Source organism: Pseudomonas sp. GW821-FHT02A08, from assembly GCF_059422045.1.
Genome location: NZ_JBWKWD010000007.1, coordinates 115344 through 172612, shown reverse-complemented (window position 1 = coordinate 172612; position 57269 = coordinate 115344). Strand labels below are relative to the sequence as shown.

Genomic DNA, 57269 nt, shown 5'->3' with positions numbered 1-57269 from the left:
GCCAAGCGCCTGGCGCAGAACAGTCTCGATGCACGGTTGGTGAAGCCGTAAGGCTCAGTGCTGAAGCGCCCGGCGGGAGCGCGTTTTTTCGCTCCCGCAACGGTGTACTAAAGCGCCATTTCCAGCTCGCTTTCCTTGGCAAAGCGGTGGATCTCGCGTTGCCCGGAGGCGGTCACTTGCAAGGCTCTGGAATCGTTGGGCAGGCTCAGCCAACCCGACTGCATGAACAGTTGCAACAATGCCGCGCCCAGCGAGCCGCCCATGTGCGGGCGTCTTTCGCTCCAGTCAGGGCACGCGCAGGCAACCCTGCCGTTGTGATGGGCCAGCGCCTGGATGAACACGCCCCGTGCCGCCAACTCCGTCGCGCCCTTGAGCGTGACCGTGACCCGCTGATCAAACTGCTCTATCCAGCCAGCCTTCAGTAATCGCTGATACAGATCGGCGGACAGGGTGCCCCCCAGGTGATCGTCGCACAGTCGGGCACTCAGCAATGACGAACGCAGCGCCCGGGGTTTGGCCAGAGGTGCATTGCGCTTGAAGACGTCCGGAATGTCCAGGGGGGCGCTGGCGAGAGTCGCACTGGCCAGCGCTTCGATTGCCGCCCCGACTTCGGGAGCGGCCAGGCGGAAAAAGCGTTTGCGGCCGCGGTTTTCAACCCTCAGCAGGCCTCCGGCGGACAAACGTCCCAGGTGTGCACTGGCCGAAGACGGCGACAGGCCGGCCAGCAATGCCAGCTCTTCGGTTGCTCGCGCCGAACCGTCCATCAAGGCCCACATCATTGCGCTGCGCTTTGGGTCAGCCAGCAATGTGGCGATCTGGCTGATGCAAGGTGCATGTTCCATGTATTCACTCCCTGTTGAATCGTTTCGTCTACTGCCCAGAGACATCGTGACCCGTAATGTGTCGTCGGCCAATCCGTGGAAACTGCCATAAACCCGGCAACGCCCTGTTCACACATTGGCGCTGCCTGGCCGATGCTGCGTAGGCCAGAAGGATGACCGTGCAGCCGGGCCGACTCGAACGTGGACCCGCCATTGGGGATCGACGTTACTGACATGATGAGGGCGCTAGTATATGCGGGTTGGTCGGCGGATCCTTTCCTCCGCCCGGCGCAGGTGCTGATCGTACCTGAGGGAAATTTCTCTTTTTTCGTGCGACTAAAGATCGATTTTCGAAAAGCCTGGAAATTGACTGCTCAAAAGGATGCATCGACTGACAAGCATTTCGCGCAACAGGTTCACCGGCTTACTCAATTGTGCGCGATGGGCGCACAACAGATTCAACGGTGCGCGTTCACAGAGCAGCTCCGGCATCAGCACCTTCAAGCGGCCGGCCAATACATCGGCGGCCACATCGAGCCAGGACTTGTAAGCGATCCCGGCACCTGCCACGGCCCAAAGGCGCACGACATCGGCATCGTCACTGAAGCGATCGCCACTGACGGTGAGGCTGACTTCGCGTTTGCCGTCGTGAAAACTCCAGTGATCGTGGACCCGGCTGCCGAGCATGTACAACAGGCAATTGTGCTGCGCCAGTTGCTCCAGATGCCGGGGCTCTCCATGCCGGGCCAGATAGCCGGGAGCGGCGCACAACACCCGGCGGTTCTGCGGGGCGATGGGCAGTGCCACCAGGCTGGAGTCCTCCGGTTCACCGTAGCGCAGGGCAATGTCTACCGGTTGGCGAAACAGGTCGGCGATGCGGTCCCCCAGCAGCAGGCGTACGGTGAGTTTCGGATGCTCGCGTTGAAACTCGTCCAGCCAGGGCAGCAGCAGATTGCGGCCAAAGTCCGACGGCGCCGACAGTTGCAGAATCCCGCTGACCTGGTCCTGGCCGCTCGCCAGCAAACGCCGGCCCTCGTCAAGATTGCTCAGGGCCGCGCGGGCGTATTCGAGAAAGCCCTCGCCTTCAGCGGTCAGCCGCAGGCTGCGGGTCGAGCGAGCCAACAAACGGGCCCCGAGTTGCTGTTCGATGCGCTTGAGCCCGGCACTGGCCACCGCCGCCGACATGTCCATGCCCCGCGCGGCGGCGGACAGACTGCCCAGGTCCGCCGCCCGGACAAACAACTGCAAGTCATCGAAACGCAGCATCAAGAGCACCGATTATCAAAAAAAAATTGAAAGAGACTGCTCTTTTAGCCGGTTTTATCTTCAGGAGAAATAGCCAATCATCTGCCCCATCGAATCTCTTCTTTTATTAGTGTTCCGGAGCCGCCCATGAAAGCCATTGCCTACTACGCCTCGTTGCCGATCAGTGACGACAAGGCCCTGCAAGACATCGAACTGCCGGAGCCGGTTGCCGGCCCCCGCGACTTGCTGGTGGAAGTCAAAGCCATTTCGGTCAACCCGGTAGACACCAAGGTGCGCCAGAACGTCCAGCCCGAGGGCGGTGCGGCCAAGGTGCTGGGTTGGGACGTGGCTGGCGTGGTCAAGGCCGTGGGCAGTGAGGTGACGCTGTTCTCGGTCGGCGACAAGGTGTTTTACGCCGGCTCCATCGCCCGTGCGGGCGGCAACAGCGAATTGCATGTGGTGGACGAACGCATCGTCGGCCACATGCCGAAGACCCTTGGTTTCGCCGAGGCCGCCGCCCTGCCGCTCACCGCGATCACCGCCTGGGAACTGTTGTTCGAACGCCTGCAAGTGCGCGAAGGCAAAACCGACGAAGGCCAGAGCCTGTTGATCGTCGGCGCGGCTGGTGGCGTGGGCTCGATTCTTACGCAACTGGCTCACCAGCTGACGGCCCTGAAAGTCATCGGCAGCGCTTCGCGTGCGCAGACCCAAAGCTGGGTGAAAGAGCTGGGCGCCGACCTGGTGATCGACCATGGCCAGCCACTCTGCGAAGCACTCAAGCGCGCCGGTGTGGATCAGGTGACCCACGTCGCCAGCCTGACCCAGACCGACCAGCACCTGGACCAATTGGTCGAGGCATTGGCCCCCCAGGGCAAGCTGGCGCTGATCGATGACCCCAAGTCACTGGACGTGACCAAGCTCAAGCGCAAGAGCCTGTCACTGCACTGGGAGTTCATGTACACCCGTTCGCTGTTTGAAACCGCGGACATGATCGAGCAGCACAACCTGCTCAATCGCGTCGCCTGGCTGATCGACGCCGGGACCCTGAAAACCACGGTGGGCGAACACTTCGGCACGATCAACGCGGCTAATCTGCGCCGGGCCCATGCCCTGCTGGAAAGCGGCAAGGCCAAGGGCAAGATTGTGCTGGAAGGGTTCTGAAGCGCTGAAAAAAACCGCCGCTGATTTCATCGCTTCCTTCTGTTTTCCGCCTGCGACCGGGCAATCCCGGTCGCAGACAGCCTCTGTGGCACCCTCGAAAAACCGTGTTTTGTTTAGTTACAAACCGTCAGTCAGACAGTTGATCCTTGTCACAATGGTGACCGTATACGGGACTACAATCGAATCTCCTGCGAGGCATTCTTTTGCGTAACGTCTTTTACGAGACATCTTTTACGAGAGGAGTTCGGCTATGAAGATCCTGATAAAAGAACTGGCAAAGTCCCAGTGGCAAGTTCGCCTAGACCAACATGCTGTGACGTTCCGCAGCGAAGCAGAAGCTCGCGCTTTCACGCGTACCCTTGAAGCCCGCATCCAGGCCCCTCACCAGATTCCCGTCCTCCTTGCGCAGCGTGCGGCCGGCTGACTCCGGCCTCAAACCTGGGCTTGCGCCAGCGTTCGGGCTTTTTGCAAACGCCGGGTGAGCACTGCTGCGCTCACCACCAGAACTCCACACAGGCTGATGACCATGGCCATCGGCACGGCGCTGCCGTCGTGCAGCACACCCACCAATGCGGAGGCACCGGCAGCCACGCTGAATTGCAGACAACCGAGCAGCGCCGACGCGCTGCCGGCCCGTGCGCCCTGCCCGCTCATCGCACACGCCGCGGCGTTGGGGCTGATGCAACCGAGGCTGGCGATACAGATGAACAATGGAATCAGCAGCGGCCACAATTGTGCCGTATGCAAAGAGCTGACAGCGAGCAGGGTCAAACCGGCCGCCAGATAAACCCACACCGCGCGCGCCAGCAAAAACATCGGGCCACGCTTGGCCAGTAACCGCGCGTTGACCTGCGCCACCAGAATGAAACCCGCTGCATTGATGCCGAACAGCCAGCCGAAATGCTCGGCCGCAACGCCGTAGAGCTTGATGAAGATGAAAGGTGAACCGGCGATGTAGGCAAACATCCCGGCGATGGCGATGCCCCCGGTCAAGGCGTGGCCAAGAAATATCGGGTCGGCCAGCAACCGACCGTACTGACGCAGCGCACCCGACAACGGTTGACGCGGCATGTGGGCCGGCATGCTTTCCGGCAATCCCGTCGCCACCGCCAGCCCCGCCAGCGCACTGAAACCGGTCAAGGCCAGGAAGATCGACTGCCAGCCTGTGGTGTTGACCAACAACCCACCCAGCAATGGCGCGAGAATGGGGGCAAGTCCCATCACCAGCATCAACTGCGAAAAGACTTTCGCCGACCCCACCGCATCACACTTGTCGCTGACCACCGCCCGGGAAATCACCATCCCCGCGCAACCACCCAGCGCCTGGATGAAACGCGCACCGATCAGCCATTCCAGGTTCGGCGCAAAGGCGCACGCCACGGATGCAGCGGTGAACAAACCGACACCGATGAGCAACGGAACGCGTCGCCCGAAACGATCCGCCACCGGGCCATAGGCCAACTGACCGATGGACAGGCCGAGGAAGTACGCCGCCAACGTCATCTGAACGTGATTTTCGTCCGTCCCGAAAGCCAGGGCCATGGCCGGGAAGGCCGGCAGGTAGAAATCGATCGCCAGCGGACCGAAAGCGCTCAAGGCGCCGAGAATCAGAATGGTACGCAAGTTCATCAGGCATCCAGTGAGGCAGAAGTCGGCAGCCCGACAGTCTAGCCGCGCATGGACGCCTTGAACATTCCAGTAGCTCGCTAACTATCAAATTCAGGCCAGTTTGACACCGTAACCCTCTTCGCTGATCGCCTCGATCACCTGCTCGGCGGTCAGCGCACTTTCGACACCGACCTCCCTGGCCGCCAGATCGACCCGCACACTGGCCGCCGGGTCTTTGGCCTGGACCGCCTGGGTGATGGCCTTGACGCAGTGACCACAAGACATGCCTTCAACGTTGAACACTTGCATGGGATAGCTCCTTTTCCGAGGGTTGAACCCAGTTTCGAGCTTGCCACCATGGCAAGGTCAAGTTCTGAAGTTGGCTGCCGGGCTGGCAATCGGCGCGACGCTCGGCCAAGCTGCGTCCATCAATGACTCGAACTCAGGAGATTCAGCCATGCGCTGGTCAGTTTTCAGCCTGTTTGGCTTTCTCAGCCTTTTCGCCGCCGTGCCTTCGGTCAATGCTGCCGGTCAGGATTATGGCGTGCTGATCATTTCCCGCGAGCGCCTGGAAGTCGCGACCAGTTGTGAAATCGGTGTGTACATCCAGGATCAACTGGCGGCGCGGCTGTTTCAGGAACAGAGCACCTCGTTCAACCTGCCGCCGGGCATCGTCTCGCTGCGCCTGAAACTGCTGCCGGGCCAGGTCCCGGGTTGCAATCCGGGCATGCTCGCGCCGGGTTCGCAGGATATCCAGCTCAAGGCCGGGGATGTACTCAAGTACCGGATCGCGATGACTCAGGAAGGGATGTACCTCAAACGCGCCGGACTCGGCTACTGACCCCCCTCTGTGGGAGCGGGCTTGCTCGCGAAAGCGGTGTGTCATGCAACATTGATGTCGACTGACACGACGCCTTCGCGAGCAAGCCCGCTCCCACATTCAATCAGTGGCACGTTTCAGATTGGCACTTGACCTTGCCAGCATGGCAAGGTTGATCCTGTGGTCATCTACTACAGGGAGTGCGACCGATGTCCGAATCCACCACGTTCGACCTGCCGATTGCCGGCATGACCTGCGCCAGTTGCGCCGGGCGGGTCGAGCGCGCCTTGAGCAAAGTCATTGGCGCCAGTGCCGTCAGCGTCAACCTCGCCACTGAACAGGCCCGGGTGCAAGCGCCCAGCGACAGCCTGCCGGCCCTGATGGATGCCGTGGCCAAGGCCGGCTACAGCGTGCCGCAACAGAGTCTGGAATTGAGCATCGACGGCATGACCTGCGCTTCCTGCGTCGGTCGGGTCGAGCGTGCGCTTGGCAAGGTTGCGGGAGTGAAAAGCGTCAGCGTCAACCTGGCCAACGAACGCGCCCACCTTGAACTGCTCGGCCAGATCGATCCGCAAACCTTGATCGCCGCGGTGGCCAAGGCTGGCTACAGCGCCAGCGTCTGGGAAGCCGAACACCCGCCGACCGACAACCAGCAACAGCGCCTGCACCGCGAACGCCTGGCCTTGATCATCGCCATTGCCCTCGCCTTGCCGCTGGTATTGCCGATGCTGCTACAGCCGTTCGGCGTGCACTGGATGCTCCCGGCCTGGGTGCAATTCGCTTTGGCCACGCCGGTGCAATTCATCTTCGGTGCACGGTTCTACGTCGCCGCCTGGAAAGCCGTGCGCGCCGGAGCCGGCAACATGGATTTGCTGGTGGCCCTGGGCACCAGCGCCGGGTATGGCTTGAGCCTGTACGAATGGGCCACCGCCGCCGGGCGCATGCCGCATCTGTATTTCGAAGCCTCGGCGGTGGTGATCGCCCTGGTGCTGCTGGGCAAATACCTGGAAAGCCGCGCCAAGCGCCAGACCGCCAGCGCCATCCGTGCCCTCGAAGCCTTGCGTCCGGAACGGGCGATCCGGGTGATCGATAGCCACGAGCAAGACGTCGCCATCAGCGCCCTGCGCCTCAATGACCTGGTGATGGTCAAACCCGGCGAACGCTTCCCGGTGGATGGCGAAGTGGTTGAAGGCCAGAGCCACGCCGACGAGGCCCTGATCAGCGGCGAGAGTCTGCCGGTGCCCAAGCAGCCCGGCGACAGAGTCACCGGCGGCGCGATCAACGGTGAAGGCCGGTTGCTGGTGCGTACCCAGGCCCTCGGTGCGGAAACCGTGCTGGCGCGGATCATCCGTCTGGTGGAAGACGCCCAGGCCGCAAAAGCACCGATCCAGAAACTGGTGGATAAAGTCAGCCAGGTATTCGTGCCTGTCGTGCTGTTGATTGCCCTGGCCACCCTGATCGGCTGGTGGCTGTATGGTGCGCCGATGGAAACCGCACTGATCAACGCCGTGGCGGTGCTGGTGATCGCCTGCCCGTGCGCCCTGGGCCTGGCCACGCCGACGGCGATCATGGCCGGCACCGGCGTGGCTGCGCGCTACGGGATTCTGATCAAGGACGCCGAAGCACTGGAACGTGCCCATGAAGTCAGCGCGGTGGTGTTCGACAAAACCGGCACCCTGACCTCCGGCGCCCCGCGCATCGCTCATCTGAGTGCCATCGACGGTAATGAGGCGCGCCTGCTGCAATTGGCCGGCGCCCTGCAACGCGGGAGTGAGCATCCGCTGGCCAAGGCTGTTCTGGATGCCTGTGCCGAACGCCATTTGACGGTGGCCGATGTCAGCGACAGCCAGTCCCTGACCGGCCGCGGCATCGCCGGCAGCCTCGAAGGGCGCCACCTGGCTCTGGGCAATCGTCGCCTGCTGGAGGAAAGCGGCTTGAATGCCGGGCCATTGGCGGACTCGGCAATCACGTGGGAAAAAGAAGGCCGGACCTTATCCTGGCTGATCGAACAATCCCCCCAACCACAGGTGCTGGGCCTGTTCGCCTTCGGTGACACCCTCAAGCCCGGCGCGCTGCAAGCGGTGCAACAACTGAGCGCACGGAACATCAGCAGCCACCTGCTGACCGGAGACAATCGCGGCAGCGCCAACGTGGTGGCCCAGGCCTTGGGCATCCACGATGTGCATGCCCAAGTGCTGCCGGCGGACAAGGCCGCCACGGTCGCCGCACTGAAACAAACCGGCGTGGTGGCGATGGTCGGCGACGGCATCAACGACGCCCCGGCACTGGCCGCCGCCGACATCGGCATCGCCGTGGGTGGCGGCACCGACGTCGCCATGCATGCGGCCGGCATCACCCTGATGCGCGGCGATCCGCGATTGGTGCCGGCCGCGCTGGAGATCAGCCGCAAGACCTACGCAAAAATCCGCCAGAATCTGTTCTGGGCCTTCGTCTATAACCTGATCGGCATTCCGCTGGCGGCGTTCGGCTTCCTAAATCCAGTGCTGGCCGGTGCGGCGATGGCATTGTCGAGCGTCAGCGTGGTGAGTAATGCGCTACTGTTGAAAACCTGGAAACCCAAGGACCTGGAGGACAACCGATGAACATCGGCCAAGCGGCCCACCACAGCGGCCTGAGCGCAAAGATGATCCGTTATTACGAATCCATCGGCCTGCTCAAGGCAGCCCATCGCACCGACAGCGGCTACCGGGTATACGGCGACGACGACCTGCACACGCTGGCGTTCATCAAGCGCTCGCGAGACCTGGGGTTTTCCCTGGAGGAAGTCGGCAAGTTGCTGACCCTCTGGCAAGACCGCCAACGCGCCAGCGCCGATGTGAAAGCGTTGGCCCGCCAGCACATCGATGAGTTGAACCAGAAGATCCGCGAACTGGGTCAGTTGCGCGACACCTTGCAGGACCTGGTCGAGCACTGTCAGGGCGATCATCGGCCGGATTGCCCGATTCTCAAGAACCTGGAGTCGGGGTGTTGTGCTGAACCGGTTCGCACCTGAAACGTTGATGCCGGATGTACCGACGCCTTCGCGGGCAAGCCCGCTCCCACAGGTTCAGTGGTGTCCATGTGGGAGCGGGCTTGCCCGCGAAGGCGGACTGTCAGACGACATTGATGATGAATCTGTAACCCACAAAAAACCCGGCCGAAGCCGGGTTTTTCTTTAGCCGATCACTGCATCCACGGTGGAGGCGGCTCTTCGGTCTTGCCCGGTGGAGCATCGTCCGCCGCGCGTACGGCCTGCTTGCGCTCTTCATCCAGGCGCGCAGCCTCGATCTCGCGCATGATGCCGCCCACGTCGGCCAGCTCTTCCGTATCGGCGAACTCGCCGGTCAGGACACTGGCCGGGTGCAAGGTGCCGGCCTCGTACAAGGCCCACATTTCCTTGGCGTACCTGGTCTTCTTCAACTCCGGCGCAAACCGCCCGAAGTAGGATGCCATGTTGCCCACGTCGCGCTCCAGCATGCTGAACGCGTGGTTGTTGCCCGCCGCATCCACCGCTTGTGGCAAGTCGATGATCACCGGGCCGGTCGGCGTCAGCAGCACGTTGAACTCGGACAGGTCGCCGTGCACCAGACCGGTACACAACATCAGCACGATCTGCGAAATCAGGAACGCGTGATATTCGCGTGCCTGGTCCGGTTCCAGTACCACATCGTTCAGACGCGGCGCGGCATCACCGTACTCGTCGGCCACCAGTTCCATGAGCAGCACGCCTTCGAGGAAGTCATACGGCTTGGGCACCCGCACACCGGCATTGGCCAGGCGGAACAGCGCCGCCACTTCAGCGTTCTGCCAAGCGTCTTCGGTTTCCTTGCGCCCGAATTTGGAACCCTTGGCCATGGCCCGGGCCTGACGGCTGTTGCGCACCTTGCGGCCTTCCTGGTACTCGGCCGCCTGACGGAAACTGCGTTTGTTCGCCTCCTTGTAGACCTTCGCGCAACGTAACTGGTTACCGCAGCGCACCACATAAACAGCTGCTTCTTTACCACTCATGAGTGGGCGCAGCACCTCGTCGACCAGACCGTCCTCGATCAGGGGTTCAATGCGTTTTGGAGTCTTCATCAGCTTTTATTGTGGGTCCTTTATTACCAAACACGCGAAAGTCATTCGTTATACGGCAATCCACTCACGGGGGGGAGGGGTTGCCGACTTATGAACATTGCAGATGCACACAATGTACCGATTTCATCAGGTAAAACCGACGACCGCCATGGGTCGTTCCAGATCATAGCCGAGCCTGCGTCACTTGTTGTGCAAGGGTATTGAGGGCAATTGCGACAGAAACTGACACCACTGTTCATACCTTCCGTAGGATTTTTCCCAACAGACCTCAATTTCCTCCGACAACAGCCGAAGTCCTTAGTGACAAAGTGATTTGTCCGACAATCGCTCCTCCAATAATAGCGATGCCGCACTCAAGGATCCGGGTAGACCAAGAACGTTTACGGCTGCCAATAAACCGCGAGTCATCTGCACTGCGTGGGCCTACAAGAAAATCTGGAGCGCGGATGAACATCAAACAGAAGTTGACCTGGGCGTTTGCAATCATCGCCTGCCTGCCCGTGGTGCTGGTCGCCACCCTCGTTGTGCTGAACCTGCGCAGTGATGCCAGGGACGAATTCGTCGACGGCAGTGCCCGCGAGATTCGTCAGGTCAGCAACGCCATGCAATTGTTCTTTGACGGCATCAGCCAGAACGTCGATTACCTGGCCAAGCAGCCGCTGATCCGAAACTCCGACGACAGCCTCAAGACTTACATGGCCGCCAACGCCGAGAGCGTCCCCCAGGGCGAGGCGGACAAAAAAGTCTTCACCCTGCTCCAGGACCTTGGCAACAGCCACCCGGCGTACGCCTATGCCATCCTCGGCACGGCGGCGGGCGGCTACGTGTCGTGGCCGGATGATCCAAAGCTGAACAACTATGACCCGCGCCAGCGCCCCTGGTACAAGGCCGCCCAGGCCAAACCAGGCAAGCCGTTTCGTACCGAGGCCTATTACTGGGCCCAGGACGACGCGACCTACGTCAGCACCGTGCGCACCATCGACAACAAGCTTGGCACCAACGGCGGCGTGGTCAGCATCGACGTGACGCTCAAGCAGCTCACCGAAATCGTCAAACAGATCAAGCTCGGTGAAACCGGCTACCTGATGCTGCTGGAAAACACCGGCATGGTCCTGGTGGACCCGAAACAGCCGGAACACAACTTCAAACCCCTGAACAGCCTGGGCGACGGCTATGCGCAACTGGCCAAGGCCGGCAAGGGCCTGGTGGAAGTGGAGCTCAACGGCGAGCACTACATGGCCAACGTCTGGCCATCGGAGCAACTGGGCTGGACCTTCATCGGCCTGATCAAACAGGACGACGTGATGAGCTCCGCGACCCAGTTGACCTGGTTGATCGCCATCATCGCCGCCGTCCTGGCCGTCGTCTTCGCCATCGTCGGCGCCAGTTTTGCCAGCCTCATCGTGCGCCCGATCCGCAGCGTGGCCAGCGGCCTGGAAGGCATCGCCCAGGGCGAAGGCGACCTGACCCAGAACCTGCAAATCCGTGGCAACGATGAAACCGCGCAACTGGCCAACTGGTTCAACCAGTTCCTGACCGCGATTCGCAACCTGATCCAGAACATCGGCGGCGCGGCGGGCAAGATTCTCGACACGTCCAAGAGTTCGACCCAGGTCTCCAGCGACATGGCCGAAGCCGCCGGGCGCCAGCGTGAAGCGGTGGACATGGTCTCCACGGCGTTCCACGAAATGGTCGCTACCGCCAACGAAGTCGCGCGCTCCTGCAGCCAGGCAGCGGAGTCTGCCGACAGTGGCCAGCGCCAGGCGCGCGAAGGTCAGCAACAGATCGATGCGGCGGTGAACAGCGTGGATCGCCTGAGCCAGGAAATCGAACAGTCGGCCCAGTCGATGCAACAGCTCGAACGCGACAGCAATGACATTCAATCGATCCTGGGGACCATTCGCTCGATCGCCGAACAAACCAACCTGCTGGCGCTGAACGCTGCGATCGAAGCGGCCCGTGCCGGTGAACAAGGACGCGGCTTTGCCGTGGTGGCTGACGAAGTGCGGGCCCTGGCCAAACGCACGGCCGACTCCACGGCAGAAATCGACGGACTGCTGGGCAACCTGGCCAAACGCACCAGCCAGGTAACCCAACAGATGCACGCCAGCCTGGAAGTGTCCCAGCAATCGGTGACGCGCATCGGCGAGGCGCGCAACAGCTTCGGGCAGATCCGCGAGTCGGTGGACGTGATCCGCGACATGAACACCCAGATCGCCACGGCGGCGGAACAACAGCATCAAGTGGCCGAAGACATCAACCGGCACATCAGCCAGATCCATGGCGATGCACAGTTGGTGGCGGAACTGGCCAACTCGGCGCGCCTGGATTCCCAGAGCCTGGCCGGGTTGTCCAATGAGCTGGACGGGTTGGTGCGCAGGTTCCGCACCTGATTTGCAAACTCCCACAGGACTTGTGCCAGGCACAGCTTATTTGCCGCCCCTGAAAACCTGTGGGAGCGGGCTTGCTCGCGAAGAGGGCATCACCTTCAACATCAATGTTGACTGCTATACCGCTTTCGCGAGCAAGCCCGCTCCCACAGTACTTTCTATTCAGCGCTCGATGATGGCGGTCACACCCTGCCCGCCTGCCGCGCAAATCGAAATCAGTCCCCGCCCCTTGCCCGCCGCATCCAGCAGCTTCGCCAGGTTGGCGACGATGCGCCCGCCCGTGGCGGCAAACGGGTGCCCCGCCGCCAGTGAACTGCCCTTGACGTTAAGTCGGCTGCGGTCAATCGAGCCCAACGCCGTGTCGAGGCCGAGACGGGTTTTGCAGTACTCCGGATCTTCCCAGGCCTTCAATGTGCACAGCACTTGCGCGGCGAAGGCTTCGTGGATTTCGTAGTAGTCGAAGTCCTGCAAGGTCAGGCCATTGCGCGCCAGCAATCGTGGTACGGCGTAGACCGGCGCCATCAACAACCCTTCCGCACCATTGACGAAATCCACCGCCGCCGCCTCGCCGTCACGCCAGTAGGCCAGAATCGGTAACCCGCGAGCCTTGGCCCATTCCTCGCTGCCCAGCAGCACCAGTGACGCACCATCGGTCAGTGGCGTGGAGTTGCCCGCCGTCAGGGTGCCCTTGGCGCTTTTCTCGTAGGCCGGCTTGAGTGCGGCGAGCTTTTCCAGGGTCGAATCCGGGCGCAGGTTGTTGTCGCGGGTCAGCCCCAGGAACGGCGTCATCAGGTCGTTGTGCCAGCCCTCGGCGTAAGACGCGGCCAGTTTCTGATGGCTCTCAAGCGCCAATTGATCCTGTGCCTGGCGAGGGATGTTCCAGGTCTGGGCCATCAACTCGCAATGCTGCCCCATGGACAACCCGGTACGCGGTTCGCCGTTGCGCGGGAACTCGGGGATCAGATGTTTGGGGCGCAATTGCAGGAAGGTTTTCAGTTTGTCGCCGGTGGTTTTCGCGCGGTTGGCTTGCAGGAGGATTTTGCGCAGGCCTTCGCTGACGCTGATCGGCGCATCCGAGGTGGTGTCCACGCCACCGGCGATGCCACAGTCGATCTGCCCCAGGGCAATCTTGTTCGCCACCAGCAACGCCGCTTCCAGCCCGGTGCCGCACGCCTGCTGGATGTCATAGGCCGGGGTGGCGGGCGACAGTCGCGAACCCAGTACGCATTCGCGCGTGAGGTTCATGTCCCGCGACAACTTGAGCACCGCCCCGGCGACCACTTCACCGATGCGCTGGCCGTGCAGGTTGTAACGTTCGATCAGGCCTTCGAGAGCGGCGGTGAGCATCACCTGGTTACTGGCCGTGGCGTAGGGGCCGTTGGAGCGGGCGAAAGGAATCCGGTTACCGCCGATGATCGCGACGCGGCGCAGTTGGGTCATAAGAGCTCCTGATGAATTATCTGAACTGAACACTGCCCCTTGTGGGAGCGGGCTTGCTCGCGAAGGCGGTCTGTCAGCTACATTGATGTCGACTGACTTATCGCCATCGCGAGCAAGCTCGCTCCTACACCAGCGTAGGCCTTATCTCGTGGATCGAACGACTGATCGCCATTCATGGTCCACACTTTGAATCCCGGCTTTCGGAGCGCGTTCCATGTCTGACCGCTATATCGACTTCGCCAATTCGTCCATCGGCCATCGCCTTGTCGGCGCCCTGGGGTTGCCGGCACCGACCCGACTGGAGCGCTGGCAGGCTGGCCGGCTGCGGCCCGTGGAAGGTGCGTTGCTGATCGGCGGCGGGCCGTTGGCGGAGCAAGTCAGCGCCCTCGCCAATCGTCTGACCGACGCGATCTACAGCTACGGCACCGAGCCTTCGATAGCGACCACCTGGATTCCCGGCCACGGACCGAAACTCAAGGCCGTGGTGTTCGACGCCTGTGATCTGCTGCACACCGATCAGCTCAAGCAACTGCGCGAGTTTTTCCAGCCGCTGATGAAGAACCTCGAACACTGCGCACACCTGGTGATTCTCGGGCGCGATCCGCAAACCCTGCGCGACCCGTTCGCCGCCAGTGCCCAGCGTGCCCTGGAAGGTTTCAGCCGTTCCCTGGCCAAGGAATTACGCAGCGGTGGCACCCTGCAATTGATCTACGTCGGCGAAGGTGCCGAGGCACAACTGGAAGGCCCGCTGCGGTTTTTCCTCTCACCGAAAAGCGCCTTCGTGTCGGGGCAGGTCATTCGCTTGAATCCGTGTTCGACACCCGTCACCGACTGGACACGCCCGCTCGCCGGGCGCAAGGCACTGGTCACCGGCGCAGCACGCGGTATCGGTGCCGCCATCGCCGAAACCCTGGCCCGCGATGGTGCCGACGTCACCCTGCTCGACGTGCCCCCGGCCAAAACCGATCTCGAAGCCCTCGCCGCACGCCTCGGCGGGCGCAGCATCACCCTCGACATCTGCGCCGAAGACGCCGCCGCGCAGTTGGTCGAACAACTGCCCGACGGCCTCGACATCGTGGTGCACAACGCCGGCATCACCCGGGATAAAACCCTGGCCAACATGACCCCGGAATTCTGGGACGCGGTGCTGGCGGTCAACCTCAACGCGCCGCAAGTGCTGACCAAAGCCCTGCTCGACAGCGGCACCCTGCACGACAACGGCCGGGTGATCCTGCTGGCGTCCATCAGCGGCATCGCCGGCAATCGAGGGCAAACCAATTACGCGGCGAGCAAGGCCGGGTTGATCGGTCTGGCACAAGCCTGGGCGCCGCTGCTCCACGAGCGCGGCATCAGCATCAACGCCGTGGCGCCGGGTTTCATCGAAACACAGATGACCGCACACATTCCCTTCGGCCTGCGCGAAGCCGGACGGCGCATGAGTTCGCTGGGCCAGGGCGGTCTTCCGCAAGACGTCGCCGAGGCCGTGGCCTGGCTCGCGCAACCGGGTACCGGCGCGTTCACCGGCCAAGCTTTACGCGTGTGTGGGCAAAGCGCTCTGGGGGCTTAAGGATGATCACCGACTGGCACACACTCAACCGCGAACCCGGCCTGCCTGGGTCGTACGCACGAGCGGCGACACGGCGCAAAATCACCGGCAGCCGCCTGCCCGATTCGGGTTTGCGTTGCTGGGTCGAAGTCGATCCCAAGCGCCTGGCGGCTTTTCGCAAGGTCTGTGGTTTCGCCGACAACGGCCTGCTGCCACCGACCTACCCGCACATCCTCGGGTTTGCCTTGCAGATGCAATTGCTCACGGCCAGAGACTTCCCGTTCCCACTGCTGGGCCTGATTCACCTGAGCAACCGCATTCGTGTACTGCGCCCCATGGGCGGGGTGAGTCGGGTGCGCGTCAGCGTGCGAGTGCAGAACCTGCAGCCCCACGCCAAAGGCGCGACGTTCGATCTGCTGACCAGCCTCGACGATCAGTTGGGCCCGTTGTGGAAAGCAGAAAGCCGGATGCTCTGTCGCGGCGTCAAACTCAAGGGCGAACCGCTTGAAGAGAACCTGGTATCGAGCCTGCCCCTGAGCGAAATCGAACACTGGAAAGCGCCGTCGGACATCGGCCGGCAATACGCCAGGGTGTCGGGCGACTACAACCCGATTCACCTGAGCGCGGCCAGCGCCCGAGTCTTCGGCTTCCCCGCTGCCATCGCCCATGGTTTGTGGAACAAGGCGCGCACTCTGGCGGCACTGGCCGGGCATCTGCCTGTGGCGAACGTCGAGATTGCGGTGCAGTTCAGGAAGCCGGTACGGTTGCCCAGTGAGGTGACGTTGCTGGCCAGTGCGCCGGGACCGAGCGGGGAACTGCAGTTGGTGGGCGCCGGGGATCTGGAACATATGGTCGGGCACTGGCGGCCGGTTGCCTGATCCTGACAAGGCCGATGTCTGTGGCGAGGGAGCTCGCTCCCTCGCCACAAAAGCTCCACGGTCAGTCTTGCGGATCGATATTATCCAAGGCCCGATTTACCGCCAGCTCACCCAGCATGATCACCTGCGCAATCCCCAGCAGAGTGTTGCGCTGCGAGCCCTTCAGAAACCCCGCAAAATCACTCGCCATCACACTCGCCGACGCCAGCGACTCACAGGCGTGGGCCAGCAGGGTCTCGGTGTCGATGTCCGGGGCGATGACGAACATCGTGCTGGGTTTATGGTTGACAGGTTGCCTGGGTGGATTGAGGTAGTGATCGAGGGCGCGGTCGTCGGTTTCGGGGGGATTTGGGGTGGGTTTGATCATGGTGAAGCTCCATTCTTGAGTTTGGAGTTCGCCATCACTGCGACCAAGCAGAAGGGTGGCGAACCGTACGCAGGTTGGTCGACCAGGGAATGGAAACCCGGCAGGGCCTAGGCCCTCCCACGCACAGCTCGCCATTAAGCAAGCACAAAAATGCCGCTCGCGCGGCACTGTGCGCCATTCTAAACCCGGGCGACCAAACCCGATCACTGATTTTGCAGCGACAGACAAAGGCTAGAGATCGCGCTTCCGACGGACAACCTGAAAAACGTGTCGGAGGTTTCCTCGGGATATGATGAAAATGACACAGGATTGATTGACTGTCAGGGCCTCATCGCGAGCAGTCTTGCTCCCACATTTAGGCCGGGTACATCTGAAAGATATTGGTCGGCTGTCAGGCCGCCTTCGCGGGCAAGCCCGCTCCCACAATGGGTCGGCGTACACCCACTGCTTCTCACCACTCAACAGGCCGAGCGTTAGCTCGCCTGCAGCTCTTGATCTTGATCCACCCGCCCCCTCGGCAGGCTGAATGCCGGAGCGAAGGAACCCCGAGCCTAAGCGAGGGGCCGTACGTTCGGGGCGAGTGATTTTTTTGCTTACTTTTTTTAGGCGCTTGTAAAAAAAGTGACTCGCCGTAAGGGCGAAACCGCCAGCCGCCGTCACCGCAGCAATGGATACGCACACCATCCAAAAAAACCCCCGTGGGCGCACAGGGGTTGAATGGCAGGCTGATTCTAGGACAAATGCGGTGGATAGTTGGCCAATATCCGCGTGACTGTTTCCAGGATGGCATCACGACGATCCGACGGGTTCGGTGTGCGGCTGAGTATCTGTTCGTCACTGCCACGCCACACCAGTTTGCCGTCCTTGCCATCGAGCAGGTCGATCTGGATGGTCGCTACCTTGTAGCTGACACTACGGGTTTCGTTATACATGGGCGCGCCATAGTAGCCATACCACGGGTACCCCCACCCGCCGCCATAGTTGGTGGTCACCTGCTGTTGCCGCTCTTCGACAATCAGGTAGGTTTGCACATTCAAGTCACCCTTGGCACCCGCGGCGGCCGGGCGCAGACCGCGCTGGTCCAGTTGATCGGCAACCGCCTGACGGATGCGCTGGTCGGTCAAGTCGCTCTTGATCCGTGGATCATCGGGACGATATTGCACGGCGGGTTCTTTCCACGCCCAGCTGCGATAGGCAGCAAAATCGCGGCTGGCGTCAAAATCATGATTGACCTGGTTGGCGGCGCAGGCACTGAGCAGCGCGACCATGGCCAGTAGAATGAAACGGCGGAACATGATGGTTCTCCTGCGAAATGCTTCTTATCTACAGAAGCTAACTAGGAGGATACGCCGACATTGCCTTTTCCACAGCCTCCCGTATGGCATCGGCGCGCTCGCTTTCGCTGCCCCGGTTGCCGGTTTCAGCGCTGGCGCTCCATATCGGTTGACCGCTTTTGGCGTCATACATATCCACCTGAACCACTACGACTTGCTCCTGATAGGTACGAACGACCGGTACGGTGGCGTACCCGCCATATCCAGGGCCGTAACCGTTGTAGCCACCATAACCGCCGCCGTAATAGTCGTCCTGAACCTGGCGCAAACGGGTTTCCATCCGCAGGTCGGCGCTGACAAACAGGTCGGCCGGGCGATTATCGTGCAGCGGGCGCAAGCCGCGTTGATCCAGCGCATTGCTGACCGCTTCGGCGATCTGCGCCGAGTCGGCCCAGGCGGTGCCCGGTGGCAGATGCCCGTCGAGCCAGGCCCAACTGCGGTAGCGTCCATAATCACGGGGGGCTGCCGGGTAAGCGCTGCGGTCAAAGGTCTTGGCGGCCTGGGGCGGTGCCGGTGGCAAAGGGTTGGACGTGGCGACATAGGGGTTGCTGCCCTGACAGGCCGCCAGCCCCAGGCAGAACACCAATACACCTGTATGACTTTTCATTGCGTGCTCCGATCAGACAGGCCGACAGATCCAGTGCAAATAACGCCCAAGCCCGGCAAAGCTCGGATGACGACGGTGGGCCAGCTCCATTTCCAGCAGGTCCGCCAGGTCGGCGCGGGCCTGGAATTCCACCGGCATGTAATCGTGAAAAACCCGCACGCCACTCTGTATTTCGACCTGCCACAGACCTTCAAGTTGCGCCGCCAGCTCGCGCGGATCAAGGGGCTGTTGCGGGGTCAGGCTCTGCTTTTCGCCGGCCATGTCGTTCTTGCGCATCTTGCGGAAATGGCCCTTGAGCAAGTTGCGATAAATCAGCGCGTCGCGGTTGTAGAACGCCAGGGACAGCCAGCCGTCGGCCTTGGTCAGTTGATGCAGCACCGGCAGTATGGCGTGGGGTTCGGCCAGCCATTCCAGCACGGCGTGGCACAGCACCAGGTCGTAGGGTTCGGTGAGCTGCCCCAACAGTTCCTGCCAGGGTGCCTGAATGAACGTGGCGCTCTGCCCGGCTTCGGCAAAACGCTGGCGGGCGCCTTCGAGCATCGGCTCGGCGGGCTCGGCGAGGGTCACCTGATGGCCGCGCTGGGCCAGCCACAACGACATGTGGCCAAGGCCGGCACCGATGTCCAGCACTCGCAGAGGGCGGTCGGGCAGGATTTCGGCCAGGTCGGCCTGCAACACCGCCAGACGGATCGCACCTTTGGCGCCACCGTAGATTTTTTCGGCGAAACGGGTCGCCAACTGATCGAAATGACGGTCGCTCATCAGCTGAACCTCCGTTCGCTGTCCGCCAGTTTGCTGCGCACCACGGCATCCATGTCCAGGCCCAGTTCGCTGCACAACAGCAACAGATAAAGCACGATGTCACCGACTTCCTGCCCGGCGTGGGCGAGCTTGTCCGCCGACAACTGGCGGGACTGGTCTTCGGTCAGCCACTGGAAAATCTCCACCAGCTCGGACATTTCCACGCTCGCGGCCATGGCCAGGTTTTTCGGGCTGTGAAATTGCCGCCAGTCATTGCGGTCACGGATGGCGTGCAGGCGTTCGGTCAGTTCAACAAGGTTCATCGGGCTCTCCTGAAGGCGTATAGCTTCGGGGGGATCACAGGTGAAGGCAAGGGGCAGAAGATGCATGCTCTGTGTGCAACCCTCTATGCTTGTGGGAACTCGGCAGCATGATCGACAGCCCAAGACTCATTTCACTTTAATCAGGACGTTCATTCCATGCAGGTAGAAGGTTTTTCCGAATGGCTCGGCCAGGTACTCGGCTCGATCATCCGTTTCATCGTTGATGCCCTCAGCGGGCTGTTCAGTCTGTTGAGCAACGCCAGCAGCAATTTTGTCGAAGGCCTGTCCCAGGCACTGGGCATGGATACCTCGGTCATCAGCATCGTGACCTTGATCCTCGGGCTGATACTGTTGTGGTCGGCGATCCGCGCCTTCCTCAATGCGTCGTTCATCATGGGGTTCATCTGGTTGGTACTGGGGCTTTGGTTGCTCAGCTGGATTATCCACTGACCCCACCGGACACTGTGGGATCGCCGCACCGCCGCTCCCACAATTGATCGCGGCTTGCTCTCGATGTGCCGCTACAATGCCGACTCCCCAAGGAGCCTGCATGTCCAACCTGACCGCCGACTGGCGCGACCGCCCTACCCATCGCCGGGTCTGGGCGCTCGCTGCGCCGATGATTCTTTCGAACATTTCCGTACCGCTGGTGGCGCTGGTCGACAGCACCGTCATCGGTCACCTGCCCCACGCCCATCAACTCGGCGCCGTCGCGGTCGGGGCCAGTCTGTACACCTTCCTCGCCTGGGCCATGGGTTTTCTGCGCATGGGCTCCACCGGGTTCGCCGCCCAGGCGGCCGGTCGTGGGGATGGCGCGGCCCTGCGGCAAATCCTGTTGCAAGGCCTGCTGCTCGCCATCGGCCTGGCCGTGGTATTGGGTGCGGTGGGCGTGCCTTTGAGCGGGGTCGCGTTGCACTTCATGCAACCGTCGGCGGAGCTCGATCAACTGACCCGCGAATTCTTCCACACCCGCCTGTTCGGCCTGCCGGCGGCGCTCGCCAGTTATGCACTGGTCGGCTGGTTTCTCGGCACCCAGAATGCCCGGGCGCCCCTGGCGATTCTGCTGAGCACCAACCTGGTCAACATTGCCCTGAACCTGTGGTTCGTCCTCGGCCTGGAATGGGGCGTGGTCGGTGCTGCCCGGGCCTCGGTGATTGCCGAATGGACCGGTGCGCTGATCGGCTTGCTGATGACCCGCAAAGCCCTGCGCGCCTACCCAGGGCATATCGTCTGGGCGGCATTGGCGCTGTGGCAGAGTTGGCGGCCATTGCTGGCGGTCAACCGCGACATCTTTATCCGCAGCCTGGCGCTGCAATCGGTGTTTTTCCTGATCACGGTGCAGGGCACGCGGCTGGGCGACGCCACGGTCGCGGCCAATGCTCTTTTACTCAATGGCTTGCTGCTGACCGCCCACGCCCTCGATGGCCTGGCCCACGCTGTCGAAGCCCTGTGCGGACATGCGCTTGGCGCCCGTGACCGCGATGCCCTGCGCCGTTCACTGGTGGTGGCGGGGGGCTGGTCGTTGCTGGCAAGCCTGGGCTTTGCCGTGCTGTTTCTGTTTGCAGGGCATCTGTTCATCGAGATGCAGACCGACATTCAAAGTGTGCGCGACACCGCGTTCATCTACCTGCCCTACCTCGCCGTACTGCCACTGATTGCCGTCTGGAGTTACCTGCTCGACGGCCTGTTCATTGGCGCCACCCGCGCCCGGGAAATGCGCAACGGCATGTTGCTGACCGTGGCGCTGGTGCTGCCCTTCGGCTGGGCACTGCAAGGCGGTGGCAACCATGGCCTGTGGATAACCTTTCTGTTGTTCATGCTGCTGCGCAGTCTGACCCTCGGCATGATCGCCTGGCGCCTGCGCCGTAACGATGGCTGGTTTGCCGGCAGCACTCACTGAGCGGGTCGAGTTCATGGCCAGGGTCGGTCGCTCTGCCACCGGTGGCGCAGACTGTCGAGGCGCTCCTGCTGAGTCCTGCCCGGCAATGGCTGCACGGGGACGGCGTCGGGATACTGCAAGCGTAGCCATATCCAGCCATCAAGCACCGGGCGCTCGCTGAAACCCAGCGCCAGCCCTTCCTGCACATGGGTCCACAGGCGGGGGAAATCGACACCAGTGGACCGGTTCCAGCGCCAGGCATGCTGTTCCAGCAGGCAGGTTTGCAATTTTCCCTGCTGCCCGGCGCTGAGGCTTTCCTCGACGGCCAACGGGCTGACCGCCAACCCCGGATTGGACAAGCGCTGCCAGCCCTCACACCCCATCGCGCGGTCGGCCCAACTGCCGCCGAACCAGCGTAACTGGTGGATGGGCCCTAGCCAGCGACTCAGTTCAACGGCATCGCAGGCATCGAAGAAATAACTGGCCGTGGTTGGGTTGTAGTAACTCAAAAGGGCCCGGTGCAGGCCAAGCGTGACCGTGAGCATGCGCCGCAAATGCGCCAGCAAAGATGCAGCGCCGGCCTCGCTGACCATCAGCAATCCGGGCCAGCGTTGTCCGTCGACGATGCATAAATCGGCCAGTGCCGGGCAGGTGCGCAGATCGACCAGGACCGGCCCCTGCTCATGCAGCGCGTGCCACTCCGTACCTTCGAACAGCCCGAACCATCGGGCCTGGGCAAACATCTGCCGAAGTGTGACACCCGCCTGTGGCGTACCCGGCACATCCAGCAACAGCCACTGCGGGGATGCCTCGGGCGTGCGTGTGGCGATCATGCTCCAGAGCTCTGGCCAAGCTGCGTCGCCAGACGACAGGTGCACAAAGCCTGTGCGCAATGGTTGAAGCTGCCGCCACCGGGCAGCAGGCACAACATCAGCAATGGCTCCCCCGAGTGCAACCATTGTTCCAGGCCCTCTTCATGGGCGCAGGTGGGCTGGGGCGTCTCCTCGATCGTTGCCGGTGCGTGCAGCACCCCGGTTATCTGCGGTTGATCGGGATCGCCCTCGACAAAACTCACGACCAGTTCAGTCCCTTCCCGTAATGACGAGAAGGCCGAGGCCTGCAACTGCCTGGCCAGGGGCAGCCAGCAATGACTGGGCGCCGCCCCTTCGCCCTGATAAAGCCAGTCGAATTGCACCGGTACCGGCCTTGTCGGGTCGGGGCCTGGCTCATCGACCTCGACCACCCACGCCCGTTGCGGGCCATGCATCCTTGGTTTGACCGTCGCACCGGGCGGCTCGATGGATGCCGGCCAGCGCAGGGCACGGGCCTGATTGTGGTAAGGCGTCGTCGCATCCTGGCGGCCCCAATGCTCAACGCGGGTCAGCAGCCAGAGCCGATTGCAATCGGCAACCGGATGACCTGACAGCGGCATCAGCCGACCGCTGCGCATAGTCGCCAGGTCCGTCCGGCATTCGGCGCACTGCACCGCTGTCCCACCGCTGCGCTGACGTTCGAAATGCCGCACCGCCGGCCGATCGCCCTCGCTGCGCAATTCCGCAGGTTCGCCGGATGGAAAATGCTGCTGATCATCCCCAAACACCACACAGTGCCCGCGGGCCCGGTGTTCGAAGTGGTAGTGAAGCCCTTCCCGGGCGCACAGTCGCCGGAGAAACTGCAGGTCTGACTCTCGATATTGCGTGCAAAAATCCCGGGGCGGGTATTCGCCGCTTAGCTCCAGACGTCGATCCCTGCCGGTAATGCCGTGCTCCCTGAGCACCTGGTCGAGGATTTGCGGCACTGAACGGGCGCTGAAGATTCGTTGGCTGAAGCGCTGGGCCAGGCAAGCTATTTTCGGCCCCAGGCGCACGTGGCAGAGTCGGGGTCCCGGGACATGGTCGCGCTGGACGAGTTCATGCAATTGTCCGTGCACGTGGTTTCCGGCTGGTCCGAAATGCAACGATGCCGGGCGGTACAGCAAACTGGCCAGGTCAAGCACCGGGTCTTCGATCAGCAGTTCCAGGTCGAACACGAACGGCTCGCTGATGGCTTCTCTGCCGGTAAAGGCCAGGACCTCTAAGGAGTCGGGCAGACCTGCTACATCCAGACGAAATGAAGGTTCGCTGACTGGATTGAACATCGGCGTTTCTCTACAGGAGGGGCGGCCGGGGATTCTCGCTGAGAGACATGGCCGAGTAGAGTGCCGAACAACAAATTAGGAAATAACCTACGCGAAAAGAAGACCAAATGCGTTGGTTTGTCGAAGATGCAGGAAATTTCGCCTGGAACAGGAGAATTGCCGCACCAGGTCATCTGAAATTTCCTCAGCGAAAGGAAAAATTTCAGACAACCTGATGAGCGTGACGCTTACCTCAGGAAGACAGGTAAGACGAACGGGTCAGCCCCAGACGCAAGGCATCGAGGAACTGCGTGCGCTCGCTGGCACTGATGCGGGCACTGGCGCACTTGTCGCGGTAGTGGGTCATCAGTTCTTCCGGCGACAAGTGTACATAGCGCAGCATGTCTTCGATGGTGTCGTGGGTTTCGATACCGGCGTGGTACACGCTGCCGTCGGCGTTCTGGTAGATGTTCACCGAGTCGGTGTCACCGAACAGGTTGTGCATGTCGCCGAGAATTTCCTGGTAGGCACCGACCAGGAACACACCCAGCAAGTAGTCCTCACCTTCTTTCAGCGCGTGTACCGGCAAACTGGTCTCGATGCTCTGCTCGTCGACGTACTGGTTGATCTTGCCGTCGGAGTCACAGGTCAGGTCTTGCAGTACCGCGCGACGCAGCGGCTCTTCGTCGAGACGGTGCAGCGGGATGATCGGCAGGACCTGGTCGATGGCCCAGGTGTCCGGCAGGCTCTGGAAAACCGAAAAGTTGCAGATGTACTTGTCGGCCAGCTTGTCGTTGAGTTCGTCCAGCACCTGACGGTGGGAACGCTGGCGTGCCTTCAACGAGTTGTGCAGGCGACGGCACACGGCGAAGTAGCATTGTTCGGCCAGGGCTTTCTCGGCCAGGGTCAGCTTGCCGTCGGCGTACTGGGAGGCAACATCGCTCATGTAGTGCGTGGCGCGCCAGTATGTTTCGGTAACCATCTCGATGTCGGTCGGACCCAGCAGGTCCACCAGCCACTGCACGGTTTCCGGCAGCGCTTCCTTGTTCTCGATCTGCGGCACGTCGTCGTTGTGTTTCTCGACGTCGGTCACCTGGATCACCAGCATGGCGTGGTGCGCGGTCAGGGAACGGCCGCTTTCGGAGAAGATGTTCGGGTGCGGCAGGCTCTGCGCATCGCAGAATTCCTTGAGCATCCCGACCACGACACCGGCGTAGTCGTCCATGTCGTAGTTGATCGAACTGGCGTTACGCGAGTGCGTGCCGTCGTAGTCCACGCCCAGACCACCGCCGACGTCGATGTGGTCCACCGGCAGTCCGAGGTTGCGCAACTCTCCGTAATAACGGATCGCTTCCTTGAAACCGTGCTGGTAGTCCGCCAGGTTGGCGATCTGCGAACCCATGTGGAAGTGCAGCAGGCGAATGCCCTGGTCCAGGCCGGCCGCGCGGAAACGCTCGACCACCGACAGCAGTTGCGCCGCCGACAGGCCGAACTTGGATTTCTCGCCGCCGGTGTCGGCCCACTTGCTCGACGCCAGGGACGACAGGCGCACTCGCAGGCCGACCTGAGGCTTGACCTTGAGCGAGTTGGCTTCTTCGATCACCAGGCCGACTTCGGATTCTTTCTCGATCACGATGAACACGTTGTGGCCGAGCTTCTGGCCCATCAGCGCCAGGCGAATGAATTCGCGGTCCTTGTAGCCGTTGCAGACGATGGTGCCGCCCTTCGGCGCCAGTGCCAGCACCGCCAGCAACTCAGGCTTGGAGCCGGCTTCCAGGCCAATGGAAACGTTCTGGGTGGCGATGATGTTCTCGATCACCGCTTCCTGCTGGTTGACCTTGATCGGGTACAGCGCTGTGTACTTGCTCTGGTATTCCAGACGCTCGATGTTGGCGTCGAACGCACCGGTCAGCTGACGCACGCGGTCTTGCAGGATGTCCGGGAAACGGACCAGCAATGGCAAGGACAGGCCGCTTTTGCGCAGCTGGTCGACTTGCTCGAACAGGTCGATAGGCGAACTGCTCGGACCGTTCGGACGAACTTCGACGCGACCGGCGTCATTGATCGCGAAATACCCGGCCCCCCAATGGCGAATCCCGTAAACACTGCGGCTGTCCGCAACTGTCCATTGGCTGCCATCGTCTTTGCGTGTGCGTCGTACGGACATCGAAGTCCCCTATAAAGAAGTCATAGTGCGTCGCCTGGGTTCAGGCCGGCGCAGTCTAAAGAATGAAAATGACGGTTCGTCAACGAGGCAATAGACCCCGCCGACCGCAGTGAGTTTAGATACCGGTCATGAACAGGCTCTGTGAAAACCATGTAGACGATGCCGGACCTGAATGTCATCAGGACCGGATCAAGCCGAGGGTGGTTTTCACAGAGGCTGCTAGCCGCCGGACTTCTTCGCTTTGAAACCGAGCTTGATCAGTTCTGCCAAGAGTAGCTCGACATGATCGCCCTGGATTTCGATGACTCCGTCTTTCAGCGCCCCACCGGTACCGCAACGTTTCTTCAACGTCGTGGCCAGGTCCTTGAGCGCGTCTTCAGCCAACGGCATGCCGGTGATGGTGGTCACCGTCTTGCCGCCACGGCCCTTGCTTTCGCGACGCACGCGAGCGATGCCGTCGCCGGCCGGGATAACGGTCTGTTTGCAGATGCAGGCGTCCACCGGTTTACTGCATTCCGGGCAATGACGACCTGCGTCGGTGGAAAATACCAGGCCGCCCAAGGCGGCGAAGGATGCGGCTTTTTTGGCCACCGGCAATCCTCTTCGGAGGACAAAGACTGGTCGCAGCACTTGGGAAGGCTATCGACCGCGAAGCCCCACTCAGGCAGGGGCAGCGCTACTGAAACGGTACAACATTGCTGAAACGCAATGGCTCACGAACGATGACGTCTTCTGTAGGAGCGAGCTCGCTCGCGATGGACGTCAACGATAATGCGCGGCATCAGGCAGCATGCGTCGCCTTTGCGTTTTTCGCGAGCAAGCTCGCTCCTACAAAAACAACCAGCAATACCGGTTCAGTTTGAAAAGGTCGCGCAGTGTAACGGCAAAAACGCCGATTGCTAAGAGCCAATCGGCGCCAATTTATAGCTGTTTTGCGACGTCGATCCCGCGTGAGCGCAAATAGCGCTTCAACGCGGCTAGAGAGTCCGGGCAATAAGGCTTTTGCTCGATTTCCTGCATGACCTGATCGATGGGGATAAAGCGCGCTTCGAGCACCTCTTCCGGTTGCAGGGTCAACGGGCCGTCCCACACCGCCGAGAACGCCGAACACCACAGCCGATTGTCGGTGTCCTCGAAGAAAAAATGGTCGTGGGCGGTCAGCTCCACGCCACTCACTCCGAGCTCCTCTTCCAGTTCCCTGGCCGCCGATTCGGCGTAGGTTTCACTGGCGAGCACCATGCCCCCCGCCGCCACGTCCCAGTAACCGGGATAGATTGCCTTGCTCAGGGTGCGCCGGTGCACGCACAGCTCGCCAGCGGAGTTGAACAACATAATGTAGGTGCCGCGCCCGATCAGCCCGCGCTCGCGCAAATCGGAACGGACCAGGGCGCCGAGCAGGTTGTCCTGCTCGTCGACCCAGGCGATCTGTTCGGCATCGGAAGCCGCACGGTGCGCAGCCTCCCTGGTGTTATCAACCATGACTCAGCCCTGATTGAGCAATTGACGCAAATCGATCACTGCCGCGTTGGCCCGGGAAATGTAGTTGGCCATGACCAGCGAGTGGTTGGCCAATACGCCGAAGCCACTGCCGTTGAGGATCATCGGGCTCCACACCGGCTCCTGCGACGCTTCCAGCTCACGAATGATCTGACGCACGCTGACCGTGGCGTTCTTCTTGGCCAGCACATCGGCGAAGTCGACTTCAATGGCACGCAGCAGGTGCGACAGAGCCCAGGCCTGGCCGCGAGCTTCGTAGAACACATTGTCGATCTGCAGCCATGGGGTTTCGACGATTTCTTCATCAACCTGCGGCGCCACACCCGGTGCCACGACTTCGGTTTTCAATGCTGTATTGAGCTTGACCCGGCCCACACTGGCCGACAGCCGTTGCGACAGCGAGCCCAGGCGGGTGCCGACGTCACCCAGCCAGTTGTTCAGGTTGTCGGCGCGAGCATAGAACAACGCACTTTTCTGGTTCGGATCGGACAGGCGCGCCTGATAGCGGCTCAGGGAATTGATGCCTTCCTGGTACTCGGACTCACTGGATGGCAGCACCCAGCTCTTGTTGTCGAAGTTGAAACGCGGCTCGGCCTTGGCCAGGTCGGCGTCTTCGGCGGACTGCGACTGCGAACGGGCGAAGTCTTTACGCATTGCCCGGCTCAGGTCGCGGACCTGCACCAGCACGCCATATTCCCAGCTCGGCATGTTGTCCATCCACAGGCCTGGCGGGAACCGGTCGTTGGAAATATAGCCGCCCGGCTTGGTCAGCAAGGTGCCGGCGACGGTCTTGAGGGTTTCCACCGTGGTGTAGCCGACGACCATCTGCTTGCCTTCTTTCTCGGCCGCCAGTTGCGCGGTTTGCTGGACCGGGAACAGTGCCGGCTCCTGGCTCCAGTACCAGCCCAGGACACTCGCCACCAACAGGTAGATGCCCAGCAGAGTGGCCAGCGCCCGGCTGAACAACAGACCGCCCAGGTAACTGCGGGTCTCCGACTTCGGTTCAGCGGCACGTTCAGGCGCACTGTCTGTGCGGTTCTTCCAGTCCAGCATGGCGATATCCTTTCAAGCTCTTGAGTTCAACGGTTCGACCGCAACCATACAACAACGTGCCTTGGCCCGGCACCCGCCATCGCACCGATGCGCAAAATTACCGGGCTTGCGGATCAAAAGAACGCCTGTGCACCCGACGATGCCGCAGCCATCGAAATCCCCCCTAATGGTTTGGATTGCCACGCCAAGGGAATCCCTGACCCTCGAAAACCCAAAAAACCGAGCCGGTCAGTACTGACAAAAAATCGTGAATGGCCGGCTGTCAGTCATTCGCTCATTCCCACCCCACGCCCGCCAAGTGCCCTGATTCAAGCACTTCGCCCCTTGCAAGGCGCGACCATAAAGGCTCGAATGAGACCGATCAGTCACAAACTGAATGAAGTCACATTGCAGATTATTGACGTACAGCACTCATGTAATGGAAAAGCAGTGCTAGCATAGAGCCACCACTCGACCTCAGTGTTCACCCTAACTAGTAGTCAGGATATGACCGAGCCAGAAGACCCCAGCCGCGAGCGCCTCAAGCACCACTTTGCCCAGCGGGTAATTCATCAGGCTCGTCAGATTCTTGAGATATGGCAGCGCCTGCAACGCAGTGAGTGGTCCACCGCCGACCTTTCGGAACTGAGCGAGGCCAATCTGCGCCTGCTGCGTTTCGCCGAGCGTTTCGAACAACCGGAACACACGCAACTGGCACGCCACATCGGTCAGTCCCTGGAGGCGGTCGATGCCAATCGCGGACGCCTGAGCAGCGGCCTGATCACCGACCTCAATCGCTTGATGCAGCGCCTGTCACGCACCGGCCTGCGTCATGGCGACCAACTCGATCAAACCTTCCTGCCGCCGCTGCGCAAGCCCATCTACGTGATGCTGCAGGATCACGACCGAGCCGATCGCCTGGCCAAACAACTGGAGTTCTTCGGCCTCAGCGCCCAGTCCCTGGACAGCGTAGATGCGTTTCGCTCATCGATGGTCGAGCGCCTGCCGGCGGCGATTGTCATGGACGTGGATTTCAGTGGCGCCGGCGTCGGCCTGAAACTGGCCGCCGAAGCCCAGGAAGGCCTCGATCATCAGCTGCCGCTGCTGTTCTTCAGCCTGCACGAAACCGACACCCCTACCCGCCTGGCCGCCGTGCGTGCCGGTGGCCAGGAGTTCCTCACCGGCACCCTCGAAGCGTCGAGCCTGCTGGAGAAGATCGAAGTCCTGACCTGCGTCGCCCAGTACGAGCCTTATAAAGTGCTGATCATCGACGACTCCCGCGCCCAGGCCTTGCACACCGAGCGCCTGCTCAACAGCGCCGGGATCGTCACCCGGACCTTGATCGAGCCGATCCAGGCCATGGCCGAACTGGCGGATTTCCAGCCGGACCTGATCATCCTTGACATGTACATGCCAGCCTGCACCGGTACGGAACTGGCCAAGGTCATTCGCCATAACGACCGCTATGTCAGCGTGCCGATCATTTACCTGTCGGCCGAAGACGACCTGGACAAGCAACTCGACGCCATGAGCGAAGGTGGCGATGACTTCCTGACCAAACCGATCAAGCCCCGGCACCTGATCACCACCGTGCGCAACCGTGCAGCAAGGGCCCGCAACCTCAAGGCACGGATGGTCCGCGACAGCCTCACCGGCCTGTACAACCACACGCACATCCTGCAATTGCTCGAAGATTGCTCGTTCCGCGCCCGCCGCGAAAACAAGCCGCTGAGTTTTGCCATGCTCGACATCGACCACTTCAAACGGGTCAACGACAGCCACGGCCACCCCATGGGCGACCGGGTGATCAAGAGCCTGGCGCTGTTTCTCAAGCAACGCCTGCGCAAAACCGACTTCATCGGCCGCTACGGTGGCGAAGAATTCGCGATCGTCATGCCGGACACCGATATCGAAGCGGCCTACAACGTGCTCGATGAAATCCGTCAGCGCTTTGCCGAAATTCACTACCCCGCACAACCCGAGGATCTGTGGTGCACCTTCAGCGCCGGAGTGGTTGAGCTTTGCGAAAGCTCCGACAGCCTGATGATGGCCAGCCAGGCGGACGAAGCGCTGTATCGCGCCAAACACGGCGGACGCAATCGCGTCCAGGCTGCGCGGACGTCAAAGCAAAGTGCCACTTTTTTATCGGAATCGACCGATACGGTCATAACCCTGTAACAGAAACGCAATAACTTCAGGCACTTACCATTTCTGCCGTTGGTAGTCCGTGATGCGCCTGAAGCTGCTGACCAATCTTAATACCCTCCTTCTGGTGGCCGTGTGCGTGGCCCTCGGCGCTACGCTGTGGTGGTCGCAGAAAGCCCTCGAGCGCCCGTATCTATTAATGGAGCGCTACCTGGGCCTGTCGCAGCAGTTTCAGAATGACGTCGCCCGCAGCGTCGAGGATTACCTGGGCAGCGGCGATGCACTGCGCCTGAGCAGCGCCGCCCAAGGCATCGACAGCCTGAAAAAAGAACTCGGCGAATTGCCGCCGGCCCTGGCCGAGACGTTGCGCCCCAGCCTGTCGACCCTTGAAGAATTCAGCAAGACCGACCTGCTGGCCGCCGGCAAACTGGCGGGCGATCCGCAAGCCCTGCTGCTGCAGGCCGAGCGCGAACTGGGCGCCAGTCTCGATCAGCTCAGCCAGTACGCCAGTGGCAATGCGGCTTACCTGTCGCCGCTGCTCACCGCATCGCAGCACCTGGGCAAACTGTCCCTGGCCCGGGACAAACTGGTCAGCAGCGGCCGCAGTGAACTGGCCGCCGATGTCGAACGCGAAGTGACCAACATCCGTGCCCAGGCAGAGAAACTCGACGCCCTGCCATTACTCGGCGTGACCACCAGCAGCGAGTCGAACACCGATGATTTCGCCTCGATGATGGGCCTTGAGAACACGGAAAAAACCGTCGCCGAAGATGCCGGCGTCGGCCTCAAGCGCGAGCTCAACAGCCTGCTCACCCGCTACCCGGCCGAGCTCTCGCGCACCCGCGATCAAATCCGCAAACGCGCCGAGCTCAGCGCGGCGACCCACATGAAAATCGCCGACGTGCAACAGGCCATTGCCGGTCTCGAACCGGTGGTGCGCGCCCAGCACGGGCAGATCCAGAGTGAAGTGAGGCTGATACAAGGCGTGATGATCGGCTTGATTCTGTTGATCGCACTGCTGATCGACACCCTGCAGCGCAAACTCGCCCGGACCCTGACCAACCTCGCCCCGGCCCTCTCTACCTGGGCCGAAGGCGACTTCAGCCACGACATTCAACTGGGCAACACCAACCGCGAATTGCATGACATTGAAGCTTCGCTCAACCGCTTGCGCGCCTATCTGGTGGACCTGGTCGGGACCATTCGCCGCAATGCCGAACAGGTGGCCGGCAGCAGCCGCACCCTGGCGGACCTGAGCAACGACCTGCATGACGGCGCCGAGCATCAGGCCGGTGACACGGCACTGATACGCGACTCCCTCAGCGAACTGGAAGCGACCATTCAACAAGTCGCCGGCGACGCCAGCCAGGCCGCCGACGCCAGCCGCCACGCCGGTCTGGCCGTGGAGCACGGACAAAAAGTCATCGGCTTGAGCCTCACCGGCCTGCATGCGCTGGTGGGTGAAGTGCAAGGCAATGCGCAAATGATCGAGCACCTGGCCGAAGAGTCGGCCACCATCGGTGGCGTGTTGACGGTGATCCGCTCGATTGCCGACCAGACCAACCTGCTGGCCTTGAACGCCGCCATCGAGGCCGCCCGGGCCGGGGAAATGGGCCGAGGCTTTGCGGTGGTGGCCGAAGAGGTGCGCTCACTGGCGCAACGTACAGCCGGGGCCACGGCAGAAATCCAGACGCTGATCGCAGGACTGCAAACCGCCGCGCGGCAATCGGTGGAAGGCATGCGCGCCCAGGTCGAACACGCCGAAGCCACGGCCAACCAGGCCCAGGCCGCTGATGGCGCACTGGATAAAATCGTCGGCGCGATCCAGACCATTTCCGACACGGCGGTCCGCATCGCCGATGTCACTGCCCAGCAAAGCGGCGCTGTCAGCGAGATCCGCGACCACAGTGAGCGAATTCACCAGTTGGGCGGGGATAACTTGCTGCGCATTGGCGAAGGTCGTGAGCAGGGGGAAAATTTGCTGGTGTTGGGCGGGCGACTGCATACAGCCGTTCAAGCCTTCCGCGTCTGACAGACCGCCTTCGCGAGCAAGCCCGCTCCCACATCCCCTGTGGGGGCGGGCTTGCTCGCGAAGGCGCCAGATCAATCACCACAGATTCCCGGCCTGCACACCCCTCCGCTGTCCGCTATCATCCCCCCAATTCCGATACGCGAGATCGTCATGCGCCGCCTGCTCTGCCTACTGTTTTTAGTGTTCGCCCTGCCGGCCAGCGCCACCGGCCTGTTGGAAAATCGTCCCAATTCGACCCTGGGCTCGATCAACAACAGCGCCGACTTCCTGCCGGTGCGCGAAGCGTTCCAGCTGAGCCTGGTAGAAAGTACACCGCAATCGATCAAGCTGCGCTTCGTCGCCACCGAAGGTTATTACCTCTACCGTCACCGCTTTCAATTTCGCGCCGATCCGGCCGATGTCGTCCTCGGCGCGGCGAAACTGCCCGACGGTCAGAAAAAACACGATGAATACTTCGGCGATGTCGAGGTCTACTACGGCATTCTCGACGTCGAGTTGCCGCGCACCGACCAACGCGCCTTCACCCTGGCCGTGACCTATCAGGGATGCGCCGACAAGGGCCTGTGCTATCCGCCGGAAACCGAGCGCCTGAGCATCGACGGCAGCGGCGCTCCGGCGACGGTTTATCCATGGAGCTGGCGCGAACTGGCGTTGTTTTTCCTCGCCGGCCTGGGCCTGACGTTCACGCCCTGCGTGCTGCCCATGCTGCCGATCCTTTCCGGCGTGGTGCTGCGCGGTCAGGTCGGTGGCTGGCGCGGTTTCAATCTGTCACTGGCCTATGTGCTGCCGATGGCCGCCTGCTTTGCCCTGCTTGGTGCACTGATGGGCCTGTTCGGTGCCCAGCTCAATCTACAGGCGCGACTGCAGTCGGCCTGGGTGTTGGTGCCGTTCGCGATGTTTTTCGCCGTGTTTGCCCTGGCGATGTTCGGCGTCTTCGAACTCAAGTTGCCGCACGCCATCAGCAGTCGCCTGGACCGTATCGCCGGCCGCACCAAAGGCGGGTCACTGTTGGGAGCCGCGGTGTTGGGCGTGGTTTCCAGCTTGCTGGTTTCACCCTGCGTTTCGGCGCCATTGGCCGGGGCGCTGCTGTACATCAGCGCCAGTGGCGATGCGCTGGGCGGCGGCTTGAAGCTGTTCATGCTCGGCCTCGGCATGGGCGCACCGCTGTTGCTGGTGGCCACCGGTGGCGCAGCCTGGCTGCCGAAAAGCGGTCCGTGGCTGGTCTACGTGAAAAATGCGATTGGTGTGTTATTGCTCGGGTTGGCCGTCGCGCTGCTCAGCCGCGTCCTGCCAGGTCAGGTCACCTTGCTGCTGATCGGTTTGCTGGCCGGCGGCGTCGGCTTGTTCATGGGGGCGCTGGAGTTCGTCTATAAACCACCGCGCAAACGCCTGGGCCAATTGCTCGGCATGTTCCTGCTGTTTTATGCACTGGCCTGCTGGTACGGCGCCTTCAGCGGCCAAACCGATCCGTTCAACCCGATTGGCCAGCCCCGCATCGTTGCCAACAGCGGCCCCGGGCAAAACACCAGCACCTGGCAAACCGTGAGCACACCGGCCGATCTGGACCGCGCACTCGCCGACGCACGCTCATCCGGCACACCGCTGCTGCTCGACTGGTACGCCGACTGGTGCATCAGCTGCAAAGTCATTGAACGCGAAGTGCTGGACGACCCTGTCGTCATCGAGCGCCTCAAGGGTTACCGGCTGATCCGCTTCGACATCACCGCCAGCAACGCCGAGCAACGCGCCCTGCTCGATCGCTACCAGTTGTTCGGTCCACCGGCCTTGATGTTTTTCGGCAAGGATGGTGCGGAACGCGCCGATGTAAGGGTGATCGGCGAGATCAACGCCAGGGACTTCGCCGAACGTGTTGCCAGGGCGAATGACCACATTTAATCAAGCAGTCATATATTTCGCGCAAACATCGGTCATCGTGCTGGCTATTGCAGAGAACTGGACAGTCACAAAGGCTTTGCGGCATAGTCGCCGGGTTCTGACAATTGCTCACAGATAACATAGGAACCGCCGATGGCGACGCTACTCGTTCTGCACGGCCCCAACCTGAACCTGCTCGGCACTCGCGAACCGGGCACCTACGGCGCCACGACGCTGGCGCAGATCAACCAGGACCTGGAACGCCGCGCCCGCGAAGCCGGTCACCATTTGCTGCACCTGCAAAGCAACGCCGAGTACGAATTGATCGACCGCATCCACGCTGCCCGCAGTGAAGGCGTGGACTTCATTCTGATCAACCCAGCAGCTTTTACACATACAAGTGTCGCATTACGTGACGCGCTGCTGGCGGTGAGCATCCCATTCATCGAAGTGCATTTGTCCAACGTGCACAAACGCGAACCTTTCCGCCATCATTCTTACTTCTCCGATGTAGCGGTGGGAGTGATCTGCGGCCTTGGCGCCAGCGGTTATCGACTGGCCCTGGAGGCCGCCCTAGAGCAGCTTGAAACACAGGCAAAAGCTTGAACAACAAGCGTTAAACGCCCCTGACCGACCCTTGGGAGTTGATGATTCATGGATATCCGTAAAGTTAAGAAACTGATCGAATTGCTGGAAGAGTCCGGCATCGACGAGCTCGAGATCAAGGAAGGCGAAGAGTCCGTACGCATCAGCCGTCATAGCAAGACCCCGGCTCAGCAGTACTACGCGCCGGCTCCAATGCATGCTCCGGCTGCCGCGCCTGTCGCTGCCGCCGCTCCGGTTGCCGCTGCCGCACCTGCTGCCGCCGCCGCGCCAGCACTGAACGGCACCGTTGCCCGTTCGCCGATGGTCGGTACGTTCTATCGCAAGTCTTCGCCAACCTCGCCGTCCTTCGTAGAAGTCGGCCAGACCGTGAAGAAAGGCGACACCCTGTGCATCGTTGAAGCCATGAAGATGATGAACCACATCGAAGCTGAAACCAGCGGTGTGATCGAATCCATCCTCGTCGAAGACGGCCAGCCGGTTGAGTACGACCAACCGCTGTTCACCATCGTTTGAACCGCGGAGAGCCTTTGATGACTGCGAAGTTGGAAAAAGTTCTGATCGCCAACCGCGGTGAGATCGCCCTGCGGATCCTGCGCGCCTGCAAAGAGATGGGCATCAAGACCGTCGCCGTTTACTCCAAGGCTGACAAGGAACTGATGCACCTGGGCCTGGCAGACGAATCCGTCTGCATCGGTCCGGCATCTGCCGCCCACTCCTACCTGCACATTCCGGCAATCATTGCCGCGGCCGAAGTGACTGGCGCCACCGCCATTCACCCGGGCTACGGCTTCCTTGCGGAAAACGCCGACTTCGCCGAGCAGGTCGAGAACTCTGGCTTTGCGTTCATTGGCCCGAAAGCCGAAACCATTCGCCTGATGGGCGACAAGGTATCGGCCAAGCACGCCATGATCGCTGCCGGCGTACCGACCGTTCCTGGCTCTGACGGCCCGCTGCCGGAAGACGAAGAAACCGCTCTGCGCATTGGTCGCGAAGTGGGTTACCCGGTGATCATCAAGGCCGCTGGCGGCGGTGGTGGTCGCGGCATGCGCGTCGTGCACAAGGAAGAAGACCTGATTTCCTCGGCGAAACTGACCCGCTCCGAAGCAGGCGCGGCGTTCGGCAACCCGATGGTCTATCTGGAAAAGTTCCTGACCAACCCACGTCACGTGGAAGTCCAGGTACTTTCCGATGGCCAGGGCCAGGCCATCCACCTGGGCGACCGCGACTGCTCGCTGCAACGTCGTCACCAGAAGGTTCTTGAAGAAGCGCCGGCACCGGGCATTGACGAAAACGCACGCGAGGAAGTACTCGCACGCTGCGTCAAGGCGTGCATCGACATCGGTTACCGTGGCGCGGGCACTTTCGAGTTCCTGTATGAAAACGGTCGCTTCTACTTCATCGAGATGAACACTCGTGTCCAGGTAGAGCACCCGGTTTCGGAAATGGTCACCGGCATCGACATCGTCAAGGAGATGCTCAGCATCGCCGCCGGCAACAAGCTGTCGTTCACCCAGGATGACGTGGTCATCCGCGGTCACGCGCTGGAATGCCGGATCAACGCCGAAGACCCGAAAACCTTCATGCCGAGCCCGGGCACGGTCAAGCATTTCCACGCTCCAGGCGGCAACGGCGTTCGCGTCGACTCGCACCTGTACAGTGGCTATGCCGTTCCGCCGAACTACGACTCGTTGATCGGCAAGCTGATCACCTACGGCGCAACCCGCGACGAAGCCATGGCGCGCATGCGCAATGCGCTGGACGAAATCGTGGTCGACGGGATCAAGACCAACATCCCGCTGCACCGCGACCTGACCCGCGATGAAGGCTTCTGCAAAGGGGGCGTGAACATTCACTACCTCGAGCACAAGCTGGCTGGCGAGAAGCACTAAGCTTTAGCTGGCACAAAACAAAGCCGCCTTCGGGCGGCTTTGTTGTTTCTGGACATTGCAACAACCCATGTAGCAGCTGGCGAAGCCTGCGTTCGGCTGCGCAGCAGTCGTGAATCCAGTCGATGCGGTGTGTCAGGAGGGGCGTGCGCTCAGGTTTTACGACTGCTGCGCAGCCGAACGCAGGCTTCGCCAGCTGCTACAAGCGGCATCACAGCGAGCCACTCCCACAAAAGCCCCGCGCTCGCGTAAACTTGCGCCCTTCTCGCAGTCCGCCAGGCTGCAATCAATATTTTTCAAAGGTGCCCGCCATGCCTTGGCTGCAAGTCCGTCTCGCCATCAGCCCAGAACAAGCCGAAACCTATGAAGACGCTTTCCTTGAAGTGGGCGCCGTGTCGGTGACCTTCATGGACGCCGAAGATCAGCCGATCTTCGAGCCGGAACTCAACACCACGCCGCTGTGGTCCCACACGCACCTGCTGGCCCTGTTCGAAGGCGGCACCGAGCCAGGCCCGGTATTGGCCCATCTGGAGCTGTTGACCGGTAGCCCGCTGCCCGAGCACCACAGCGAAGTGATCGAAGACCAGGACTGGGAACGCAGCTGGATGGACGGATTCCAGCCAATGCGTTTCGGCCAGCGCCTGTGGATCGTGCCGAGCTGGCACGCCGCGCCGGAACCGGATGCCGTGAATTTGCTGCTGGACCCGGGTCTGGCGTTCGGCACCGGCACCCACCCGACCACCGCACTGTGCCTGGAATGGCTCGACGGCCAGGACCTGAAAGGCTGCAACGTGCTGGACTTCGGCTGCGGCTCGGGGATTCTGGCGATTGCCGCCCTGCTGCTGGGCGCCAAGGAGGCCGTGGGTACCGACATCGACGTGCAGGCGCTGGAAGCGTCCCGCGACAACGCCGGGCGCAATAACATCGCTGATGAATTGTTCCCGCTGTATCTGCCGGAAGATTTGCCGCAGGTCCAGGCCGATGTGCTGGTGGCCAACATTCTCGCCGGCCCGCTGGTTTCCCTGGCGCCGCAGCTGTCGGGCCTGGTCAAGTCGGGCGGGCGCCTGGCGCTGTCGGGCATTCTCGCCGAACAGGGTGACGAAGTCGCTGCCGCCTACGCCAGGGACTTCGATCTGGACCCGATCGCCAATCGCGATGGCTGGGTGCGCATCACTGGCCGTCGGCGCTAGAATGAAAGTCTGCATAATCCGGATCGCCGCATGACCGATAGCTTCGTCACCCAGTGCCCGCATTGCCAAACCAGTTTCCGCGTCAGCCATGCCCAGTTGAGCGTGGCTCGCGGGGTGGTTCGTTGCGGCTCCTGCCTGCAGGTGTTCAATGCCGCCAGGCAGTTGCTTGAGCAGGCCGGCAAGGAAGCACCGGTCGTGACGCCGATCCCGCCTGTGCAGCCTGAGGAACCCCTTGAGCCAACACCGCCGCGCGCCATCAGCCAAAAGCAATGGAGCGCGACCGAACTGGACCTGGACAGCCTCGACCTCGACGAAGAGCTCGCCCGGCTCGAACAACGGGAAATCCAGCCGACCACCGAGTTTGGCCGCCATCGCGAGGACTCGCTGAGCGCCCGTCGCGACAGCACCGGGCAGGATGACGTGGAACCGTGGTCCGACAGCCTGTTCAGTGAGTCGGCGGCCGACCGTGCGCTACTCGACGAACCGCTCGACAGCCTTGAAACGCCAGAACCGACGGTCGAACCGAGCAAGGCCTCGCGCACCGAACCTTCGCTGTCCCTGGAACCGGTCGATCTCGACGACGAACCGCAACCACCCCATTTGCGATTGCACGACCCTCTCGATGCGCCACTGAACCACGAACGCCTGTCGGCCGCCGACGAGAGCGAAATCGACGACAACCTGCCCTCGATAGAACCCCTGCGCAAACGACGCGAACGCAGCGAACCGGGCGTGCGCGCCGAAATGCTGCAAGACCTGACCGACGACCCGTTGCAACTGGACTGGCAAAAACGCCGCTCGCCCTGGGGCCGACGACTGCTCTGGCTGTTGCTGGTGCTGATTGCCGCTGGCGCCCTCGCCGGCCAGTACATCGCCTACCATTTCGACGAACTGGCGCGCCAGGATCAGTATCGCCCGTGGTTCCAGCAACTGTGCCCGCAAATCGGCTGCACCGTGCCCTCCAAAGTCGACATCGCGAAAATCAAAAGCAGCAACCTGGTGGTGCGCAGCCATCCCGAGTTCAATGGCGCCCTGGTGGTCGATGCGATCATCTATAACCGTGCGCCCTTCTCCCAGCCCTTCCCGTTGCTGGAACTGCGCTTCGCCGACCTCAATGGCCATCTGATCGCCAGTCGTCGCTTCAAGCCGGGCGAGTACCTCAATGGCGATCTCGAAGGCATGGCGGAGATGCCTCCGCAAACGCCGATCCACATCGCCCTGGACATTCTCGACCCAGGTGCCAAGGCCGTGAACTACAGTCTGAGCTTCCACTCTCCGGAGTGAAACGCTTCATTGCTCCCGGATCAACCCCGGCTTTCCGAGTGCTCCAGGCAAACCAAACCACGGGTAATAACAGAATAACTGTTCAGAATTTGTTCAATTCAGCCTTTATCCAGTCATCGAGAGCGGGTATCATGCCAACCCTTTTTCGAACTCTCATGATCCGGCCCCACAACAGGGAAGTCCTATGTCGGCGGTACGCATCGGCCCATACACATTACATAACAGCTTGATTCTCGCCCCCATGGCGGGTGTCACCGACCAGCCCTTTCGTCAGCTGTGCAAGCGCTTGGGCGCGGGACTGGTCGTCTCGGAAATGGTCACCAGCGACATGAGTTTGTGGAACACCCGCAAGTCGCGCATGCGCATGATCCACGAAGGTGATCCCGAGCCACGCTCGGTACAGATCGCCGGTGGGGACGCGCAGATGCTGGCGGACGCCGCCCGTGCCAACGTTGAAATGGGTGCGCAGATCATTGATATCAACATGGGCTGTCCGGCAAAGAAAGTCTGCAACAAGGCTGCCGGTTCCGCACTCTTGAAGGACGAACCCCTGGTAACCGAGATCCTGCAGGCCGTCGTGGCTGCGGTCGATGTGCCGGTTACCCTGAAGATCCGGACCGGTTGGGACCGGGACAACAAGAACGGTCTGACGGTGGCGAAGATCGCCGAGCAGGCAGGCATTACGGCGCTGGCGGTGCATGGCCGCACCCGTGCCGACCTGTACACAGGTGAAGCCGAGTACGACACCATTGCCGCGATCAAGCAGGCGGTGTCGATCCCGGTCTTCGCCAATGGCGATATCGATTCGCCGGAAAAAGCCCGGTACGTGCTCGACGCGACCGGTGCCGATGGCCTGTTGATTGGCCGGGCTGCCCAGGGGCGGCCATGGATTTTTCGCGAGATCGACCATTTCCTGCGTACCGGCGAGAAACTCCCGGCGCTGGAACTGATCGAGGTGGAACGCATTCTGCTAGAGCATCTGGCTGCCCTGCACGCCTTCTATGGTGATGTCATGGGTGTGCGCATTGCTCGAAAGCATGTGGGCTGGTATCTCGCAACCCTGCCGGGCGCCAGGGAGTTTCGCGCCCACTTCAATCGTTTGGATGGTACGGATACACAATGCGCCAACGTTCGGGCGTTTTTCGCCGAGCGTTACAAGAGCCTGACAGGGGACGGAGAGTGGGTGGCCGCATGACGATGATGACCGAGACTTTAGTGAGTGGAACAACACCCGTGAGCGACAACGTGAATTTGAAACAGCACCTCAATACGCCAAGCGAAGAAGGCCAGACCCTTCGCGGGAGTGTCGAGAAGGCGCTGCACAATTATTTCGCCCACCTTGAGGGCGCCGCCGTCACGGATGTGTACAACCTGGTGCTCTCCGAAGTCGAGGCTCCCCTGCTCGAGTGCGTGATGAACTACGTCAAGGGCAACCAGACCAAGGCCAGCGAGATGCTCGGGCTTAACCGGGGCACGCTGCGCAAGAAACTCAAGCAGTACGATTTGTTGTAAGCATTCAATCAAACCAGAAAGGCGCCCGCGTAAAACCGGTCGCCTTTTTTGCTGACTTCCTTTGCTTTTGATGGAAATTGAGATGACCGACCAGACTACCCGCCTGCCGATCCGCCGCGCCTTGATCAGCGTTTCCGACAAGACCGGGATCCTCGAATTCGCCAGGGAGCTTGAAGCCCTGGGCGTCGAGATCCTCTCCACCGGCGGGACGTTCAAGCTGCTGCAGGACAACGGCGTTGCCGCAGTGGAAGTCGCGGATTACACAGGTTTTGCCGAAATGATGGACGGCCGGGTGAAGACCCTGCACCCGAAAATCCACGGCGGGATCCTCGGTCGTCGCGGTATCGACGACGCCATCATGAACGAGCACGGCATCAAGCCGATCGACCTGGTAGCAGTCAACCTGTACCCGTTCGAAGCCACCATCAACAAGCCAGGCTGCGACCTGCCGACCGCCATCGAGAACATCGACATCGGCGGCCCGACCATGGTTCGTTCGGCAGCGAAAAACCATAAAGACGTAGCGATCGTGGTGAACGCCAGCGATTACGCCAGCGTTCTGGAAAACCTCAAGGCCGGCGGCCTGACCTACGCCCAGCGTTTCGACCTGATGCTCAAGGCCTTCGAGCACACCGCCGCCTACGACGGCATGATCGCCAACTATATGGGCACCGTGAACCAGGCTGCCGATACCCTCAGCACAGAAGGTCGCAGCGAGTTCCCGCGCACCTTCAACAGCCAGTTCATCAAGGCCCAGGAAATGCGCTACGGCGAGAACCCGCACCAGAGCGCGGCGTTCTACGTGGAAGCCAAGCCTGCCGAAGTCGGCATCGCCACCGCGACCCAGCTGCAAGGCAAGGAACTGTCGTACAACAACGTGGCCGACACCGATGCCGCGCTGGAATGCGTGAAGAGCTTCGTCAAGCCGGCTTGCGTGATCGTCAAGCACGCCAACCCGTGCGGCGTGGCTGTCAGCCCTGATGCCGAAGGCGGCATCCGCAAGGCCTACGACCTGGCCTACGCCACCGACACCGAATCGGCATTCGGCGGCATCATCGCCTTCAACCGCGAGCTGGACGCCGAGACTGCAAAGGCCATCGTCGAGCGTCAGTTCGTCGAAGTGATCATTGCCCCAAGCGTCAGCGAAGAGGCCCGCGCCATCGTCGCTGCCAAAGCCAACGTGCGCCTGCTGGCCTGCGGCGAGTGGTCGGCTGACCGCGCTGCTGCCTGGGACTACAAGCGCGTCAACGGTGGCCTGCTGGTACAGAGCCGCGACATCGGCATGATCGGCGCCGACGACCTGAAAGTGGTCACCAGGCGCGCACCGAGCGAGCAGGAAATCCATGACCTGATCTTCGCCTGGAAAGTTGCCAAGTACGTGAAGTCCAACGCCATCGTCTACGCCAAGAATCGCCAGACCATCGGTGTCGGCGCCGGCCAGATGAGCCGCGTGAACTCGGCGCGAATTGCTGCAATCAAGGCAGAACATGCCGGCTTGCAGGTTCAGGGTGCGGTCATGGCCTCCGACGCATTCTTTCCGTTCCGCGACGGCATCGACAACGCGGCCAAGGCCGGTATCACGGCGGTGATCCAGCCGGGCGGTTCGATGCGTGACAACGAAGTGATTGCGGCTGCCGACGAAGCCGGTATCGCCATGGTGTTCACCGGCATGCGCCACTTCCGTCACTGATACACCGATCAACTGTGGGAGCGGGCTTGCTCGCGAAGACGGCGGCACATTCAATATTGATGTGACTGAAACACCGCTTTCGCGAGCAAGTCGAATCGTCGCACCGCCGCTCCCACATAAGAGCATCCCAGCGGTGCTATCAAGAATTTGCGTCATCCGAGGTTTTTGAAATGAATGTTTTGATCATTGGCAGCGGTGGCCGTGAACACGCCCTGGCCTGGAAAGTGGCCCAGGATCCGCGCGTACAGAAGGTTTTCGTGGCTCCGGGCAACGCCGGTACGGCCATCGAAGCCAAGTGCGAGAACGTCGCCATCGACGTACTGGCGCTTGAGCAACTGGCAGACTTTGCCGAGAAAAACGTTTCCCTGACCATCGTTGGCCCGGAAGTGCCACTGGTTGCCGGTGTCGTTGACCTGTTCCGCTCCCGTGGCCTGGACTGCTTCGGCCCGACCGCTGGCGCCGCCCAGCTGGAAGGTTCGAAAGCCTTCACCAAGGACTTCCTGGCGCGCCACAAGATCCCGACTGCCGACTACCAGAACTTCACCGAAATCGAGCCGGCCCTGGCCTACCTGCGTGAAAAAGGCGCTCCGATCGTGATCAAGGCCGACGGCCTGGCCGCCGGTAAAGGCGTGATCGTCGCCATGACCCTGGCCGAAGCCGAAGACGCCGTGCGCGACATGCTGGCGGGCAATGCCTTTGGCGATGCGGGTTCGCGCGTGGTCATCGAAGAGTTCCTGGACGGCGAAGAAGCCAGCTTCATCGTCATGGTCGACGGCAAGAACGTGCTGCCGATGGCCACCAGCCAGGACCACAAACGCGTCGGCGACGGCGACACCGGTCCGAACACCGGCGGCATGGGTGCTTACTCCCCGGCGCCAGTGGTCACCGCCCAAGTGCACAAGCGCGTGATGGACCTGGTGATCTGGCCGACCGTGCGCGGCATGGCCGAGGAAGGCAACGTCTACACTGGTTTCCTGTACGCCGGCCTGATGATCGACAAGGCTGGTAATCCAAAAGTCATCGAATTCAACTGCCGCTTCGGCGACCCTGAGACCCAGCCGGTGATGCTGCGCCTGCAGTCGAGCCTGGTGCTGCTGGTCGAGGCCGCCCTGGCCCAGGCGCTGGACAAAGTAGAAGCACAATGGGATCCACGTCCGAGCGTCGGAATCGTCCTGGCCGCTGGCGGCTATCCTGGTGACTACGCCAAAGGCGTGGCCATCAAGGGGCTGGATGCAGCCGCCGCGCTGGAAGGCAAGGTTTTCCACGCCGGCACCGCGCTCAAGGATGGTCAGGTGGTGACGGCCGGTGGTCGGGTGTTGTGCGCCACCGCCATGGGTGCCAGCGTCGATGCTGCGCAGCAGCAGGCCTACAAGCTGGCGGCTACGATTGACTGGGAAGGCTGTTTCTATCGCAAGGACATTGGCTATCGCGCCATTGCCCGCGAGCGCGGCGAGAGTCAGGAATAAGGTAAACACCGCGCCAGGCAATGAACACCGTTTATTGCCTGGCTATTCCGGCGCCGCGCATCGTTATATTCTGGCATCAACCTAACGAAGGGATTTCGCCGTGCGCTGGCTCAGGATTGCCATAAGCTTGACCGTCACTTTGCTGACCTTGCTCTGCATGCTACCGGCCCAGGCCGCGCAAGGCAGTGGCTGGGCGGTATTGCTCGACGAACAGGGCGACCTGCAGCTGAGCGACATCCGTTCCGCACGCTACACCAACCAATTCAGCCCTATCGAACTCGACCGCATTACCGCGGCCGAACCCGATGGCGCGCTATGGTTGCGATTCAGGCTTGCACCGGGCAAACACGAACAATTGCTGCGCGTGTTTGCGCCTGACCTGCGCCAGTTCAACATGTACGTACTGGACGGCGACAAGCTGATCGATCAATCCAGCACGGGCAACGAACGCCCCCAATCCGAGCGACCATTGCCCAGCAGCGACTTCATGCTGGCCCTGCCGCAAAGCGACAGCCCTCTCGACGTATACCTGCGACTGGCCTCCGACCACCAGTTACGGCCCTATATCACCCTGCAATCGGCGATTCTCTCGGCCGCCAACCAGAACCAGACGCTGATCTATGGCCTGCTGTTCGGCTGCATCGCCATGCTGATCCTGCACAACCTCATCCGCTACGCCTACACCCGCTCGCGCAGCGCCCTCTGGCTGGCGGCGTGTGAAGGGTTGTTGATGCTCAGCCTGCTGTTGTTGCTGAACCTCGCCGGCCCCTGGCTGCCGGACTGGCATGCACTGCAAACGCCAGGGGCTTACCTGGCATTGATAATGACCGCGCCCTGCGGCCTGATGCTTGCCTATCGCTTCTTCGCCCCACTCGGGCCACATCCGCTGAACCGGTTGCTGCTTGGCGAGATCCTGCTCATCACCGCCTGCGGCCTGATGCTGCTGTTCGTCAATACCTTGCCGCTGAACTTCATTACCTACGGCCTGGTCGCCCTGGCGGGCCTGACGATGCTGTTCATCAGCGCCTATCACTGGCAAAAAGGTTATCGCCCGGCCCGCCTCTTCGTGGCGGCGATGGTGGTGTTCAACCTCGGGACCCTGGTCATCCTGCCCGCCCTGCTGGGGCTGACCCTGGTCGAACCCCATGGCCTGATCACTACCTTGCTGGTCTTCATCTGCATCAGCGGCCTGCTGATGAGCATTGCGTTGAGCGAGCGCCAGCGTCGCATCACCGAAGACCGCTTCAGCATCAGTCGTGACCTGGCGGCCAGCAACGCCGAGATCAACGCCAAGGCCGAGTTCCTGGCGAAGATCAGCCACGAGATTCGCACCCCGATGAACGGTGTCCTCGGCATGACCGAGCTGCTGCTGGGTACGCCGCTTTCGGTCAAGCAACGCGACTACGTGCAGACCATCCACAGCGCCGGCAACGAACTGCTGACGCTGATCAACGAAATTCTCGACATTTCCAAACTCGAGTCCGGACAGATCGAACTGGACGATGTGCAGTTCGACCTCAACGCGCTGATCGAAGACTGCCTGAGCATCTTCCGCGCCAAGGCCGAGCAGCAAAACGTCGAGTTGATCAGCTTCATCCAGCCGCAAGTGCCACGAGTGATCAGTGGTGACCCGACACGCCTGCGCCAGACGCTGTTGAGCCTGCTTGAAAACGCCCTGAAAAAAACCGACGAAGGCGAAATCCTGATCGTCGTGGCGCTCGACGAGCGCAACACCAAACCACGCCTGCGTATCGCCGTGCAGGACAGCGGCGAGCCCATGGACGCCGAAGAACGCGACGCCCTGATGCACGCCGAACTGCACAGCCGGCATTTTCTTTCCGCCACCCAGCTGGGCGGCAACCTGGGGCTGGTGATTGCCCGCCAGCTGATCCGCTTGATGCAGGGGGAATTCGGGATCAAGAGCGGCAGCAACCAGGGCAGCACCTTGTGGCTGACCCTGCCGCTGGACCCGGATCGCCTCGAACACCCGACCTCCGACCTCGACGGCCCGCTGCAAGGTGCGCGGGTATTGGTGGTGGACGACAATGAGACCTGTCGCAAGGTCCTGGTGCAGCAATGCAGCGCCTGGGGCCTGAACGTCAGCGCCGCACCTTCCGGCAAGGAAGCGCTGGCCCTGCTGCGCACCAAGGCGCATTTGCGCGATTACTTCGATGTGGTCCTGCTGGACCAGAACATGCCCGGCATGACCGGTATGCAACTGGCGGCCAAGATCAAGGAAGACCCGAGCCTGAACCATGACATCCTGCTGATCATGCTCACAGGCATCAGCAATGCACCGAGCAAGATCATCGCGCGCAACTCCGGGATCAAGCGCATCCTCGCCAAGCCGGTTGCCGGCTACACCCTCAAGACCACCCTGGCGGACGAACTGACCCAGCGCAACAAAGGGCTCGTCGCGACCCAACCCGTGCCAATCGGCCCGACGCTGCCGGTCAAGGTCCCTTGCGACTTCCGCATTCTGGTGGCTGAAGACAACAGCATCTCGACCAAAGTGATCCGCGGCATGCTGAGCAAGCTCAATCTGCAACCGGATACCGCCTGCAATGGCGAAGAAGCCCTGCAGGCGATGAAAGCCCAGCGTTACGATCTGGTGCTGATGGACTGCGAAATGCCGATCCTCGACGGCTTCTCGGCCACCCAGCAATTGCGCGCCTGGGAGGTCGGCAACCAGCGGGTTCGCACACCTGTGGTGGCGTTGACCGCCCATATCCTTGCCGAACACAAAGAGCGTGCGCGCCAGGCCGGCATGGACGGACACATGGCCAAGCCGGTGGAACTGTCGCAGCTGCGCGAACTGATCGAGCACTGGGTCGCCCAGCGTGACCTGCACAATCGCACGACAACCCAAACGTCCTGAGCCGACAGACTTCGCAACCCCTGATAGACTCCCTCCCGACTTCCCTTGCCAGTGAGCCCGGCACCATGCTCCATGTGTTGTTCAGCGTTTATCTGAAGATGCTGGTGCTCTACAGCCCATTCTTCGTGTTGTCCTGCTTCATCAGCCTGACCCGTGGTTATTCGCGCAAGGAACAGCGTCGGCTGGCCTGGAAAGTAGCAGTCGCCACCCTGGTCTCCAGTGTTCTGCTGTATCTGTTCGGCCGAGTGATTTTCAGTGTTTTCGGCATTACCGTGGATGCCTTTCGTATCGGTGCCGGCAGTGTGCTGTTCATCTCGGCGCTGGGGATGGCACAAGGCAAATCGGCGGTACAGACCGACAACGTGCAGCAGGATGTGACCATCGTCCCGCTGACCATTCCGCTGACCGTCGGCCCCGGCACCATCGGTGCGTTGCTGGTGATGGGCGTGAGCCAGCCGCACTGGGACGACAAGCTCACGGCCATTGTCAGCATTGCCCTGGCCAGTTTTACCGTGGGCGTGGTGCTGTTTTTGTCCGGTCGTATCGAGCGCATTCTCGGTGATCAGGGGTTACAGATCGTCAGCCGGTTGATGGGGTTGTTTGTGTGCGCACTGGCGGCACAGATCATCTTTACCGGGGTGAAGGGGTATCTGGTTCCTTAGTCCGCCATGTCTCTCAATGTTACCCCTTGGCCGGTGCCGGAAACCCGACACCAATCAACGAGACAGATGAACGTCATGCTCGCCGACCTTGATACACAGTGCCTGTCGTTGCGGCCCTAACCACAGCACTGTGTCGTCTCTGAATGCCTTGTATTCGTCGACGAAAAATCGGGCGTGAAGAAATGAAGTTTTTACCCCTCCCACTACGCTACTCAACGCAAAATCCTGCCCGATAAACTGGCCTTCAATCGGTTGATCCGTTTCAAAGAACACTGTGGCCAAAGTCAGAAAACCATCAGCCTCAACAATGCCTGTCAGCACTCTCACACGATGTATACGGTTGAAATTTCCTTCCATGCTGACTGATTGATTCTCACGCCCCATTATCGAGCGCTCACGAAAAACCCTGGCCCCCAGCGACTGTACAGGCAGTTGCGCGACCCTACGCAAAGCAGTTGCCAGCAGAATGACCTGCTGAGTGGATAACCGTGACTGGAAAGCCGCATGAACAGCGTCATGTATTGAAAAAGCCGTAACGCCGGTAGAAGGGAACATCCCCGAGGTAGCCCCTTGATCATGGAACTTCCAACCACAAGCAGCCAGAGTGTCTACAGATACGTCGGACCACTGAGCGTGGTCCTTACCGTCCGGGAAATCTTCCTCAGCAGCAAGTTGCGCAAACAACATAGTGTCAAGGGTGTCCTGTCTGACTGCAGGCGGCAACGCCGTCGACAACAGCAGAATGCTGCCTGAGTTTATTACTACGGAGTACGCCATACGCTTTCCTTATTTGAGGAAGGCCAGAGACCCAAAGCCTCTGACCTTGTCCCTTCACTTGCGCCGGCTGAAACGCTTGACCAAGACTTCCTTCCGGTGAACGCCGAGGTACTCCTCAATTTCCGACTTGATTTCCGCATAACGGGCAGGATTGAACGTTACGAACGACTTACCGTGGAAAATATCCAGGGAAGAAGTCTTCCAGTCAACGAACAGGAGACCGCCATCATTACCCCCACCCTGATGATCAACTGCTCCTACCGCGATCAGGATAATTCCGTTGGCCATTTGTTCGCAGGGAATAGTGGACAAACGCACGCCTTCAGTATTCTTCGCCTCAAGATTGAACAGATTTATTGCATCAGGCTCTTTCTTCAATGCATCCAACGTAGAGTTGGTTATTGCACTGAGTACAGTAGCGCCAGGAATTGCAGCCTTTGCGGCCTCAACGGCAGCCTGAATAATATCAACCATGACATTATCCATTGTGATCTTTAGCGAAGTGGCACTGTATTTTGAGTAACCTTTATCCGGGACAAAACACCCCAAGTCCTCCATGCACTTGGTAAACGCGTGGTACCAAGCTTTGGGGTCCTTATTTCCGGGCACTTCGTAATTCGCTTCCATTTTCGACATGGTGATCAGGTTTTCAATAATCGCCATGTTTTCGATGGAGATTTTGTCACCGTAACCAATCAGACTGTTGCCCAGCACCAGCGCGTCCAGCTCCTTGGTAGGACTCGAAGCGACAGACGACATCAACGACATTGTGCGCGGCCGTTTGGCTATGACACTTTTACGTTTCTTAATGCATGCCCTTACAAAATCAGCACTTTTCGAAACACTTACAGAACGTTCAAAATCATCCACAAGTAACACTCCTTTATTTATTCACAAGCGCTCCATCCAGAAGCGCCTTAAAACTAACGCAGCTCACCCCGACCATCAACCGCAACCAAATACAACATATGTATATCAATCATTACAAACTAACGAGACGAGCATTCAACAACAAACAAACAGGCACCACCAACCAGGCCATTATTAATCAATAATGACCTGGATTTATCCAGCATCCCGCAATAGTAACTATTGAATGGGGGTAAGCTTGTCGCCATAACTGCGTGGCGTGTACACCCAGGCATTACCGTCCAGGCGAGGGAACACACGAGTTGTCGACGACCCGATGAGTACCATCGTCCGCATGTCTACCTGATCGACACCCAGTTGACCCAGCGTGGTCACTCGCAACGTCTGACCCGGACGGCCAATATCCCGCCCCAATACGACGGGAGTTCCCGGCTCACGGTGCTGGCTGACAATCTCCAGCGCCCGACCCAGTTGCCAAGGACGTGAACGAGAGATCGGATTGTAGAAAGCCAGCGCAAGATCGGCCTGCGCGGCCAGGTCCAGACGTTTTTCGATGATCGACCAGGGCTTGAGGTTGTCTGACAGCGACAGCACACAGAAGTCATGACCCAACGGCGCACCGGCCTGGGCGGCCGTCGCCAGCGAGGCTGAGACACCAGGCAGGATTTCGAGATCGACGTTGTGCCAGGCGGCATCGCTGGACTCGTGAAGCGCCTCCAGCACAGCCGCGGCCATGGCAAAGACCCCCGGATCACCGGACGACACCACCACCACCGATCGCCCTTGAGCCGCCAGTTCGAAGGCGTGACGGGCACGCTGCATTTCTTCGCGGTTATCCGTGCAGTGCAGCACCTGGTCAGCCCGGAATGGCCCGGCCATGCGCACGTAGGTTTCGTAGCCGAGCACATCGTTGGCGCGAGCCAGTTCTGCCTTCACCGCCGGCACCATCAAGTCGGCAGCGCCTGGCCCAAGGCCAATCACCGCCAGCCGTCCGCGCGGTCGACCGATCTGCGATGGCTCCAACGGCTGCTCGGCGACTGCAATGGCAACCACGTCATCGCCGACGATGGATACAGGCCTGATGGCATGATGCACCAGCTCACCCGCCGCACCTGCAGCGCTGACAAAACGCAACGGCACACCCAGCTCGAGCGCCGCTTCGCGTAACGTGGAGCCGGCCATTTCGCTGTCGGCTGCCAACAGGCAAGCCACCGATTGCACTGCGATTCCGGCCTGATGCAAAGCCTGGCGAATGGCGGCCGATGCATTGGCCACTTCGCCCGCCACGGCAACCAGGACGTTGCGTGGATAGATCAGCAATTCGTGGGCCGCAGGCACTCGCTCGGCATGACCGACGTGAACGGTCAGTCGCGCGTGTTCATTCTCAGGCAATTGCGCTTGCGCCAACCACGGTGCCGAACCTTCGATGCGCACCGTTTCACCAGCCAGCAAATCGGACACGAAACGCTTGCCCAATTCCAGATCGCCCAAGGCATACCCACTGGGCGGATTGAGCAGGCAGGTGCCGAAACGCAGTTCACCGCTGGTGGTGATCGCCGCCGAGACCTCCAGTGCGGCGGCAATTTCGCGCGCCATCACATTCACGCCGCCAAGACCACCAAGCAGAGGCACCACCGCGCTGCCGTCTTCGGCCACGGCCAGCACTGGCGGCTCGGCGCCTTTTTCCAGCAACAACGGCGCCAGCGTGCGGATCACGATCCCGGCTGCGCACAAGGCTATGATCGGCGTGTCCTGTTGATAGAGCTCACGCAGGGTCGCACCGAATTCACGGTAGACGCGGTCAGCGCCCTCAACCCGCCCGGTCAGGCCGTGGATCAACGCAGCCGGATAAAACTGCTGAATTTTCTGTGCGGTCGCGAGGCTGCCATTGCCGAGAATGACAATCGCCGGAACTGGACGGGTCATCAGCCTTGCCACCTTTCACCGGGAACGATGATCAACGAGAAGTACGGCGAAGACATCGGCTCGACCTGATCCAGCGGCACGATTTTCTGATTGGCCATGGTTGCGCGTTCGACGTACAGCGCACGCTCGGCCAGGCCGAGCTCTTCCAGCACCTGGCGGACCTTGGGAAAGTTGCGTCCCAGTTTCATGATCACCGCCGCATCCGCATCGGCCAGGCGACGCTTGAGTTCGTCGTGCGGCAGCACACCGGACAACACCGACAGGCTCTGATTGCGATACACCAGCGGCGCACCGAGCACCGAGGCCCCGCCAAGCATCGAGCACACACCGGGCACGACTTCGGCTTGATAACGTTCGGCGAGCCGGTCGTGCAAGTACATATAGGAGCCGTAGAAGAACGGATCGCCTTCGCAGATCACCGCCACGTCGCGACCGGCATCGAGATGCGTCGCCAGTTCGTCGGCGGCGTCATCGTAGAAGTCGCTGATCACTTGCTCGTAGGACAGCGGTGCCGGCAAGGCTTCGGTGGTCACCGGGTACACCAGCGGCAGCAGATTCTGTGCTTGCTGCAGATGCGCCTCGATGATGCCGAAGGCGTTGCCCTTCTTGCCCTTGGCCACGAAGTACGCCACCACCGGGGATTCGCGCAGCAAACGCAGGGCCTTGACGGTAATCAGTTCCGGATCACCGGGGCCGACACCGAGGCCGATCAAACGTCCAGGTTGCTGCATCATTCGATCTCCGTAGCGAGGGCATTGACGGCAGCGGCAGCCATGGCGCTACCGCCCAGGCGACCCTGCATGATGACAAACGGCACGCCACGGCTGTCGGCAGCCAGCGCGGCCTTGGATTCGGCGGCACCGACGAAGCCCACTGGAAAACCGAGGATCAGCGCCGGTTTCGGCGCACCGGCGTCGAGCATTTCCAGCAAATAAAACAATGCTGTCGGGGCGTTGCCGATGACTACCACGCTACCTTCCAGATGAGGACGCCACAGCTCCAGCGCAGCGGCTGAGCGGGTGTTGCCCAACTCACGGGCCAGTTCCGGAACGCTTTCGTCGCGCAAGGTGCAGATCACCGGATTGTTCGCCGGCAACCGCGCGCGGGTCACGCCTTCGGAAACCATTCGCGCATCGCACAAAATCGGCGCGCCGGCCGCCAGCGCATCACGCCCGGCCTTGCCCGCCCCTTCGGAAAACTGCAAACCGTCGATGGCCTCGACCATGCCGCAGGCGTGAATCACACGGACTGCGAGTTTCTCCAGATCGGCCGGGATTCGGTCGAGGTTGGCCTCGGCGCGAATGATCGCGAAGGAGTTGCGATAGATCTCCTGACCGTCGCGGATGTAATCAAGCATCAAGGGGGCTCCGTGAGCGGGCGTCGAGCAAGGCCGCGACCGCTTCAATAGTAAGGTTGCGTGCGTGCAGTGCGCCGAAACCCGGCTGCGCTGCATCGCGAAAATAGAGATCGTAGTGACCGTGGGCGACGGCCAGCAAGGTGACGGGCGCCGTATGCGCGGCGGCGCAGGAACGCGGGCAACCGCTCAGGTGTATGTTCAGCGCCGGTCCGTGGCGGTGCAGCAACGCGGCCAATTGCAGGGCATCGCCCTTGGTCTCGGCCAGGCCTTTGGCGCAACCGCTGGAACCGGTGCAGGCGACCAGCCGGGACAATGGCTGATCGGCTTCGCACTGCAGACCCAGACACTGCAGTCGCCGAACGACCTCAGCGGCATTTTCCGCGCGGACATTGGGTACCAGCAGACTTTGCCAGGGTGTGAAACGCAGACTCGAATCACCGCGCTCGCAGGCCACTTGCGCCACGCCCCGCAGCATCGCCGGATCGAGTCGCCCCAGCGGCGGCACAGCCCCCACATAGACAACTCCGGGCTCGGCCTGGGGATGGGCGCCAATGTGCATGTCACTGGAGCCCGAAACCCGCTGCCAACCGACAACAGCCTGGATCGATACACGCTCAGCCAACCGAAGCACAACGTCCACGACCGAATACCCGACCAGCAAATGACGCATCCGCGTCTGCTCGGGGCGCGCCAGTTCAAGGAATAACTCAAGGACGGCAACCACCAGCGCGTGCCCGTCAGCCAGTGCAACCGAACCGACGGGGCTGTCCGTCGGGCATCCCGCCAGACCGAACGCCAACCGTCGCTCGCCATCTTGCTCAAACGCCGAGAGCCAAAGGTCATGGGGATGTTCGAGCATCGCCAGGTCTTCACCGCCATCGAGTTGCACGGCGAATTTGGCACTGAGGTCGTGGAACGCTTCGTGGCTTTGCAGTGTGGAGAGGATCTGCCCTGCCAGCGGGCGAGTGTCGAACAGCATGCGCCGATCGATCCCGGCGCCGGGGCTGAGCATCAGGTTACGCACATCATCGCCAGCCGCCGTTCGCGGCCCCAGATCGGCGGCCAGCAGGCTGTCGATCAACGCCGCTTGCTCGTTGCCGATGCCGCGGATCTGCAGGTTGGCCCGGTTGGTCGCCTCGATCGCTGCGCTGGCATATCGCTCGGCGGCATCGGCCACAGCGATTGCCTGGTGCGCACGGATGGCGCCACCGTCGAGTTTGATCCGGCAAATACCACCGTCCAATGCCTGGACGACACGCAACAACCCGGGACAGGCGGAAGGGCGCAAGCGGTTGGGTATCTGACGTGACTTCACAGGACGACCGGTACAAGACGAAGGACAGCATTATGCCTGCTTTGTCCGGCCTGATGAAAAACCCTGGCGGGTTGACGACGAAAAGCGCGTGATCCCGGGCCCAGGGTTTTCGCTTCAAGCCTGACCGCCATCGCAAGTTCTAGTTGAACACTCAGCGAAAAAAGCTAACAGCAAGAATCAATTCAACCAACCCGAATTATTTAAACAACACACTAACTCTTGTACTTTTCACCGCACCCCGAAGAAAAACAACAGCAAAAAAACCAACTACATCAAAGGAAAAAAAATGAACATTGAAAAACCGATTGGAATACTGACGGCCCACAATCTTGTTTCATGCATCGAAGAACTTTCACTGCAAGATTACGACGACTTCGCCCATTGCACACAGATAGCCACCCAGTCTGCAGACATGGTCGGCAGCCGCTTCGCGGACTCGACAACCTGGCTGAATGAATACATAACGACATTGAATTTTTTCGGTTGGTCGGTCTATCAGGATGCCATCTTCACCCGCACTCAACACTCTGTCTCGAAAAGCATTGCCGAGTTCTTGGTCCAAAGTGCTCAAAGCATGCCGGATAGCCAGCAAGGAAATGCCATGATTGACACGCTCGACGCACTGAAACCCAACCAGCCGGCGCTTCTTTCACTGGATCAACATAGTTCCCAGGGAGCGCGCTTTCAAGTAATACCCACGCGCTACGATTCAAAGGGGTTTCTTGAAATCGCAATCTTTAATCTTGAATTAGTTACTACAATCAAAAAAAGTGACTTTCTATTTTTCAACATGGAAGACCACGCTGCAAAAATCATCCAGCAACGCGCCTATCTTAAACTGGACAAAAACATACTCGAAAGCAAAAGACCACTCATGGAACGCAAGCGGCTCGAAATCAGAATGAAGAGATTTGACCTGAAAAAGAACCATTAACCGGATAAGCCCTGAGCACATTTACAGACACTGGCGACAGGCGAATACAACCCACACCGCGCTATGATGCACAACCACACGGGTCGACACGGATCGGCTGCGTGATGATTTGGCTTCGATTGATAGAAGAGGAACGGCATGACCCCCTGGCTGACAGTGGTAGGCATCGGAGAGGAAGGCTTCAAGGGGCTTGGCAAAAATGCCCGACACGCTCTGCTGAACGCTACGCGGATCATTGGCGGCCAACGCCAGTTGGACTTGTTGCCAGCCTGCATCCGCGGTGCTCGGCAACTGTGGCCCAGTCCTTTCGCCCTTGAACCGATTTTGACGAAACAGGGAGAACCCGTTTGCGTCCTGGCCAGCGGTGATCCGATGTTTTTCGGGGTGGGAGCCAGCCTCTCCCGACATCTATCCAGCGATGAAATGCGAATACTACCCGCCCCCTCCTCCTGCTCGCTGGCCGCTGCGCGAATGGGTTGGCCCTTGCAGGACGTGGTCACCCTATCGGTGGTGGCCCGGCCGGTCGCCGCACTCAACGCCCACCTGTCCAGCGGCGTGCGTTTGCTGGTATTGAGCAACGACGGCCGCAGCCCCGCCGCCATCGCTGCACTGTTGCGCGAGCGAGGCTTCGGTCTTAGTCGTCTCACCGTGCTGGAACACCTGGGCGGCGAAACCGAGCGGCGTATCGACGGTATCGCCAGCGACTGGAACGATCCGCCGATCGCCGACCTGAACCTGATCGCCATCGAGTGCATCGCCGAGCCGAACACGCTGCGCCTGTCGCGACTGGCCGGCCTGCCGGACTCGGCCTTCCAGCACGACGGCCAACTGACCAAACGCGATGTACGCGCCATCACCCTCGCGCGCCTGGCCCCGATCCCCGGCGAACTGCTGTGGGACGTCGGCGCCGGCAGCGGTTCGATCGGCATCGAATGGATGCGCGCTCACCCCGGTTGCCGAGCACTGGCCATCGAGGCGGATACGGGGCGACAAGCGTTGATCGAACACAACCGCGATGCCCTCGGCGTTCCCGGCCTGCAACTGGTTCGTGGCAGCGCACCACAGGCCCTGGCCGGGCTGGAGCGGCCGGATGCGATTTTCATCGGTGGCGGTGTTACCCGCGAAGGCGTGCTCGATACCTGCTGGGCCGAACTCAAACCCGGTGGCCGGCTGATCGCCAACGCAGTGACCCTGCAAAGTGAAATGACCCTGATGGCCTGGCGCGAGCAACACGGCGGGGAGTTGACCCGCATTCATATCGCCCAGGCACAACCGCTGGGCGACTTCGACACCTGGCGCCAAGCCTTGCCGATTACCTTGCTGGATGTGACGAAACCCTTCGATGCGTGACGAAACCGCCGAACAACCCGCCCCCCTGCGCAGCGGCCTGACCACCGGCAGTTGTGCCACGGCCACCAGCCTCGCCGCCGCGCGCCTGCTCCTGGCTGGCACGACGGCCGATGCGGTGGAAATCGTGTTGCCCAAGGGCAAGCAAGTGCAGATGCGCCTGGAGTTCTGCCGCCTCACCGAGGACGGCGCCGAAGCGGGAACCCTCAAGGACGCCGGTGACGATCCGGACGTGACCCATGGTGCCCTGCTCTACTCCCAGGTGCGCCTGAGCAGCGAACCGGGGACTCGCTTCAAGGCTGGTCGCGGCGTCGGCACAGTGACCCGGCCCGGCCTGGTGTTGGGTGTCGGTGAGCCCGCGATCAACCCGGTGCCACGCAAAATGATCAGCGAACACCTGGCCCGACTGGCCGACGAACTCGGCTACAGCGGCGGTTTCGAGGTCACGGTCAATGTCGAGAACGGCGAGGCGCTGGCACTCAAAACCATGAACCCGCGCCTGGGCATTCTTGGCGGTCTGTCGATCCTCGGCACCAGCGGCATCGTCCGGCCGTTTTCCTGTGCAGCCTACATCGCCTCGATCCACCAGGGCATCGACGTGGCGAAAACCAACGGTTACCTGCACATCGCCGCCTGCACCGGCAACGCCAGCGAAGACACCATGCGCCAGGTCTACAACCTGCCGGAAATCGCCCTGATCGAAATGGGCGACTTCGTTGGCGCCGTGCTCAAGCACCTGCGCAAAGTACCTGTGGATAAACTCAGCCTGTGCGGTGGTTTCGGCAAGATCAGCAAACTGGCGGCCGGGCACATGGATTTGCACAGTCGTCATTCGAGCATCGACCTGCCGCAACTGGCGTTATGGGCGGCGCAGGTCGGTGCCGATGCGGCATTGCAGCAAAGTATCCGTGAAGCCAACACCAGCCAGCAGGCATTGGCCATGGCCGCCGCAGCCGGGGTCGCCCTGGGCGATGCAGTCTGCCAGCACGCCCTGGACTTTGCCCGCAGCGTGGTACCGGCGCAGGTTCAGGTGGAAGTCTTCGCCATCGATCGCCAGGGCGGGATTGTTGGCCATGCGGGAGCTTTTCAATGAGGCGCATTCTGTTGCTCGGCGGCGTGACCGAAGCCCTGGCCATTGCCCGCACGCTGGGACCGCAACATATCTACAGCCTGGCCGGTGTCGGTCGGATACCAACGGATCTGCAATGCCAGGTTCGCGTCGGTGGCTACGGCGGCGCCGAAGGCCTGGCGCAATTCATTGGCGATGAAGGCATCGATCTGCTGCTCGACGCCACTCACCCCTACGCCGCCCGAATCAGCCAGAACGCCGCGACCGCCGCGCGCTTGTGCGGCATCCCCTGCTGGGCGCTACGGCGTCCGGCCTGGCAAGCCCAGGCGGGTGATGACTGGCGGGAAGTCAGCGATTGGGCCGAACTGATCGAAGCCCTGAAGCCCTTCCGCCGCCCGC

General features: G+C 61.2%; 52 protein-coding genes and 1 pseudogene (2 of these 53 cut by a window edge). 30 read left to right on the top strand and 23 right to left on the bottom strand.

Annotated elements, in window-relative coordinates; all coding sequences use genetic code 11:
• A protein-coding gene (locus AC07W4_RS07890; RefSeq protein ID WP_495032063.1) for an adenosine deaminase crosses the window boundary here: on the top strand, nt 1-51 show its final stretch. 903 nt of this gene lie to the left of the window's left edge; 51 of the gene's 954 nt are visible here — the last part of the coding sequence; the start codon falls outside the window, past its left edge; it ends in the stop codon at nt 49-51.
• A gap of 56 nt (nt 52-107) precedes the next feature.
• Here the strand turns inward: AC07W4_RS07890 and AC07W4_RS07885 are convergent, their stop codons facing one another.
• Both AC07W4_RS07885 and vimR read right to left on the bottom strand, forming a co-directional pair.
• On the bottom strand, nt 108-842 hold the full coding sequence (locus AC07W4_RS07885) for an ArsR/SmtB family transcription factor (RefSeq protein WP_495032062.1): 735 nt from the start codon (nt 840-842) through the stop codon (nt 108-110).
• Between the two features lie 315 nt (nt 843-1157).
• A complete protein-coding gene (vimR, locus tag AC07W4_RS07880) occupies nt 1158-2087 on the bottom strand; it encodes a transcription regulator VimR (protein WP_495032061.1) in 930 nt (309 codons plus the stop codon).
• A gap of 126 nt (nt 2088-2213) precedes the next feature.
• Here vimR and AC07W4_RS07875 point away from each other — a divergent pair, with 126 nt between their 5' ends.
• Nucleotides 2214-3227, top strand: coding sequence for a zinc-binding alcohol dehydrogenase family protein (locus AC07W4_RS07875; protein WP_495032060.1), 1014 nt, complete (start codon nt 2214-2216; stop codon nt 3225-3227).
• A 250-nt stretch (nt 3228-3477) separates the two neighbouring features.
• Nucleotides 3478-3651 (top strand): hypothetical protein, encoded by a 174-nt coding sequence (locus AC07W4_RS07870; protein WP_008050343.1) that lies wholly within the window; start codon nt 3478-3480, stop codon nt 3649-3651.
• A gap of 8 nt (nt 3652-3659) precedes the next feature.
• Here AC07W4_RS07870 and AC07W4_RS07865 read toward each other — a convergent pair whose 3' ends face one another.
• Nucleotides 3660-4856: a multidrug effflux MFS transporter gene (locus AC07W4_RS07865; protein ID WP_495032059.1), complete on the bottom strand. Its 1197-nt coding sequence runs from the start codon at nt 4854-4856 to the stop codon at nt 3660-3662.
• Between the two features lie 90 nt (nt 4857-4946).
• On the bottom strand, nt 4947-5144 hold the full coding sequence (locus AC07W4_RS07860; protein ID WP_046043755.1) for a cation transporter: 198 nt from the start codon (nt 5142-5144) through the stop codon (nt 4947-4949).
• Nucleotides 5145-5292: 148 nt separating this feature from the next.
• Here AC07W4_RS07860 and AC07W4_RS07855 point away from each other — a divergent pair, with 148 nt between their 5' ends.
• The 3 genes from AC07W4_RS07855 to cueR all read left to right on the top strand — a co-directional run bounded on the left by AC07W4_RS07855 (nt 5293) and on the right by cueR (nt 8668).
• Complete coding sequence (locus tag AC07W4_RS07855) at nt 5293-5676, top strand: hypothetical protein (RefSeq protein ID WP_008050348.1); 384 nt, start codon at nt 5293-5295, stop codon at nt 5674-5676.
• Nucleotides 5677-5864: 188 nt separating this feature from the next.
• The gene (locus AC07W4_RS07850) at nt 5865-8258 is read left to right on the top strand and encodes a heavy metal translocating P-type ATPase (protein WP_495032058.1); all 2394 of its coding nucleotides are present in this window, start codon (nt 5865-5867) and stop codon (nt 8256-8258) included.
• Nucleotides 8255-8668: a Cu(I)-responsive transcriptional regulator gene (gene cueR, locus AC07W4_RS07845; protein ID WP_495032057.1), complete on the top strand. Its 414-nt coding sequence runs from the start codon at nt 8255-8257 to the stop codon at nt 8666-8668. Before AC07W4_RS07850 ends, cueR begins: the two co-directional genes overlap by 4 nt.
• 170 nt (nt 8669-8838) lie before the next feature.
• Here the strand turns inward: cueR and AC07W4_RS07840 are convergent, their stop codons facing one another.
• Entirely contained in the window at nt 8839-9732 is an 894-nt protein-coding gene (locus AC07W4_RS07840; protein ID WP_495032056.1) for a PA4780 family RIO1-like protein kinase, read from the bottom strand.
• A 344-nt stretch (nt 9733-10076) separates the two neighbouring features.
• Between AC07W4_RS07840 and AC07W4_RS07835 the strand changes: the two are divergent.
• Together AC07W4_RS07835 and AC07W4_RS07830 are read left to right on the top strand one after the other, a co-directional pair.
• Nucleotides 10077-11267: pseudogene (locus tag AC07W4_RS07835) on the top strand (cache domain-containing protein); the annotation flags it as partial.
• 90 nt (nt 11268-11357) lie between these two features.
• The gene (locus AC07W4_RS07830; protein ID WP_371319548.1) at nt 11358-12125 is read left to right on the top strand and encodes a methyl-accepting chemotaxis protein; all 768 of its coding nucleotides are present in this window, start codon (nt 11358-11360) and stop codon (nt 12123-12125) included.
• 159 nt (nt 12126-12284) lie between these two features.
• Here AC07W4_RS07830 and AC07W4_RS07825 read toward each other — a convergent pair whose 3' ends face one another.
• Nucleotides 12285-13562, bottom strand: a complete 1278-nt coding sequence (locus AC07W4_RS07825) for an acetyl-CoA C-acetyltransferase (RefSeq protein WP_495032055.1) — start codon at nt 13560-13562, stop codon at nt 12285-12287.
• A gap of 214 nt (nt 13563-13776) precedes the next feature.
• On the opposite strand from AC07W4_RS07825, the gene AC07W4_RS07820 reads away from it, so the two are divergent.
• Nucleotides 13777-15129: a 3-oxoacyl-ACP reductase gene (locus tag AC07W4_RS07820; RefSeq protein WP_495032054.1), complete on the top strand. Its 1353-nt coding sequence runs from the start codon at nt 13777-13779 to the stop codon at nt 15127-15129.
• Between the two features lie 2 nt (nt 15130-15131).
• Nucleotides 15132-15986, top strand: coding sequence for a MaoC family dehydratase (locus AC07W4_RS07815; protein ID WP_495032053.1), 855 nt, complete (start codon nt 15132-15134; stop codon nt 15984-15986).
• 61 nt (nt 15987-16047) lie between these two features.
• Here AC07W4_RS07815 and AC07W4_RS07810 read toward each other — a convergent pair whose 3' ends face one another.
• The 5 genes from AC07W4_RS07810 to AC07W4_RS07790 form a co-directional block, all read right to left on the bottom strand.
• Complete coding sequence (locus AC07W4_RS07810) at nt 16048-16353, bottom strand: DUF6124 family protein (RefSeq protein WP_495032052.1); 306 nt, start codon at nt 16351-16353, stop codon at nt 16048-16050.
• 731 nt (nt 16354-17084) lie between these two features.
• On the bottom strand, nt 17085-17648 hold the full coding sequence (locus AC07W4_RS07805) for a DUF4136 domain-containing protein (protein ID WP_495032051.1): 564 nt from the start codon (nt 17646-17648) through the stop codon (nt 17085-17087).
• A 37-nt stretch (nt 17649-17685) separates the two neighbouring features.
• Nucleotides 17686-18294: a DUF4136 domain-containing protein gene (locus AC07W4_RS07800; protein WP_495032050.1), complete on the bottom strand. Its 609-nt coding sequence runs from the start codon at nt 18292-18294 to the stop codon at nt 17686-17688.
• A gap of 12 nt (nt 18295-18306) precedes the next feature.
• Nucleotides 18307-19056, bottom strand: a complete 750-nt coding sequence (locus AC07W4_RS07795; protein WP_495032049.1) for a methyltransferase domain-containing protein — start codon at nt 19054-19056, stop codon at nt 18307-18309.
• Nucleotides 19056-19358 carry a MazG-like family protein gene (locus AC07W4_RS07790; protein WP_008053924.1) on the bottom strand — a complete coding sequence of 101 codons (303 nt, stop codon included), beginning with the start codon at nt 19356-19358 and terminating at the stop codon, nt 19056-19058. The genes AC07W4_RS07795 and AC07W4_RS07790 overlap by 1 nt, the downstream gene beginning before the upstream one ends.
• A gap of 156 nt (nt 19359-19514) precedes the next feature.
• On the opposite strand from AC07W4_RS07790, the gene AC07W4_RS07785 reads away from it, so the two are divergent.
• Both AC07W4_RS07785 and AC07W4_RS07780 read left to right on the top strand, forming a co-directional pair.
• Nucleotides 19515-19808, top strand: a complete 294-nt coding sequence (locus AC07W4_RS07785; protein ID WP_495032048.1) for a hypothetical protein — start codon at nt 19515-19517, stop codon at nt 19806-19808.
• A 100-nt stretch (nt 19809-19908) separates the two neighbouring features.
• Nucleotides 19909-21258: an MATE family efflux transporter gene (locus AC07W4_RS07780; protein ID WP_495032047.1), complete on the top strand. Its 1350-nt coding sequence runs from the start codon at nt 19909-19911 to the stop codon at nt 21256-21258.
• An 11-nt stretch (nt 21259-21269) separates the two neighbouring features.
• Here the strand turns inward: AC07W4_RS07780 and AC07W4_RS07775 are convergent, their stop codons facing one another.
• The 6 genes from AC07W4_RS07775 to AC07W4_RS07750 form a co-directional block, all read right to left on the bottom strand.
• On the bottom strand, nt 21270-22070 hold the full coding sequence (locus AC07W4_RS07775; protein ID WP_495032046.1) for a DUF4123 domain-containing protein: 801 nt from the start codon (nt 22068-22070) through the stop codon (nt 21270-21272).
• Nucleotides 22067-23374: a type VI secretion system Vgr family protein gene (locus tag AC07W4_RS07770; RefSeq protein WP_495032045.1), complete on the bottom strand. Its 1308-nt coding sequence runs from the start codon at nt 23372-23374 to the stop codon at nt 22067-22069. The genes AC07W4_RS07775 and AC07W4_RS07770 overlap by 4 nt, the downstream gene beginning before the upstream one ends.
• A 232-nt stretch (nt 23375-23606) precedes the next feature.
• Nucleotides 23607-25520 (bottom strand): arginine decarboxylase, encoded by a 1914-nt coding sequence (gene speA / locus AC07W4_RS07765; protein WP_008053934.1) that lies wholly within the window; start codon nt 25518-25520, stop codon nt 23607-23609.
• A gap of 219 nt (nt 25521-25739) precedes the next feature.
• Nucleotides 25740-26111: a translation initiation factor Sui1 gene (locus AC07W4_RS07760; protein WP_495032044.1), complete on the bottom strand. Its 372-nt coding sequence runs from the start codon at nt 26109-26111 to the stop codon at nt 25740-25742.
• A 330-nt stretch (nt 26112-26441) separates the two neighbouring features.
• Entirely contained in the window at nt 26442-26999 is a 558-nt protein-coding gene (locus AC07W4_RS07755) for an NUDIX hydrolase (RefSeq protein WP_495032043.1), read from the bottom strand.
• Between the two features lie 3 nt (nt 27000-27002).
• Complete coding sequence (locus AC07W4_RS07750) at nt 27003-28070, bottom strand: DUF2333 family protein (RefSeq protein WP_008053939.1); 1068 nt, start codon at nt 28068-28070, stop codon at nt 27003-27005.
• Nucleotides 28071-28556: 486 nt separating this feature from the next.
• On the opposite strand from AC07W4_RS07750, the gene gcbA reads away from it, so the two are divergent.
• The 14 genes from gcbA (at nt 28557) to AC07W4_RS07680 (ending at nt 47275) form a co-directional block, all read left to right on the top strand.
• Complete coding sequence (gene gcbA, locus AC07W4_RS07745) at nt 28557-30227, top strand: diguanylate cyclase GcbA (protein WP_495032042.1); 1671 nt, start codon at nt 28557-28559, stop codon at nt 30225-30227.
• Nucleotides 30228-30279: 52 nt separating this feature from the next.
• Nucleotides 30280-32226: a methyl-accepting chemotaxis protein gene (locus AC07W4_RS07740; protein WP_495032041.1), complete on the top strand. Its 1947-nt coding sequence runs from the start codon at nt 30280-30282 to the stop codon at nt 32224-32226.
• A gap of 150 nt (nt 32227-32376) precedes the next feature.
• Nucleotides 32377-34122 carry a protein-disulfide reductase DsbD gene (locus AC07W4_RS07735; RefSeq protein ID WP_495032040.1) on the top strand — a complete coding sequence of 582 codons (1746 nt, stop codon included), beginning with the start codon at nt 32377-32379 and terminating at the stop codon, nt 34120-34122.
• 132 nt (nt 34123-34254) lie between these two features.
• Nucleotides 34255-34707, top strand: coding sequence for a type II 3-dehydroquinate dehydratase (gene aroQ / locus AC07W4_RS07730; protein ID WP_085727425.1), 453 nt, complete (start codon nt 34255-34257; stop codon nt 34705-34707).
• 48 nt (nt 34708-34755) lie between these two features.
• Entirely contained in the window at nt 34756-35220 is a 465-nt protein-coding gene (gene accB, locus AC07W4_RS07725; RefSeq protein WP_008053948.1) for an acetyl-CoA carboxylase biotin carboxyl carrier protein, read from the top strand.
• Between the two features lie 17 nt (nt 35221-35237).
• On the top strand, nt 35238-36596 hold the full coding sequence (accC, locus tag AC07W4_RS07720; RefSeq protein WP_008053950.1) for an acetyl-CoA carboxylase biotin carboxylase subunit: 1359 nt from the start codon (nt 35238-35240) through the stop codon (nt 36594-36596).
• A 308-nt stretch (nt 36597-36904) separates the two neighbouring features.
• On the top strand, nt 36905-37783 hold the full coding sequence (gene prmA, locus AC07W4_RS07715; RefSeq protein ID WP_008053952.1) for a 50S ribosomal protein L11 methyltransferase: 879 nt from the start codon (nt 36905-36907) through the stop codon (nt 37781-37783).
• Between the two features lie 30 nt (nt 37784-37813).
• Nucleotides 37814-39067 (top strand): DUF3426 domain-containing protein, encoded by a 1254-nt coding sequence (locus AC07W4_RS07710; protein ID WP_495032039.1) that lies wholly within the window; start codon nt 37814-37816, stop codon nt 39065-39067.
• Between the two features lie 184 nt (nt 39068-39251).
• Entirely contained in the window at nt 39252-40262 is a 1011-nt protein-coding gene (dusB, locus tag AC07W4_RS07705) for a tRNA dihydrouridine synthase DusB (protein WP_008016791.1), read from the top strand.
• Nucleotides 40259-40579: a DNA-binding transcriptional regulator Fis gene (gene fis, locus AC07W4_RS07700; protein WP_015093301.1), complete on the top strand. Its 321-nt coding sequence runs from the start codon at nt 40259-40261 to the stop codon at nt 40577-40579. Before dusB ends, fis begins: the two co-directional genes overlap by 4 nt.
• 82 nt (nt 40580-40661) lie before the next feature.
• Nucleotides 40662-42269, top strand: a complete 1608-nt coding sequence (gene purH, locus AC07W4_RS07695) for a bifunctional phosphoribosylaminoimidazolecarboxamide formyltransferase/IMP cyclohydrolase (protein WP_495032038.1) — start codon at nt 40662-40664, stop codon at nt 42267-42269.
• A gap of 170 nt (nt 42270-42439) precedes the next feature.
• Nucleotides 42440-43735: a phosphoribosylamine--glycine ligase gene (gene purD, locus AC07W4_RS07690; RefSeq protein WP_495032037.1), complete on the top strand. Its 1296-nt coding sequence runs from the start codon at nt 42440-42442 to the stop codon at nt 43733-43735.
• Between the two features lie 100 nt (nt 43736-43835).
• Nucleotides 43836-46613 carry a hybrid sensor histidine kinase/response regulator gene (locus AC07W4_RS07685; protein WP_495032036.1) on the top strand — a complete coding sequence of 926 codons (2778 nt, stop codon included), beginning with the start codon at nt 43836-43838 and terminating at the stop codon, nt 46611-46613.
• Between the two features lie 65 nt (nt 46614-46678).
• Entirely contained in the window at nt 46679-47275 is a 597-nt protein-coding gene (locus AC07W4_RS07680; RefSeq protein WP_008053960.1) for a MarC family protein, read from the top strand.
• Nucleotides 47276-47329: 54 nt separating this feature from the next.
• On the opposite strand, the gene AC07W4_RS07675 is transcribed toward AC07W4_RS07680, so the two are convergent.
• From AC07W4_RS07675 to cobG, 6 genes are all read right to left on the bottom strand, one after another.
• Complete coding sequence (locus AC07W4_RS07675) at nt 47330-48052, bottom strand: hypothetical protein (RefSeq protein ID WP_495032035.1); 723 nt, start codon at nt 48050-48052, stop codon at nt 47330-47332.
• Nucleotides 48053-48106: 54 nt separating this feature from the next.
• Nucleotides 48107-48922 (bottom strand): hypothetical protein, encoded by an 816-nt coding sequence (locus tag AC07W4_RS07670; RefSeq protein WP_495032034.1) that lies wholly within the window; start codon nt 48920-48922, stop codon nt 48107-48109.
• Between the two features lie 219 nt (nt 48923-49141).
• Nucleotides 49142-50848: a precorrin-3B C(17)-methyltransferase gene (cobJ, locus tag AC07W4_RS07665; RefSeq protein ID WP_495032033.1), complete on the bottom strand. Its 1707-nt coding sequence runs from the start codon at nt 50846-50848 to the stop codon at nt 49142-49144.
• Nucleotides 50848-51579 carry a precorrin-2 C(20)-methyltransferase gene (locus AC07W4_RS07660; protein ID WP_495032076.1) on the bottom strand — a complete coding sequence of 244 codons (732 nt, stop codon included), beginning with the start codon at nt 51577-51579 and terminating at the stop codon, nt 50848-50850. Before AC07W4_RS07660 ends, cobJ begins: the two co-directional genes overlap by 1 nt.
• Nucleotides 51579-52205, bottom strand: coding sequence for a precorrin-8X methylmutase (locus AC07W4_RS07655; protein ID WP_007979603.1), 627 nt, complete (start codon nt 52203-52205; stop codon nt 51579-51581). The genes AC07W4_RS07660 and AC07W4_RS07655 overlap by 1 nt, the downstream gene beginning before the upstream one ends.
• Nucleotides 52198-53505, bottom strand: coding sequence for a precorrin-3B synthase (gene cobG, locus AC07W4_RS07650; protein ID WP_495032075.1), 1308 nt, complete (start codon nt 53503-53505; stop codon nt 52198-52200). The genes AC07W4_RS07655 and cobG overlap by 8 nt, the downstream gene beginning before the upstream one ends.
• Before the next feature lie 301 nt (nt 53506-53806).
• On the opposite strand from cobG, the gene AC07W4_RS07645 reads away from it, so the two are divergent.
• From AC07W4_RS07645 to AC07W4_RS07630, 4 genes are all read left to right on the top strand, one after another.
• Entirely contained in the window at nt 53807-54454 is a 648-nt protein-coding gene (locus tag AC07W4_RS07645; RefSeq protein ID WP_495032032.1) for a hypothetical protein, read from the top strand.
• Nucleotides 54455-54592: 138 nt separating this feature from the next.
• Nucleotides 54593-55804 carry a precorrin-6y C5,15-methyltransferase (decarboxylating) subunit CbiE gene (gene cbiE / locus AC07W4_RS07640; RefSeq protein WP_495032031.1) on the top strand — a complete coding sequence of 404 codons (1212 nt, stop codon included), beginning with the start codon at nt 54593-54595 and terminating at the stop codon, nt 55802-55804.
• Nucleotides 55797-56894 carry a cobalt-precorrin-5B (C(1))-methyltransferase gene (locus AC07W4_RS07635; protein ID WP_495032030.1) on the top strand — a complete coding sequence of 366 codons (1098 nt, stop codon included), beginning with the start codon at nt 55797-55799 and terminating at the stop codon, nt 56892-56894. Before cbiE ends, AC07W4_RS07635 begins: the two co-directional genes overlap by 8 nt.
• Nucleotides 56891-57269, top strand: the 5' portion of a protein-coding gene (locus tag AC07W4_RS07630; RefSeq protein WP_495032029.1) for a cobalt-precorrin-6A reductase. The gene runs 350 nt beyond the window's last position; 379 of the gene's 729 nt are visible here — the first part of the coding sequence; it begins with the start codon at nt 56891-56893; the stop codon falls past the right edge of the window. The genes AC07W4_RS07635 and AC07W4_RS07630 overlap by 4 nt, the downstream gene beginning before the upstream one ends.

Coding starts and splice junctions, on each gene's coding strand:
- AC07W4_RS07885 (WP_495032062.1), bottom strand. CDS start 842: ATGGAACATGCACCTTGCATCAGCCAGATCGCCACATTGCTGGCTGAC.
- vimR (WP_495032061.1), bottom strand. CDS start 2,087: ATGCTGCGTTTCGATGACTTGCAGTTGTTTGTCCGGGCGGCGGACCTG.
- AC07W4_RS07875 (WP_495032060.1), top strand. CDS start 2,214: ATGAAAGCCATTGCCTACTACGCCTCGTTGCCGATCAGTGACGACAAG.
- AC07W4_RS07870 (WP_008050343.1), top strand. CDS start 3,478: ATGAAGATCCTGATAAAAGAACTGGCAAAGTCCCAGTGGCAAGTTCGC.
- AC07W4_RS07865 (WP_495032059.1), bottom strand. CDS start 4,856: ATGAACTTGCGTACCATTCTGATTCTCGGCGCCTTGAGCGCTTTCGGT.
- AC07W4_RS07860 (WP_046043755.1), bottom strand. CDS start 5,144: ATGCAAGTGTTCAACGTTGAAGGCATGTCTTGTGGTCACTGCGTCAAG.
- AC07W4_RS07855 (WP_008050348.1), top strand. CDS start 5,293: ATGCGCTGGTCAGTTTTCAGCCTGTTTGGCTTTCTCAGCCTTTTCGCC.
- AC07W4_RS07850 (WP_495032058.1), top strand. CDS start 5,865: ATGTCCGAATCCACCACGTTCGACCTGCCGATTGCCGGCATGACCTGC.
- cueR (WP_495032057.1), top strand. CDS start 8,255: ATGAACATCGGCCAAGCGGCCCACCACAGCGGCCTGAGCGCAAAGATG.
- AC07W4_RS07840 (WP_495032056.1), bottom strand. CDS start 9,732: ATGAAGACTCCAAAACGCATTGAACCCCTGATCGAGGACGGTCTGGTC.
- AC07W4_RS07830 (WP_371319548.1), top strand. CDS start 11,358: ATGGCCGAAGCCGCCGGGCGCCAGCGTGAAGCGGTGGACATGGTCTCC.
- AC07W4_RS07825 (WP_495032055.1), bottom strand. CDS start 13,562: ATGACCCAACTGCGCCGCGTCGCGATCATCGGCGGTAACCGGATTCCT.
- AC07W4_RS07820 (WP_495032054.1), top strand. CDS start 13,777: ATGTCTGACCGCTATATCGACTTCGCCAATTCGTCCATCGGCCATCGC.
- AC07W4_RS07815 (WP_495032053.1), top strand. CDS start 15,132: ATGATCACCGACTGGCACACACTCAACCGCGAACCCGGCCTGCCTGGG.
- AC07W4_RS07810 (WP_495032052.1), bottom strand. CDS start 16,353: ATGATCAAACCCACCCCAAATCCCCCCGAAACCGACGACCGCGCCCTC.
- AC07W4_RS07805 (WP_495032051.1), bottom strand. CDS start 17,648: ATGTTCCGCCGTTTCATTCTACTGGCCATGGTCGCGCTGCTCAGTGCC.
- AC07W4_RS07800 (WP_495032050.1), bottom strand. CDS start 18,294: ATGAAAAGTCATACAGGTGTATTGGTGTTCTGCCTGGGGCTGGCGGCC.
- AC07W4_RS07795 (WP_495032049.1), bottom strand. CDS start 19,056: ATGAGCGACCGTCATTTCGATCAGTTGGCGACCCGTTTCGCCGAAAAA.
- AC07W4_RS07790 (WP_008053924.1), bottom strand. CDS start 19,358: ATGAACCTTGTTGAACTGACCGAACGCCTGCACGCCATCCGTGACCGC.
- AC07W4_RS07785 (WP_495032048.1), top strand. CDS start 19,515: ATGCAGGTAGAAGGTTTTTCCGAATGGCTCGGCCAGGTACTCGGCTCG.
- AC07W4_RS07780 (WP_495032047.1), top strand. CDS start 19,909: ATGTCCAACCTGACCGCCGACTGGCGCGACCGCCCTACCCATCGCCGG.
- AC07W4_RS07775 (WP_495032046.1), bottom strand. CDS start 22,070: ATGATCGCCACACGCACGCCCGAGGCATCCCCGCAGTGGCTGTTGCTG.
- AC07W4_RS07770 (WP_495032045.1), bottom strand. CDS start 23,374: ATGTTCAATCCAGTCAGCGAACCTTCATTTCGTCTGGATGTAGCAGGT.
- speA (WP_008053934.1), bottom strand. CDS start 25,520: ATGTCCGTACGACGCACACGCAAAGACGATGGCAGCCAATGGACAGTT.
- AC07W4_RS07755 (WP_495032043.1), bottom strand. CDS start 26,999: ATGGTTGATAACACCAGGGAGGCTGCGCACCGTGCGGCTTCCGATGCC.
- AC07W4_RS07750 (WP_008053939.1), bottom strand. CDS start 28,070: ATGCTGGACTGGAAGAACCGCACAGACAGTGCGCCTGAACGTGCCGCT.
- gcbA (WP_495032042.1), top strand. CDS start 28,557: ATGACCGAGCCAGAAGACCCCAGCCGCGAGCGCCTCAAGCACCACTTT.
- AC07W4_RS07740 (WP_495032041.1), top strand. CDS start 30,280: ATGCGCCTGAAGCTGCTGACCAATCTTAATACCCTCCTTCTGGTGGCC.
- AC07W4_RS07735 (WP_495032040.1), top strand. CDS start 32,377: ATGCGCCGCCTGCTCTGCCTACTGTTTTTAGTGTTCGCCCTGCCGGCC.
- aroQ (WP_085727425.1), top strand. CDS start 34,255: ATGGCGACGCTACTCGTTCTGCACGGCCCCAACCTGAACCTGCTCGGC.
- accB (WP_008053948.1), top strand. CDS start 34,756: ATGGATATCCGTAAAGTTAAGAAACTGATCGAATTGCTGGAAGAGTCC.
- accC (WP_008053950.1), top strand. CDS start 35,238: ATGACTGCGAAGTTGGAAAAAGTTCTGATCGCCAACCGCGGTGAGATC.
- prmA (WP_008053952.1), top strand. CDS start 36,905: ATGCCTTGGCTGCAAGTCCGTCTCGCCATCAGCCCAGAACAAGCCGAA.
- AC07W4_RS07710 (WP_495032039.1), top strand. CDS start 37,814: ATGACCGATAGCTTCGTCACCCAGTGCCCGCATTGCCAAACCAGTTTC.
- dusB (WP_008016791.1), top strand. CDS start 39,252: ATGTCGGCGGTACGCATCGGCCCATACACATTACATAACAGCTTGATT.
- fis (WP_015093301.1), top strand. CDS start 40,259: ATGACGATGATGACCGAGACTTTAGTGAGTGGAACAACACCCGTGAGC.
- purH (WP_495032038.1), top strand. CDS start 40,662: ATGACCGACCAGACTACCCGCCTGCCGATCCGCCGCGCCTTGATCAGC.
- purD (WP_495032037.1), top strand. CDS start 42,440: ATGAATGTTTTGATCATTGGCAGCGGTGGCCGTGAACACGCCCTGGCC.
- AC07W4_RS07680 (WP_008053960.1), top strand. CDS start 46,679: ATGCTCCATGTGTTGTTCAGCGTTTATCTGAAGATGCTGGTGCTCTAC.
- AC07W4_RS07675 (WP_495032035.1), bottom strand. CDS start 48,052: ATGGCGTACTCCGTAGTAATAAACTCAGGCAGCATTCTGCTGTTGTCG.
- cobJ (WP_495032033.1), bottom strand. CDS start 50,848: ATGACCCGTCCAGTTCCGGCGATTGTCATTCTCGGCAATGGCAGCCTC.
- AC07W4_RS07660 (WP_495032076.1), bottom strand. CDS start 51,579: ATGCAGCAACCTGGACGTTTGATCGGCCTCGGTGTCGGCCCCGGTGAT.
- AC07W4_RS07655 (WP_007979603.1), bottom strand. CDS start 52,205: ATGCTTGATTACATCCGCGACGGTCAGGAGATCTATCGCAACTCCTTC.
- AC07W4_RS07645 (WP_495032032.1), top strand. CDS start 53,807: ATGAACATTGAAAAACCGATTGGAATACTGACGGCCCACAATCTTGTT.
- cbiE (WP_495032031.1), top strand. CDS start 54,593: ATGACCCCCTGGCTGACAGTGGTAGGCATCGGAGAGGAAGGCTTCAAG.
- AC07W4_RS07635 (WP_495032030.1), top strand. CDS start 55,797: ATGCGTGACGAAACCGCCGAACAACCCGCCCCCCTGCGCAGCGGCCTG.